A 51,912-nucleotide genomic window follows, 5' to 3' on the forward strand; every position below is an offset into this window, starting at 1 on the left:
CGCCAGAAAGACCTCGACCTGGTGTTGGAGCTGGACAGCCGGATCAACACCGACGTACTGATCGACCCGCTGCGCTTCAAGCAGATACTCTCCAATCTGGTCAGCAATGCCATCAAGTTCACCCCGATGGGACGCGTCAAGATCGCCCTGCAGGCGGTCGATAATCCGGATCCGCAATTACTGCACCTGCACATCACCGTGCAGGACAGCGGCATAGGCATCAGCGTCGAAGACCAGAAGCGTCTGTTCGAGCCTTTCGCCCAGGCCGACAACACCGGACAGATGGCCCGCACCGGCGCCGGGCTGGGGCTGGTGATCTGTCGCAGCCTGTGCATGATGATGGGCGGCAACCTCTCGCTCGACAGTGAACCGGGCAACGGCACCCGGATCAGCATGAACCTGCTGCTGACCACACTCGAACCAATGACCAGGCAGCCTGTCGCGACAAAACCACCGGCGGCGGCCCATCAGGTGCTCAGAATCCTGATCGTCGACGACCACCCTGCCAATCGTTTGCTGCTGTGCCAGCAACTCGGCTTTCTCGGCCATCACTGCGAGATGGCTGAAAACGGCGCGCAGGGGCTTGAGCGATGGAAGGCCGATGCGTTCGATCTGGTGGTCGCCGACTGGAATAACCCGGCAAATCCGAAATACCCCTATAAAATCAATACCTTAACGAATAAAAACATCATTTTTAAAGTTGTGCTTGCCGACTTTGCCGCCCCAATAAAATCAGATGCTTATGGTTGCGTTTTGGGGAAGATTTAAAGGTCGGTCTTGCGCAACTACCCCACCCCCGGCGTTCTGCCGACGAACACCACTCCCAAAATCTGAAAGACTCAAATACTGTATACACATACAGCACTTGAGAATCACTCCTATGAATCAGAGCAATAGCTCAGAAGCCTTGGCCGAATGGCACAAAAGGCTCAACGACAGGAGGCAATGGACGAACCCTGCATTCACCTACAGGTTTCTGGCGCGCATGGCCGAGGACATGCAGGCAGCTGGAGCAATTGACCCACTGGAGCGCTTCGAACTTTTTGAGCTGGCCAGCGCCGCGTTCTGCCACTTCACAGAAGAAGGCAACCACGAATGGCGGCACCAGGCATCGGAGTATCTGGCCTTCAACAAGGGTGGCACCGTAGTCGGGAGCCTGCTGAACTCACGCTACGTTCTGCATGACTCTGATCAGTCGCCGTACCATGCCGCTCACTTCGCATTCCTGAATGCTGAAAACGAACTCATCATGAGGGACCACAAGAAGTACGGAACGCTTGAGGGGCGGTACATCTACACCGAAACCGGCCAGACCTTAACGCTGGTGGAGCAATCCAGGCAGATCAACGGCGTGGACTGCCAGCGCCTGACCGATGAAGATCAATACCGAGCGCTGATAGATGCCTCGGCAGTAGCTCTCGACCAAGGCGACTTCAAAGCCTACGTAGCGCTGTGGGAGCGTCACAGCTACTCGATATTTACCAGATGCCTCCATTGCCTGGATGGATTCGCAGTGCGCGACGATTGCACACACTGCGCTGGACGAGGCTTTATCGAAGATCCAGAGTGCCCTAACAAACAGCCTCAAGCGCTCGGGCGTACAGCGCCTGCCGATCAGCCAGACCGTTCGTGCCGCCGTTGATGCGCTTGGTGATGGTCAGGAAGTCGCCCTTGTCGGCCAGCGTGTTGAGCGCGGCCCGGTGCCAGAACCACCCCGCCGACATCGCGGCGTACTGCGGCAGCTCGAGCAATTCGGGATGGTTGATCAGGTCCAAGCCCAGCGCTTCGCCGCACGCCTCGTAGTTCGACCGGCCTGTCACCTGGATCAGGCCCCGGCCACGGTAAAGCTGGCCGTCGCCGTCGGCCTCGGGCGTGTTACCCAGACGTTCAGCCAGCTTGCCGGTGTCGTACTTCGACAGGTAGGCGCTGCCGCCCAGCTCGCGGACGTAACGCAACTGTCCCGACTCGTGGCCCACCTGGGCAATGAACGCCGCGATACGCAGCCTCGTGACGATCTGGTACTTGCTCATTGCTGTGTTCAGGACGGGTGCAAAAACGCCGGCTTTCTGGCCGGCGCTCGGGAGTATCTGCAGCAGCTGCTGCGCGGTGATCGGCATTTGGGTTTCTCCAGGCAAAAAAATACCCGCTCGATGGCGGGGTGCGAGTGTTGCTGTGCAGGTGTTACGCGGTGACAGGTTCTGGTGCTGGCTGAATCGACGCCTTGAGCGCGGCCACTTCGGCGCGCAGCTCTTTGACGGCCCCCATCAGATCGGTGATCAGTGCCATCGGGTCGAGCTGCTGGATACGTGCGTTGCCGTTTTCATCGACGCCGTCCTTCTCTCCGGTGACGGCAAGCGGGTTGACCTCTTGGGCCTCATGCGCGATCAGGCCTTGGTAGACCCTGCCGTCGCCTCGGAACACATCGCCAAATATTTTGCGCTCATAGGTTACAAGGCGATATGCGTCAATCCTGTCCAAAAAGGAAGGGACCTTTAATTCCTTGATGAACTTCTTGATCCGGTAGTCAGACGTGAACAGTGTCATCGTGCCAACATATGTGTTGTCGATATAAACATCGACGTTGTTACCGGTCCAGTTGAAGTTATATACAGTTCCGCCTTTACTACCGCTGAACCCAGTACGGCACCAATTTCCGTAAGATGAAATTCTTCCGGCGATATCCAGGCCAGCAAAAACGGGGGCCTGACCCGCTCCAAGGCCCAGCGCAACGCGCGCGGAAGCTTGATCTTTCCCGCCAGTTCCGCCCTGAGCGAGAGCAATAGGCGTAGTCAACCCGTTGATCTGATTGGTGGAAACAAGTGTTGTTGATACTTCTTTAATGGTCAGGACGCCGCCATAGGAGTAGGTCATTACTGGACCGGCTGCCGTGTTGTCCGAGTTTACGGACCACCATGCATGCCCGCCAAGGCCACCGCCACGGTTGCAGATGTAGTTCGCCCCGCCGTCGCCGTTACCGTTCCAACCCATGTAAAGGCCTTGCACGTTATAGCCGACCGGCGCACCTCGAAAGCCGACGCTTTTGATCAGGGCGTCGTATACGCCACCTTTCATGCGAAGACTTGTAAGCGCTGAAACGCCATCAGTAGCGCCAGTCCCGCCCTTTAACACCGGCAGGATGTCGTAGTTCCCGGTCGTGCCCAGCGCGGCCAGCTTTTCGCCGTACTGCAAAACCAAAGCGCGCAGCCGGTCGGCAGATTCCTTGACGTAGCCCTGCAGCGGAGCCAGCGCATACCCGCCAGCGCCGTTGGTAGCACCCTGATAGTTTGGCGATATCGACATGGCCGTATCACTGGCGATGTTCGTCACCTCGTACCAGCCGCCATCCGGGCCACGAAAGCCATCGCCGACACGGCTGTTTGCAATGAATGCCGTACCACTGCCAATAACGGCGTTTGAATTTTGGGTAACGGAAACCGTCCCGGTTTTATACCAAGGCATATTTCTTACTCTCTAAATGGGTTTCTTAGACATTCATCTTTGCGAAGACTGCCGGCAGAAAGAATGCTGTTGGGTTGGAGGCCGCAATAGTGATTGCATAAAGCTTGCTGTTCGGGAAATCCCACCAGCAGTAGAGAGCCCTTGATATGGCGCTACCAGAGTTCATCCCCATGCCAAACGAGTTGATAAGCAAGTACTCGTTTGCTGGAAAGTTGAAAGCGACCGAGTAGTAACAGCGGACAAGATTTTGCGCAGTGTAGTCAAACTTCTCGTACGTCCAACTCTGAAACGATCTGGTAAAATTCGCGCTTGCGGTTCCCGAATCAAACAGCAGATTTGTAGCGCCATCCCAGAGCCGCATCCCGAAGTCGGCAACGGGCTGGGCCGCGAACTGTGCAACGAAGTACCGGCCGTTTGGTTGCGCAGTGTTCACGTCATAGGCCCGAACATAGAAGCCAGTCCAATTTCCAGCCGATCCAACCAGGCGCATGAGACATAGACCTGCAATCGCATTAACGGTGTCAGGTCGCACGAAAACCAAAGGCGGCTCTTGCGAGGTAACTGGCCTAGGAAAATAAGTGGTCGAGCCAAGCCCGCTTTCCTCGGTGGGCTGATAGCGCCCCGAAGCAATCACCATCAGGCGCGCATATTGCGAATCGAGAACGACCACATTGCTGTTGTTGGAAAACTCCAGGCCGTATGTATCCGCCATTATGAAAACCTCATAACGATCAGCCGCATAGTCCCTGAGGAAACCGTGCTTGATCCATAAGTTCTGGTGTGGTTGTAGACTCGAGCAATCCCGTCAACCAGCTCCGTTTCGTGCTGCCTTTGATTGTTGTCGTAAGTGCCAGACGGTATGACTATTGCCACACCGTTACCCGGCCCCACTCCCGGTACAGCGAAGTCCTGACTGGTCTTTGCCGTGCCGGAGAACGTGACGAGTGTCGACAGTACAACCCGAATCGTAAATGACGTTTCATCCAACTGGAGCGCGCTGTCTGCGCCCCATACCATCATTCCGTTGCTCATTCACTGAGATCTCCGAGTTGCACGCGCTTGACGTTGTTGGCGTCGTAGACGCGGACTGATCGGTTTGTAATCACCAATCGGCCACCGCCTGCGACCATTCCGTTGATTTCGAGCGTGCCGTTTTTGTTGAGAATCCAGCCGCTCTGCCCGGCCAGGTAATTGGTCGAACTGATGTAGCTCCCAATCTTGGCGTTGGTGATCGTGCCGTCCTGAATAAACGCCGACTGAATGAATGTCTGCCCGCCAGTGATACCGAAAAACGACTGTGGCGATTGAGAGCTGGTGTTCATCACCAGGAACGTGTCGGCCCTCACCACGAACTGCGAGGTTGTGCCAGCCGCCCCGCTCTCAAGCCCCAGACCGAAGCCTGCCGAATACGGTATCCCGCTCTGCGAAAGCTCCATCCGCACCGACCAGATCCCAGCCAGCTTGTTGTTGGTGGTAGCTAACGCACTGGATGTCTGCTGGACCTTAATGCTGGCTTCGTTGGCGGCTGCCTGGACCGTATCAACACGCCTGCCCAATGCCGTATCGCCGTCAGACCTGGCAGTTGCTTCGGTCTGAATGGCGGTCTGGCTTGTTCCAACTGCCGTAGTCAGCGTTGAAAGCTGCTGAGCCGTGGCCTGCCGGTCCGTGTTTGCGGTCGACTCAATCGTCGTGATCTTCGATTCGCTCGTACCTACGCGAGAATCGATTGCCGTAATCCGCTGGGCAGTTGCCTCACGGTCCGTGGCAGTCGTCGTCTCGACGGTGGTGATTCGCGCTTCGGTGGTGCCGACACGCGCCTGAAGCGACGTCGTTCGCTCGGCCTGTGCGAAGTTCTCTTCCGCCCTGACCTTCACTTCCTGTGCTGCGCTGGCCGCGCTATCCCATCCTCTTAGCGCATCGAGCAGATCGCCCTCACCGCTATCGGCCCGATACTGTGCCTGCACGGCCTGCATCTGTGTGGCAGTCGCAGTGGTCTTGCCGTCAACCGTGGTGATGTCAGTGGTGTTCTTCGTTACCTGAGCGGCCAGAGCATTTGCAGTGCGGATCGACTGTCCACTGTTGACCCAGTAAGCCGGGTTCGGCGGGCCGTTCGATCCATTGGCAGCCGCAGGCACCGCCGCGATGGCCGTCCAGAGGTTGTCGCCGACGCGGACGGTGTTGTCGCGCACGTAGGCGTCGGTCGGCACGTACACCAGCGCGTCAGTGATTTCTCCGATCTCGGCCTTGAGCTCGTCCAAGCGCTCATTGACTGAGCCAGGGCCGTCACCATCAATTAAATCGATGCGGTCCAGCAGATGCTCGCCGAACTGACTTTCCGTAAGCTTGCCCGTCAGAAGGCCAAGCACAGGGGTTGCATCACTGCCGCTCTGCCCCATTACGCCGACACCGGCTGGATACCACGGCCCGATGTTCCCGGTCCGGTCCACCAGGCGCGCCCAGAAGAAGAACGTCACACCCGCCAGCAGCCCCTGCATGACGTGTTCCGACTGCGGGTAGGCCAGGTCGCTGAGTTTCGTGGCCTTGGCCAGATCGGTCGTCGGCCCGTACCAGATTTCAGTGCGCTGCGTGTCCTCAGCGCCTGGTGGGAAGGTCCATTTCAACTTGATGCCGAAGATCAGCGAAGCGGCAGTCAGCGAGGTGACAGCCGGCGGCAAGCTGGTCTTGCCCTGCAGGTTCGTCAGCAGCGATGTGACCGGCAGAGACGAGACGTTCAGGGCGCTGACAGCGCGCACCCTGGCCATGTACTGGCCGGAGTAGATTCCGGGCACATCAACCGACTGCTCGCCCGTGCGTGGCATCTTGACCCACTCACGCGAGCCCCAGCGCCATTCCACGTCATACGCAACCGCGCCTGGCGCAGCATCCCAACTGATGGTCATGTTGGTGACGGCGATACCCTGCTCAATCACAACGTGCTGAGTCACGAACACCGCGCCCGGCGCAGCCTGCACGCCCACCGGTATGCCGCTGATGGGCCGGATATCCACCACGGCGCCGAAGTCGATGGCGTCAAACTTGCTCGGCTCGTGCTGGATGCACTCGAGCTGGTACTGGTGCCATTCCGGGCGCGTGATGTTGCGCACCAGAAACTGCATGGTTTTCAGGTCGTCGTATTCGAGGATCCAGCCGCATTCGGCTTCCGGCACCTCGCTAAAGCTGGCCGCGAGGGTGACGCGACGCCCATCCAGCGAGCTGATCACCCGCGCCTCGGTCTTGCCGCTTGGCAGGTTCACGCGCAGCTTGGCACCGGTCGAAAGATCGATGTCACGGTCAACGGTAATCACCCGCCCCGCCACCGAGCTGATACGCCCGCCATTCGCGCGGCCGGCCAGCATCGGGTCGGCCACGGCGATGATCTGCCCGGTCTTAGGAATGCCGCCGTCCAGGCCCACACGGAAGGTCGCGGGCCTTGTCTGCGTCTGCTCGGTGATCAGCGCGTACTGGCCAGCGCGCTGCGCCTGCCCGAGTGAAGTGCAGCCGTAGGCGTCCACCGACAGTTCATTGACCGATCCAGATTCAGCCATCGCCACATCATCAAAGACAGGCTCTTTGTCCGTCGCAAAACTCTGGGCCGGGTTGTCCCACGTCACCATTGCCAGGTTGTGGCGGTCGCGCGCCCGGGTGCCCGAATACTGGATTTCACCGTTGTTCAGGATCTGCGAAGGGTTGTAGGTGTAGACCGGGTCGCCAGGCATATCAGCGGTGAACGTGATCTGGCTTCCGTCCCAGGTGCTCATGCCGTGAAAGATTGCCGAAAGGTCCTGCAACACGGCGTAGGCATCCGCCTGCTTCTGCAGGTAGATGTTGCAGGTCAAGCGTGGGTGCACACCGCCCATGCCGTTCGGCACCATTTGGTCGCAATACTGCGCGATGCGGTACAGGTTCCAGCGGTCGACCATCGTGGCGTCGATCCGGTGCCCGAGGCCGTAATACGGGTTCAGCGCTATGTCGTAGCACACCCAGGCCGGGTTGTTGGTGTAAGCCTCTTTGAACGTACCGTCCCAAATGCCGTTGCTGGTGCCTGCGCCAGACGTGGTATAGGTCCGCGTCTCCGGGTCGTAGTTGGATGGCACGCGCACGATGCGCCCGCGCATCAGGACGGCAATCTTGGCGATATCGCCGCCGAACTGCTGGGCGTCATATTCAACGCAGCCCACGGCGGTGAGAGGAAATTCCTGATCGCTGTCTACGACCTCGGCCACCGCCTCGATAAACATGCTGTCCTGAATCAGCGAGCTGTTGGCCTCGGGCGTGATCCGGCGCACGCGCATGGTCCAGCGACTGCCCGCAGGCAAGTTGAGCCGGTGACTGCGCTCGTACTTGGTGACGTTCTTCCGATCAACGAAGTCCGCGAGCACCTGCACGAACGGCCCGCCGTCGGTGGCCAGGTCAATGGCGTAATTGATGCGCACGCCGTTGATGTTGCCGCTCTGGTCCTGAGACTGGAGCTGTGGCCAGCTGAGACGCACACGCAGGGCGTCCAGCACCGGGTTGTTGACTGTGCGCAGGTAGGGCGTGGTGCTGATCAGTTGCTGGTTCACGTCAACTTCGTTGCTGGACTCGGCAATGCCCTCAAGACGCTGCTGGTTCAGCTCGCCATTGCGGAACTGCCACTTCACGCCCGGGAAGTTGACCGTCCCGTCCTCGGCCACCAGCGGCGTGCCGTCGAGCTTCACCGAGCGCAGGCCGTTCACCGGTCCAACGATCGGCCCCCAGCTCCACAGGTAGACAATGCGCGCGGTAGCAATCGAAGCTGTGCTGTTTAGCGCAATCGTCGGCTGCTTCTGTGTGGCCTCGCCGCCCTTGCTCCCGCGAATGCTTCGCGCTGCTACCGCACTTCCCATACCGCCCCCAGAAAAAAGAAAACCCGCCGAAGCGGGTCTGGTGTTACCTGATGATCAAATCTGATCTTGTGTGTAGATGCCGCCTGACTCGACGGCCCCGCCGATCTCGCGTTCGCCGTAGAGCACGGGGTATGGGTTGCCCTGGGCAACAGTGGTCACTGCGCCGCCGAAACCGTAGCTTGGGTTGTTGCCGTCATCGTTGTTGTTGCCCACGTTGGCAGTCGTTGTGGGAGAAAGCATCTGCACCACACCACCGAGGCCGACCGCCGCACCCGCGCCAAGCAGACCCATGCCCAGCGCTGTGGTCGTACCGCCAGAGAACAGGCCGCCCACGACGAGCGCCACGCCCAGCACCACCTGGAACAGACCGGCCTGCTTGCTACCCTGGATCAGCGGCACGATGCGGATATCGGTGTTATCGCTGCCCTGCATGTCGAACTCGCCCTCGCCGGCGTTGCGCTTGCCGCAGAACACGCTGAACACCAGGCCACGCTCTTCGCCGGTACGCAGGAACTTCTCGAAGCCTGGCTTCATCGCACACAGGGCATTCACGGCGTCGCGCACGCTGTGCACGTCGACGCGGTACTCACGGCCGAAATGCTTGCGCAGCACGCCGTACAACTTGATGGTGCGCATGGTCATGGGGTGTATTCCTTATGGCGCAAGATCAGTTTCACGCGGTTGGCCATCGACCAGCCGTAGACCTCACGGGCAGCCAGGCGACCGGGCATGTGGTGGTAGATGAATGGGCCAGCGCCACCGAGCGCCGGAGCGTCTTCGCTGTGCAGGCTGGCATCGGCCCCGAGGTAGATCGCGGCGTGGTTCGGGAAATGGCAGGGCCTGCCCACGGTCGGGATCTGGAACACCAGCAGGTCGCCGCGTTGCTGCTGCTCGACCCGGACGAACCCGCAGGCCTCGTAGTTCTCTTCGTAATGGCTTGGGCTGTCCGGATCTTCCCACCACAGTTCCTTTCGCTCGAAGTTCGGCAGAGGCAGCGACGCCTCGCGGGCGTACCAGTCGCGGCAGGCCGACCAGCAATCGAGCAGGCCATGCGAGAAGTCCCGGCCCAGCAGCGGAGCCTGGAACCCGGTCGGCTTGAACCACTGAATGTCACCGCCGGGCCAACCCACAATCGCCCAGGGCAGTTCGTGCAGCTCGCAGCTGACCAGGTCAGTCATGCTCGGCGTGGCGGCGCGGTCCGGGTGGCTGTGCACGATGGCCAGCACCTCGCCCCGGTCTTCTGCCGCCGCTGCGTCGTGCTTGTCGATCAGGAAGTGCTGCAGCGGGTTGGTGGCCACATTGCCGCACGGCACGTATTCGCGGCCGGCGGCGGTCTTAATCAGCAGCCCGCAGGCCTCGGCCGGGTGAGATTGCTCGGCGTGCGCCCGCATGGCGTCCTGAACCTTTTGATTGATTCGCATGGTTACCCCTTGGCGATCAGGCTTGCGCCCATTGAGCCGCCGAACCGGCGGGTATTGCCGCGCAACTTGCAGCTGCTCCACCAGCCGCCGCAGCGGTCCAGCGCCGGGTTGTCGGTTGGCTCGTTCTTCTTGTCGAAATACGCGGTGCCGGTGTACGCACACGCCTCCTGTCGGTATTGGCCGCGCATGGCCCAGCGGCACAGCTTGGTGATCTGCTGGGACGGCAACTGCTGGCCTTCCATGTCGATCGGGCTGGAAAGCTCGAAACCGACCGACGAAAAGTTCTCTTCGGTCTTCTGCTCGATTTTCCAAAGACTGACGCGACTCTGATCGGCGGCGTCCGGGTTGCCGCCATCGAAGTTCGCGGCATCAAGGAAGTGTTTGAACGTCTCGATCACCTTGAAGCTCGCACCGGCAAGATCGCGGTACTGAAGGCATAGCGCTGAGACGGCACCGCGAATGCCCGACAGCTCGTTGGCCAAGGTGAGCTTGGGCGTAGCTGGCCGGCCATCGCCGCGAATGTCGAAGCCGCTGGCCTCGATCTGGATCGGGGAATACAGCTGGCCCTGCCAGATAATGTCTCCCTCATGCTCGTGTCCGTGGAAGCGCCAGAGCGTTGCCCCAAGCCGCGTGGCATCCAGTTCGTACAGACGAATCTGGTTGCCGGGCTCCAGTTTCTGGATGTCCGCGCTGTAAATCATGGTGGTTACCTACGAAAAACCCCGCGCTCGGCGGAGTCAGGAATTGAAGTGCAGCTGATTGGTTGTACAGCGTGGACAAAAGCCCAGTAACTGGATTGGATCCAGCCGTAGTAGCGTGCGGCACTCGAAAACATCGGGCTTCGCCTGCGAGCAAAAGCCCTCCATATCAATCATCTGGAGATAGAAATGGCTTTCAAACTTCAAAACGTAACCGTCACACATATAACTAATGGAGAAATAATTGGCGTAGCCATAGTCGATGTCGAAAAACACGCTTCAATTAATGTTCAAATAAAGCCAAGCAAGCCTTACGAACAACTTACATTGGGCGAGATATTGAACCTAGCCGTTAAAGAAGCAAGCAGTCTAACTGCCTGTTAACTGTCATCTGTGGCGCGTCTTGCAGAAGAAGCGTCACTCTCTCGACTATTCACTGCGACTGTAAGATTTGAAATAGCAGCAGATAGCATCGCAATCTGGTTTTTTAACTGATCAATTTGCGCCTGCATATCTTGTATAGCTGTCATATTGAATCCCATGCGGCCCGGCCGCGTCATGTTGTTTCATGGTCTGAATGTTTGTTTGAAACTCGTGGACAACGAATGCAGCCCACCGCCGAGGGTCGACAGCTTGTAGCCGTTGGCCGTGTACCGGCCCTGCCCGCTGCCCGGCGGCGTCCAGAGGAATGACTTGAAGCCCTCATGCCGGTCCAGAAAGTCCTGAACCTGCTGGAGCTTCTGGCCAACGCCGTAACGCCCTGTAACCGTCACGTCCCACGCCTGCGACTTGGTGTTGATACCGACGCCGCCTGCCTGGGTGTAACCGTCGCCGAAGTCGTTCGACCAGGTGCGTTGCTTCACATCACCGGAAGCGCCGACCTGTACGTCAAAATCGAATGTCTCAGCCATTACGCGACGCGCCTCCAAAGTAACCCGCCCTGACCCATTTCACGCTGCAGAACGCTGCGCACCTCTTGAGCCAACGCCTCGCCAGCAGCTTTACCCTGCCGCTTTGCATCCTCATCGCTGACGCCCGGCTGGGCCTGTACGGTAACGGGTGCGTGGATGGTGATCGGGGTGCCGCCACCACCGCCAGTCCCGGACTTGTCAGCCAGGTACTTGGTCAGGTCACGGTTCTGACTCGGGTTCACGATTCGCTCGCCTCCGTCCAGCAACCATGTGCCTTCTTTCGGGATATTGTCGTAGCCGTTGTGAGCCATACCGGCAAGCGCCGATGCGGATACTGCGGCGACCATCGGTGCGGTTGCAGCAGCAGCGGCGAGCGCGGCAGCCGGTGCGGCGGCTGGACCGATCAGGGGAATACCGGCAGTCGATGCATAAGCGTTCAACGAAGCCTGGGCCGATGCCGCTTGCGCGTTGGCGATCAGACCGGACATCCCGGCGGTCTTGGTGCTATTTCCGACAAGCAACTGAACCGCCTGGTAAACGAGCCACTGGGCAGCCATATCAGCCAGAGCGTTTATCACCGACTTGGCCATGTTGCCGGCCATGTCCGCGAAGGCATCGCCTATACTTGATGCGCCAGTGGCGATATCGGCGAAAGCATCACCCAGTCCGCTTGTCAGATCGTCAAGCGTGCCAGACACGAACTCGGCCGCAATTGCTGAGTAGTTTTCCGCTTGGTCTACGTAGTTCTGCCAGGCATCACCGACTCCATCCATCCAGTTGGATTGAGCCTCTTCTACCTGGTTGTAGTAGTCCTGCTGGATCACCAGGCGCTCAGCCATTGCCTCGCTGAGAATGGCCGTTTCATCGTTGTAGAGCTTTTCGCTGATGTCGCCACTGTTGCGCTGAAGAGCGAGCTCCCGTTGCTGCTTACTGAAGTCCTGTTCGATGGTGAGCATTTCTTGCAGCTGAGCACGTCGCTTTTCACCCTGGCCAGCACCAGCGAGCTGCTGAGCATATCCGTCTTTCACGGACTGATTGCTTTCTGTTAAGTTTGCCTGGAATGCAGCGAGCTTTTTTACTTCCTCGGTGGCTATCTTTCTTAATTCGATTTCCTTTTCCAGTGCTGCATTTCGCTTGAGATCTGCCGTAATTGATTCTTGCTTTGCAAGCAGAGACTGCTGTTCGGCAGTTAGTGTCTTTTTCGATTTAATATCGGAGAGCTCCTGCTCCCACTTAATCAGCTCGCGAGATGCAGCGCCGATTTTGTCGATATCACCCTTCTGAGTTTCCAGCAGGTTCGATTGCTCTTTCAGAACCGCATATTGCTGCCGGGCCTGATCGAGAACTTTCTGAGCCGCATCTTCCTGATATTTCTTTTCCCCTTTGCCTTTGTTCGGATCAGTTGTTTCATTGATCTGAGCAATTGCCGCATTTGCGCGCGCCGTTGGATCGGTGCGAGGATCTTTCCCAGCTTTCGGCGTCTCGACTCCAGGCAAGACCATGCTTCGACCGGTCACATCTGTCTGAGCCGGAGGCACAATCAGCATGTTGCGACCAGTCAGGAAGCTGGCATTTTTTGTAATGTTGGCGGCAGCGTCGATGACCCGGCGCATTTCGTCAATCTGCTTGTTCGCGCTTTCTTTGGCGGCTTTGGCAGAATCGTCGTGCGCTAACTTTGTTGCGGCGGCAGCGTCGATTGCTGCTTGCTCAATGCTGTAAAGGCCGATCAACTGCCTTTTCAGGGCCTCCTGTTGGACCTTGTCGTTGTCCTTTACTGCCTCCTTGTATTTTTCCAGCACATCCTGTTGCTGCGATATGACCTTGGCTTGCTCGCGTTGCTGAGTGGTCAGCTTCATCTGATCAGCAGCGTACGCAGCTTGAGCTTCGGCATTTGCGCCGAACAAATTACGGGTCTCAATCAGTTTCGCAATGTACTTTTCAAAATCAGCAATCTGGCCCTTGGTCTGGCCACCAGCCTGCGCTTGCGCAGCAGCGAAGCCCGTAGCGCTGGCGGAAGCTGCACGCATCGAGGCGTCTACACCTTCGATTTTGGTTTTGTAGGCGGAAGCCTCTTTCGTATTTGCGGAGTAGGACGCAGACATTTCGGTCAGCTGTCGAATCAGCTCCGGCGAAAACCCAGCGGTATCTTTTGACCATTGAGTAACGCTATCAAGCGACCGGGCACCATCTTTGACCTCAGCCAGCATGCGGTTGAATTGTTTCTGACTCTCAACCCTGTCGCCAATCATAGTGCCCAGAAATAGGCTAGCCCTGATCGTATAGTTTTCCAAATCGCTGGCAGCGTCGTTTAGCGCCTCTTTCTGGGCTTTTTGCCACGTGTCGACCTGGTAGCGCTGCTGCTCAGCACTCAGTTCCCTGTACTTCTGGATTGACTGATCCAGCGTCAGATTATGATCAATGAGGGATTTGCTCGCCTTGTCAGCGGCTCCACCGAAGTCAATGAATGACGCGGCGACCAGTGCGGTCATCGCGATCATTCCGACCGGGCCAGTGAGCAATCCCATAAGCGCGCCACCCGCAGTTGAAACGGCGGCAATTGACTTGTTCGTTAAGGTTGCCGCAGCGGCAGCGCGCTCTGACGCCTTTACTGCTGCATTGGCGGCCAGCGTAGTTTCAGCATATCCAGCGGCGGCGGCACTTCTGGCAGCGTAAGCAGCCTGGATATCAACCGATGCGGCTGCCGTTGTGGCTGCCAGTCCGGCCTCGGCCGCCTGGATATTCTTGATGATTGCGACCTCATCAAGTCGAGCGAGCGCCATTCGATTACGAGCAGCTGCTCGGCCTTGCTCAGATATCTGATTTGCTAGACGAGTCGCTTCCTGTTCTCGCTCTGCCGCCAGGGTGATCTGGACAGCTTTGAGGTTGTTGATCTCCGACTGCTGACGAAGCCGATCAGACGCGACCTTTTGCTCAGCAGATAGAATTTCCAGATTCGCACGCTGAAGCATTACTTTGGCATCGGCCTGCTTCGCTAGCATCGACGCAAGAGTCTGCCTCGTGGTCGCCGCTTCAGCCTCTACACTTTTCCAGTTCGCCGCGGCACCGTAGGTGAGCGCCGCCGCTTGCTGGATCGAGGCCTTCGTAGCCATCACGAAGCCGGCAGCGCCCTGCGCAGTGGCCACAGCCAGACGCGCACCGATGATGTACGCCAGCGTTTCGGCTGCGCTTGAAACCTGCTCGAAGGTCTTCGATGTGGCCCCGAAGTCCTTCGTCAGCCCATCAATGGACTGCGATACCTTGACGATGTTGGCCGATATCGCAGCACTGACACCGCTCGCCTGATCCATCCTGCCGATAAATTGGGTCAGGGAATTACTTGTGGCGGTGAGGCTGTTGCCGATCGTGACCGCGGTCTTGTTGAACAGATCAGCTACAGCCTTTTCCTGCGCCTGTAACGCTTTGACAACGGAGTCGGCAGTAAGCAGGCCAGCAGCGCCAAGTGCGCGCAACTCGCCAACGGTCTTGCCCATACCGGCCGCGATAGCCTGGGCCAGCGCCGGAGCCTGCTCCATCACACTGTTCAGTTCTTCGCCGCGCAGCACGCCGGATGCGAATGCCTGGCCCAACTGGATCAACGCAGCGTTCGCCGAGTCCGCAGACGCACCGGAAATAGCCAGCGTCTTGCTGATGGTGCCCACCACCCCCGCTACGCCCTCGCCTGAGAGCTTCAGCTCTTTCTGGTTGGTCGCAATGCGCTGGTACAGCTCAGCGGTTGCGCTCAAAGGCTGATAGGCGCTCTGGGCAATGGAGAAAACAGCATTCTGCGCGGTGGCGAGTTCGGCAGAGCTCTCTGTGACAAGCTTCAAGCGGCTGGTCAGGGATGTGTAGGCTTCCGATGCCTTGTAAATCGCGCTCAAGCTGAACGCGGACGCCAGCGGCCCGGCCAAGCTTGAAGCCATGTTCGATAGGGACAGCATCTGCCCCTGCATCGCGCTCACCCTGGCGGAAGCGGCATCAGCAGCCGCACCGGTCCGGGTAACAGACTGGGATGCACGATCCATGCTCTGCTGGAATCCGCCAATCCGCGCAATCAGGTCAAGCGTCAACGTACCAAGCGATCTAGACGCCATTTGAATTTCTCCGGACATAAAAAAACCCGCCGAAGCGGGTTTTATTTAAAGCACTTTTAATTTAACCCTAACTCTTTTCGAATAAATCTTATTTGTTTTTTTATTAACAACACCTATGCCAGCCAAATTCATATCAATATAGTAGTTATTAACTGTTGTATCACGCCTATTACTCAATGTTGCAGTGCCGTAATGCTTATCAGCCTGCAAAACCTTACCTCTGGGCTCAAACAAAACCGCCAACCTTATATTACCACGCTGCTCCTCTAGCTCTTTTGCAGAAATATTAAGCTCAGCAACCAAACTTGCGAAGACCGTTCTGTTCGAAACATTCGGAAAAGGAGGGAAGACTAGGTAAATCCGGTCAGAAACTAAAACATCTACTTCTGCCTTAGCCCCGAACGCATTTTGACCGGTGTAGCTCCCTTTAACCTTATCCACCGCTAAAAGGTCGATCGACAGGTGGGAGTTTCCAAACTGGCCAACTGTAGTCTTTTCAGCCTTGTAACCAAGATCTTTCACATCAAACATCATGCTTTCGAAGCTGATAGCACCTGTTTCCTTGTTGAATTTTATATCAAAATCTGGAATCTGCGAAAAAACCGCCGACTTATGTAGCACAGAAACTCTTTTTCCAAACTCTGAATTCGTCTCAAACTCTTTCTGTGCCCCGCCTAACACGTCTAATTTCGCTAATAGTTTCTCTGGTGAATCATAAAGCTCATAGCCCGAATTATCGACATAAGGTCTTAGATCAACGTATGCTTCCGATGGGCTGTAAATACTTTCTTTTTTAACTGGCGTACACCCAGCCAGAAGACCCAAAAAAACTGCCATCCATGCCTTTCTCATCCTTTACCCCCAAAACCAAGCCGCTTAAAAGCTTCACGATGACACGAACCGTGAAGAAAGCAACACACCTACTGCAGACCATAGAGTTAGCCCCATTCCTTCATAGCCTGCTCCAGGGTGATCGCCGGACGCTCTGCATGTGGCATGAAGTCGTACAGATCAGCCTCGCCCCCGTTCGCCCGATTCACCTGCAATGCAACCAAGGCACCGGATAGCTCAATCCTGCGCATCGGGTTGAGCGATCCATGCTTGTCCCTGTACGCAGACCAGGCCAACACCTCTGAATAGGTGATGTTGGCCTTTGCTTCGGCAATGGTTCGCCCGCCGATGCCGTTGAGCACCAGCTCATGCATCAGCTCATCGGCAGGGGTCAGCTCTTTACCGGGTTGTTGACCTCGTTCACCGCGCCCATCAGAACGAAGCCCAGTCCGGGATCGAGGTTCACGGCGTCACTGAATGGAAGCTCTTCCGTGCCCTCGTCGCCGAGCATGATGCTGAGCGACAAGTAACGGGCGTTTTTGGATGTTTCCGCTTCACCGCCGGAGAACATGCCTTCCATATTGCCAAAGGTATGGCGGCGCACATGCACCTTGAATTTTTCAGTGACTTCCTTGCCCTTGGCGTCGAGGTGCTTCCACTCAACTTCCTTTTTCACAAGGATGTCAGCGACCACACCGCCTTTCTTTTTCAGTTCTGCCAGATTCATGATTTTTCCTTACGCTGCCGGAGCAGCGCCTTTGCGGACCCAGACAGAACCGCCGGAGCGCTGAATGGTGCCGGCGGTTTTGACGACGGAGTTGGCCCCGAAGTCGAACGGGAAGTCAGAGACGTAGCCGTCGATCAGGAACCAGGTGCGATCGTTCGGCAGCTCGAAATCGTCGCCGGCAGCATTGATGGTTGGCTTACTTTTACCGTCGGCCCAGCCCAGAGCCCAGGCGGTACTCTCGATATCGTCGTTTTCCGACAGGTCGTAGACACGGACATGCGAAAGATTGCGGGGATCAGCATCCACGGCAAAGGTGGCCTGTCCGGGAGTGCGCATGCCGCGCAGGTATTCCCGGCTTTTCTTGCTGAGGCACGACACCTCGATCTGGTCCGCCGGGTTGCCGCCTGGGTTGAATGCAGTGATGCACTCAACTTCCACTACTTCCAGCTTCGTTGGGTCTGCGATGGTTGGCATCAGCCCAAACAACTGTGTGCCTTGAGTCAAAATCGCCATGATGTTCTCCAAATGACGGGCATAAAAAAACCCGCACAAGGCGGGCTATGGTTTTACAAACAGGGTTTACCGGTGAACCATCCAGTCCACGTCGAAGCTGCTGCGGTAGGACTTCGTTACTGGGTCGCGTGACTCCGCGCCCCAACGGGTGATGTAAGCGGTCAGCTCAATGGCATCCCGTATGGCTTCCGTCACTGCGCGGGCGGATGACCCCGAATCGCCGTAGACATCAACCTGCAGCGCGTAGCCGTCCACAGTGGGCCGGCCAGAAAGGTAGTTTTCAGGGCTGCCGCCAATGACCTGCCATGCCGCGTATGGCTTGGCCACACCTTCGGGGGCCTCACCAAACGGATAAAGCCTGGTCGGTGACGACCCCAGCAGCGCCAGCACCGCCGGATCGGCAGCACACACAGCAAAGATCGGTGCGGCCATCAGATCCCCCCCAGAGCGGCGTCGATCTCTTTCATCAGCTCGCTGGCAAACTTGTCGGTGACGTTTTGAACGTTCGACTGGAAGGCTGGGCGCATGAAGGGCACTGCCGGAATGTGTTCAGTGCCGAACTCGATGTAACGCCAGTGGCGGGTGTCGCCGCCCGGGTTGCCCGCCGCATCCTTGCTGTGCTGGTTGCTGCCAGCGCCACCGCGGACACCCACACGCATGACCACGCCGCCTTCCTGCCTGGATCGTTTCGCGGATTCCTGCGTGGCGATGTTCTTCCAGACTTTTTCGGCCGTCTTCGGATCATCAAGCGCTTTGGCATTGGCCTTGGCGGAATCACGCACGATGTTCATCGCGCGTCGGGCAGCCTTACGAAGACCAGAGCGCTGCAACTTGCCTGGCAGCGTCTTCATCTTCTGCACCACGCCCTCCAGGCCCCGCATGTCGACACTTGTCTGGCTAGCCATTGAGCACCCCCTTTGAAACCAGAATGGTCAGATACTCCAACCCCGATACCGTGTCAGGCAGTGGTTGGCCCTTGATGCTGTACACCTCTCCACGGAACAGAATCCGCATCGTCGGCAGCACCCCATTGCGGTAACGAATGACGATCCGCGCCGAGGCATCAGACTGTGCCGCCTGGGCGGCGATAAGGGCGTTGGTGCTCAGCGGCTCAACTGAAGCCCAGACCCTGTCCCACACGGTTATCCAGCCTTTTACCTCTTCACCGGTTTTCGGGTCCTGAGTGGTGCCGAGTGCTTGGAAAACGATTCGATGGCGCAGGCGACCTGCGTTCAGGCTCATGCGAGCGCCGGCATGCGTAGTGAATAAAGCAGAGCGGTCACGGGTTTCGGAAGGTCGCCTGTCTCGAAAGCGCCGTTCGAATTTTCGTCGCGATCCTTGTACAGATACCCAAGCATGAGCATGGTTGCGGCTTGGACTTCGTAAGGGATTGAGGCTGTGATGACCGCCCCATTTGCATCAAAGTAGATATCCGCTGCCGACTTCAGGTAATTGCGAACTGCACCGCTGGCAGCGTGCGTCTTCAATTTGATGTCATTGTCTTCAGCATCATCATCAACACGAAGGTGGTCTTTCGCCTCTTCCAGAGTGATGAACATCATTTGATGGATACCCCTTTGACCAGATCTTTGCCGTGGTTGCCATCCTTGCCGTCTCGGCCCTTTTTAACGGCCAGTCGCCACCCCTTGCTGTTGAGCTCGCCAGGCTTGTCGCTGGTGGGCTCATAGCAGTGCCAGAGACTTCCACCCCATGTGACGGTGTCGCCTGGGGTGTGAGAGGCTCCGGTGAAAACTCCTCGGTAAATCATCACTGGCAGCGTGAGAGCCTTCTCTTCGGTTTTGCCGCTGGAAAGCTGAGCAACGGCCTTGAAGCCTCGCTCACCATCCTGCTCGACTCTCAGGCTGGCGACGCCATCAACAATGCATTCCCAGCCCCGCATACCTGACGTTGCCTCAAAGCTTCGCCACAGACCGCCCAAGTGCTTAGCGTATGAGCCGCGCGGGTAGCTTTTTTCAGGATCGATGGCCGGACCGATTTCGATATGCGCTGCGTCGCGCCCTGGCTCGCCAGCCTTGGGAGGCTCGATACCAGCCAAAGCTGATGCCACTGCTTTATCAACCAGCACCTGGACTTGCTCAATGGAGACGCTATCACCGTCTTTCGGCAGAGGTATCACAGCAACAGCAGCGCTCACCTGTTCCTCGATCAGCGGCAAAACATCTTCGACGGTGACGGAAACGCCATCGGCAGGTTTAGGAAGCTTGGCCACCTCGTCGGCGATGGTCCGATTAATTTGCTCAAGATCAGCGTCCTTGCCGTCCTTGGGCACCGGCAGCAAAGCCACGGCATTTTTCACCTGGACTTCGATCAGAGGTAACACGTCATCAATCGTCACCGATGTTCCGTCAGCAGGCACGGGAAGCTTGGCCAGCTCTGCGGCGATGGTCAGCTGAATCTGTTTCGGATCAGCATCCTTGCCATCCTTTGGCACAGGCATCAAGGCTACGGCCGCTTGTACGTACTTCTCGATCAGCGGCAGAACATCCTCGACGGTGACAGATGCACCATCGGCAGGCTTGGGAAGCTTGGCCACTTCCTCGGCGATGGTCCGTTGAATCTGCGCCAGATCGGCGTCCTTGCCATTCTCTGGCGGAGTGATCAGGGCAGCAGCAGCCCGGGCGATTTCATCAACATCAGTGGACAGCCCCTCCAACGACTTCGAGACATCGGCGCGCAGCCGTTGATCACGGTCGTCCAGATCTTTGGCCAGTGAGCCTCGAAACGCCTCAATAGCCCGATCAACAACGCCTTTAAGCATGGGGGCGAACGCTTTCGCCTGGGCTTCCAGTTCACGAAGGTTCAATGGTCAATTCCTTCTCTATCAGTAGCGCGAGCATGCGCGCCTGGTCAGCGAGGACATCTTCAGATGCGGAAGCTGGCGGGGCCGAGCTGGGAGCAGCCGAGGCGATCGCATCAGATCCTTTTGCGAACGGATCGGCCTTTGAATCGCGCTTGGCCAGCGCTGCCAAGGAGTAGTTCTGCTGCTGCGCCAGCGGTGAGTCACCGCCCTGCACCGGTGCCAGGCCGGCTCTGCGCCGAGCTTCGTTTGGCTTCATCCAGCCGCCACCGACAGCGTCATTGTTCGCCTTGTAGAGAGTGGCCGTGTCCATACGCAGAAGGCCGTCGAGATCAAACTCGGTCCCATACGGCGCTGGCAGTTCCAGCCCCTCATCCAGACACAGCTCCGCTGCCTCTATCAACGATTGGAGGCAGTCGGAGTAATAAATCTGGTTGGATATCTCTGCACTGGCGTTGTTGGGCTGAGCGCCAACACCGACTTTGTAACCTGGGACGTGAAACGCGGAGCAGACCGTTTCCGCAGACCACCGCAACTGCTCGATCAGCTGTGAATCGGCCGCCGAGATCGCCATTGCCTCGTATTTCAGGCCGTCACCCAAGACCGCCACCCGCCCGGCGTTCTCCCCGGAAAAGTTGAGGTCCCAATGCTCTTTCAGTCGCTTCGCAGTGTCGTCTGCGATGGCGCCAGGGGCAGTGAGTACGCCCCCCGGCTTGGACCCGTTGCGAAAGAAGTTCGCGGAATTGTTCTGGATCGCATTGCCCTGCATGGCAGCAAGGCCGCACGCATAGATGGGTGAAACGCCTACCAGAGGATGAAAAAGGCAGTTCATCCGGTCGTGAATGATCTCACTGGCAGGCACCACCACCCCATCTTCCAGAGTTGAAAGGTTGTCTGCCAACAACCGGTAGTAAACGCTGCCGTCGTCGGCCACGAGCGGTGTCACCCGGCGCGGATCCAGTACGTAAAGTTTGATCACCACACCGCGCCCATCACGCAGTTTCATCGCGTAGGTATTGCCGTGCGTGAGCTTTGACAAAAACCACGTTTCAAAAAACTGGATTCGGTTTTGAAAGTGGTTGGGTCTTTTAATCACCGGGGAAAACGAAGGGCTTGTAGTTTCTTCCCATATCCGATCATCCGTCAGCTGGACCAGCTTGAGCCGCAGCTTTGCGATATCAGATGCGATCAGCGTGATACAGGCAAACACCGCAGAGAAGGCCAAGACCGTATCCTGATTGACCTCGATGTTCTTCTGCCAGGCACCGGCGAATGCCTCTCGCACCACGCCGATCCAACCGCCGCGATTATCAGCCGGGCGAAGCGACTTTTCCTCAGTGCCACGGCCAAATTTGAATAATTTCATCGCGGCTCCACGTTTTATTCTGCCGTCATGTCCCGGCGTTTGTAGACCCGCTTTTTCGATGAGGATGGATCCTCAGTCAAATCGGGCGGCGCAGGCTCATCCGTGTCCATTCGCGCGTTTTTTATCGCGCGAAGCACTTTCACATCTTTCTCGCCGGCATCGAACGAATCGCCTATAGCAAGCTGCTTTCCGGCGTACCGAAACTCCTTCAGCGCTACCATTTTCACTTTGATATCTCCTTTCCTTGCGGTAGGCCGGGGTAAGCCCCGGCCCGCCGTGATCAGGATTCGTAGTTGGCCGAGTCGATGTAGCCGACTGCCGATGGACGACGACGCTTCCAGTTGATGAAGCGCTCGGCGCGCAAAGCCACCATGTTGTTCTGCCAGAGGCTGACCAGCTCCTGAGAGCCAGAGCCAGGTGCGCTGTCCATCTGCAACGAGGCTTCGCGGCTCACGTCGATGGTCACTCCGCCGTCGTCAGCCAGCAGAATTTCCGAGGCCTTGGCCAGAATCAGGCGCTGCCCCGCACCAACTGCCGTATCGCCCGTACCTGGGTTGGATGGCACGCTTTCCGATACTACGACCGGCAGGCCCACGAAAGTGCCGCCATTCATGTCGATGCCGGGGAACTCGGTCTGGCCGAGAGCGTTGGTCATCAAGTTGATCGTGAGCGCCATGGTCGGAGTCATGATCCACACGCCGCCAGCAGGGGTAATTTTGGCAGCCAGAAAGCTGGCAAAAAGACGCTTCACGTCTGCTTTCAAAGCCTCGGCAGTGGTGCCGCTCGCAACAATCGGCGTAATGCCGTTGGTGATCGACGCCGGAGAAACATCAACTACAGCGGCAATTGCCGGATCAACAAATGCAACGTCCAGAAATTCAGCCATCGACTCAGTGAGGTCTTTTTGCACCAACGCCTCTGCGCTAGGGTTGCTAAAGCGCACCAGCTCATCGGTCAGCACGACGATACCGGCGGCTTTGGTGAATCGCAGGGTGGTGGTGTCAAACGCCAGAGCCGATACCGGCTTTGGCTTGCCCTCACCCACCCAGCCCACGCTGGAGCCAGAGGTCTGGCCCGGCATCTTGATGTTGAACGGGACTAGGCGAAGGCCTTGAATTTTGCCGAGAATGGTCTGAGGGCGCAGCAGTTCAATGAACTCACTGGACATGTTCTGGTATTCAACCAGTGGAGCGGCCCAGGCAGGGTCGGTAGTGGTGCCTGCCGCAACGGCGGCTTTTAGAACAGTGAGCACTTCAGGCGTGGATTCTTCCCAGCCCTTTGCGATCTCCTGCGCCTGCATCAGGTTGCCTTTGGAGCGAGCCAGCGCAATCGCGTAGCGGGTGAACGCAGTGCCTTTAGGCAGCGAGCGCTCCACACGGATGACAGCGTTGTCACGGAACTCATTTCCTTTTTGAACGCTGTTCACGCGATTTGGCTCGACGGGCTTCGCCTTGGAAACCATGGACTTCTCGAGCCCACGCAGGCGGCCGAGGTGGCTATCAACAGATTTGAGCTCACCCTCGAGCCCGTCATACTCCTCCGACTCGGATGCATCCAGCGTGCGGCCTTCGTCAGCAGCGTTGGACATGATCTCTTCCAAGCGAGCAGCCTTGGCAGCGCGCGAGGATTCGAAAGATTTGATTTGTTCCTGAATGTTCATGTTGCCCTCCTCGGGCTTCGGTATTTCGAAAGTTTTGATGACGGGTGCCGAAGCGCCGGCGGGTTTAACGAGATGCACAACAGGAAGCACCGACTGGCCAGACGCGGCCCGCTGCTTCAAGTCGATCGATTTGATGGTCTGAATGGTCGCCTCAGCATTTGCGGCGACCGTGACGGCCGAAAGCTCAAGCCACTCCCACTTGAGGAAGCGCCTGCCCCAACTTCCGTCGATGTTTGCCGACTCGATGGGCGAGAAACCGATAGACAAGCCTCGCACCAGCCCAGCCTTGATCGATTGCCAGGCCTCATCGAGCCGGTCTTTGAGGGTGCCTGGTTCATCGATCTTCGCCAGCTGAACGGTGACTTCGATGCCCTTGTCGGTGACAACGGCTTTCGTGACATTGCCGACAGGAGCGTCGTGGCGGTGCTGCCAGAGAAACGGGATGGGCAGTTTGAATTGCGCCCCCTTTGGCTCGACCACGTCGTCCATCCGGTCTGTGGCCGGGGTTGTCGCTATGCCGGTGATAATCCTGGCGTCTTCATCTACCGCCTTGATCTCAAGGACGCTGTAGGCTCTGTTCATTTTCGGTATCCCAGAAAAGCAAAAACCCGCACAGGGCGGGTTGGTGACGTAGCCATGGGCTACACGAAAAACATCTGAAATCTCTTTTTCATTGGCTCAGGATTGAGCGCCATCATGGTCACGGCATCGAATGTCGCCATCAGGGGGTCAATCTTTGCCGAGCCGCTAACCTGCTTGTTGATCGTCACGGCGTTGCCGACCGCTACAACCCTGGCATTGCCCACGCACCAATTCATCAGCGGCGTGCCGCAGTGAACCATTTCCCCGCCGGCGATCTTGCGCTCAGTGGTTTTGATTGCGCCGTTGAGTTTCCAGCCTTGGGATACCGCGTTGATCTGCTCTTCAACGATTCCCCGCCCAGGGGCCTGAAGTTCGTTGACGATATCGCCGATACCTGCGGCGTCAGCGCCGATGGCATGCTCAGGCGGGAGCAGTTGAAGGTCGTTGATGCGACATATCACATCTGCGACCTGCTGAACGTCATCACCGGGCTTATCGACAATGGTCAGGCTGCCTTGCCGCTCAAAATCCAACAGCGCAGGCGCGATGTCTTTGCGGCGTTCGAGTACAATCTTGTGCGCCCACGCATGGGCCCAGTGCAGCCAACGCCGAGTGCCGATTTCACGCCCGATGAGGCTCAACCCGAGCAAGTCATCAAGCCCGCCGCCGTCGATGCCTACCACGATCACTTCTGACTTTTCGATCAGGCTGTCCAATGTCAGTCCCGGCTCGGCTGCTGCAAGCCAGAAGTCTGCGCCGGCCCAGCGATCATTCCGAAGGGCCAGGCCGATCTGGACGTTGAGGTGCTTGGCCAGAAACTTGTTTCTGGCCCCAGCGTCCTTATCCAATGTTTTGCGGATCTGATCTTCCAACCACTCCCGGCTGACCGACCTCCCCATGTTCGGGTTGGGGACATGGAAGTTCTCCGGCTTCAGGTGGGCACCTGACTCGATCATCGCCTTGGGGTACTCGTAGATCACACCCAACGATTTATTGTCGACCACAAGCCCGTCTCGGACGTTTCTGAAGTAGTCGACCTTCTCTTTGAACACTCCGGCTGGCGGCTCGTCGCTTTGGGTGGAAAGAAAAATAACCCAACCTTCGTCACGCGAGACTTGGCCACCGGTCGCCTCCATCAACATCGCATCCGCGTTCGGTCGTTTCCCGAACACCCAGAGCTCATCGATCAGAATTTTCCCGGATTTTTTACCAGACACTGTGTCGGAGTCAGCGGCGACCACCTTCAAGGCGGCTCTGGTCACTCTATGAGTAATGGTCCGAATGTGGTCCTGTACATGCAACAACTCGCTGAGCTCTTCATCGGCACGCACCATTGCAGCGGCGGGCTTGTAGCTGTTTTGCGCAACCTCAATGGTCGGAGCCAGAATCAGCAGCTCTTCGTTGTCCCGCCAGTTCAGCACCAGGGCGGTCACCATGATTCCGGCAGCGATTGTGGACTTAGCGTTTTTCTTGCTGATCAACAGGAAGAACTCTCGGATTTTTTGATTGCCCGTCTCGGCGTCGTAGGCGCCAAAGATGGCAGCCACGAAATCAAATACCCAGGGCTCGCAGCACTCACCAAATGTCGGTTGACCAGGTACGTCGACAACTCGTAGCGATTTGAATATATCCAGCGCCGCTTCGGCTTCGCTCGGATAGAGCGGAGCAAACGGAATCAGGGACTCGCCCGCCACGATCCGCCTTTCCCAATCCAGGCAGGCCGTGGACCATTCCATTTATTTCACCGATCGAAGGGGGGGCGCGCTGGTTTTGAATCTGCCGGACGCAACCCGCTGAGCGGCGTCTGCTTTTTGTTCTTTCTTGCCCGACTCCCCAGGCTTCGGGACGGTGAAAGCGGCCAACGCTTTGGCGGCCTCCAGGCGCAACTTTGGATGCGCCACCAGATCGTTCATCATTGATTTGAAGAACACGAGCGGGTCATCTGCTACTTGGGGAATGTAGGGGGCGGGGTCACCGGTGGGTAACTCGGCCTTGGGCGCAGACTTAACAACGGTTGCCCGCCCCATTGCTGCCTGGACCTCAGGGTCTTTTTCAAGTCTGGACGCAGCTTGAGACGCAGTCTTTACGGGGCATCCAGCGCTAATTGCCGCTTGCTTTTTACCTTCACCGGACAGCCGCGCTTCGGCGTACCGGCGCTTTTGTTCGGTTAACGCCATAGTTAACGGATCCTGTTAAAGGGAATTAAATCTCTCGATGGGAGGGTGAGTGGTCTGGGACGCGAAGAGATCGTAAATTTTTACATCCCCCCCGGCACGTCAGAGACGTGCTGCACCATAATGGCGCTTGTAGCACGTCAGTGGCGTTCGATAGGAGAGCTCTTTTGTAGCACGCCATTGACGTGCAAGAGATGCGGCATATTTTGTAGCACGCCACTGCCGCCAACTACCACAGCCCAGCAGCTTCCTCTGCCTGCTTAACAGAAGAGTGGCAAGACGCGCACAAGGACACCCACAAGCTGCGATCCCAGAAAAGCTTCATGTCACCACGGTGCGGCGTGGAGTGGTCCACCACCGTGGCCTCTGTGACTCTGCCGAGCCTTTCGCAATAGACGCAAATGGGATGCGCATTCAGGTGGACGAGGCGCGCCTGCTGCCATTTGTATCCGTATCCCCGCTGCGCCGCTGTTGTCTTGCCCGATCGCCATGACTCGGGGTTGACTGCCTTGAGCTGCCGACCCTCTACCTCTTTCAGCCTGGGCTTGATAGCTTTCAATGCCATCAGCTGCGGCCAATGATCAAAGTACCGTCCATGTAGGTGGTCGGCTCGGCGTCTGGATCGCACTGCTCACTGGCTGCCAGCTCCTGGATCAGTATCAGTTGCTGGTCCGCCATCAGCTGTAGCAGGCTGCTCTGACTCTGCAGCAGCTCTGTCTGCTTCATCTGCTCGGCCAGGATCTGGCTGAGTAAAGAGTTGCTGTGCTCGTTCATATGCCACCTTGCTCCACTTCTTCACCCATTCGCGCCTGGCTTCGCAGCCACTACACGCCACGAGGTATGACCCGTTCGCCGCTCTCAAGAAGGCACGTGCCGTCCGACGGGACATTGGCACAGCCTTCAGTCGCCAAGCTCCCGCCGGATGCGTACTGACGTTCCTCGTCAGCCAGCGCGGTGACTTCTACAGTGACGGTGGGCACTTCGCGGGGGTATACCTCAATGCTCGCCTTCCAAAGGCCGCCAGCGTCTGCACGCAGGGTGACGCTGGTTACACCGCTCAGCTCACTGCCGTCAGACAGGATGATCTTTGTGCCTCTGGCCAAATGTGGGCTTCCAGGGTGTGACTGAGGGCCAGGGATAATCGTGGCCACCTTCAGTGTCTTGGTGTCAGTCATGCGTTACTCCACTGTGCAGCGAGGCCAGATCGACCGGGCAAAGGCAAGCGCCCCTGTGTGATCAAGGGCGCACTCAAGAAGGATCATCGGGAATGGTTCGTAGCCGGGAGTGGTGACCGTCCAATTCTTTTTGGTCATCGTCACTTGGCGTTCTTGCTGATCAGTTGAATGGATTGTCCGAACGGGCAACGCCTTTGGTCAGCCACATGCAGGCCTGTTGCAAGTTGGTGACCGCGAGGGCAATAGAACGCTGATCAACATCAGGGATGGCTTTCAACTGCTTCACCAGATCAGCCGCGTCAGCCTCAAGGGCTTTTATCGAGTTGATACCGTCGATCTCCGACTGGCTCAGGTCGCGGTAGCCGGTGATTTGCTTATGCTGGTTATCCATGATCTTTCCTCTGTCGTTCGCGCCACGAAATGGCAGTGTCTGAATTTGTGGCGCGTCAGGCCAGCGAATAGAACAGGAAGCCGGCGGCCACAATGGCAGCCAAACCCAGGTAGCCAAGTGCGGATACAGCTTTCGATGAGTTGGTTTTCGATGCCATGATTGTTGCCTCGGTGCTCGCCATCTATGGCGGGTGAATGGATAGGGGTTATCTACTTGCTCTGGCTGCGCTGGATCTGTGCGTCAACCTGGTCAGCGCACGTATCCAGCAGTTTGATGGCCTGATCTTTCAGCTCCCACACATCACCGTTCAGCCGCAGATCGGCCTCATCAGCGTTGATGCGTTCGCAGGGAATCAGCTCAGGGGGTTCGATTCTTACCGCTGATGTCTTTGTCACCAGCACCGGCTTTGCCGCGCAGGCCGTCAGGCAGAGGCTGAGCAGCCCAGTCACGAACAGGCTTGCTATCTGTCTTGAGCTTTTCAAAGTCTTTCCTCGCCTTTTTGGCTTTGTCTTCGCTGGCCTTGATCCGCCGGTTCAGGTCTTTCTGATACGCAGCGTTGCGCTGGGCCTCCGCTCTCAGCGTGGTGATGGTGGCCTGGCTCTCGTTATTGGCTGCGATGGCGTCGTTCTTGCTCTTGGTCTCCAGCTGCATGGCACCACTGAGGGCAACGACGCGGTACTGCTGGATACCAACAAGCAACAGGCCCACAAGGCCGATGATGATTGCAGCGGCGATAGCCTTCATGTGATGTCCACCTTGCGGCCAATGAACCGCGTCACCAGTTCGCGTATGGCGGTAACGCCAAGAAAGCCTATGGTCCCACCGGCAGCGACTGACAGGCTTGGGGGCCAGGCCATCCATTCGATCAGGCTGGACGCAACCAGGCTCAACGCACCACAGATCAGCGCTTCAAAGCAGATCCGGCGTTTGCTGGTTTCTTTCGCGTCGTAGAGGATTCGCAGTAGTGAGACGATGACGGCCATGATCGCGCCCTGCCAGAGTGGGTTAGATAGGGCCATCCAGACCTGCGCCCATAAGTCGGGGTTCTTTTCGGGCATGGTGCGCGTCCGGTCTCAACCCTTTCGGGATCTATAAACGAAAAAGGCCCGCCGATATGGCGAGCCTTTAGAATTGGGTGTGGTGCCGCGCTGGAACAGCTAAACACCGTGCCATGAAAACAGGTGTTTATCAGGCCTGAAAGAACTTTTTAAGCTGCTACGGAAATATCTCCCAGCGCACCGTCAATCCATGCAACTCCCTGGCGTATCACCTCGCGCGCAGATCGCTCCGACATTTTGTGAGTCTCGGCAATCCGGACCATCGTCCACTTAGAGCCGAAGTACCACCAGATGAAGTCACCCATCTGCTGGTTGCGCACGATCAGCCTGGCAATAGTGGCATCGACCAGCATCGCCGTATCGTCAGTGATCACATAAGTCGTGGCGCTCGGCTCTGGGCAGCACTGGTTCATCATCGCGGCCAGCGGGGAGACGTAGCGCGGCACGCCCATGCCAGACATCCGCCAGGAGCCCCAGTTTTCAAGCAGGTATTCGGTATCGCCCAACGGCTTGTCGACATATGTACGTTTTTTCACGGTCAATCCCCTGTGTAATTCGTTCCACCGGCACCGCGGCGGTTGTTCTGGTTATAAATGGCGGCAGGTCCAGTCATCTGGGCAGGGCGCTTCAGTTGTTCGATCTGTCGGTCAGCGGCCTGCAGGCGCATGCTCAGCTGCGTCACCAACACTTCCAGCGGCAGCGCCTGACCTGTCTCAGCGGCAACCCAGCCCGAGGCGTCGCACTGCGCGCATGCCAGGTCATGGAAAACACCCTTGATCACAGCTCGGCCTCGGCAGGCAGGGCACTGGGACAAGTCCAGTTGGGCAGCACGGAAGGCTGGGCCGTGACTCTTCTTCATGGTGTTCACTCGATCCATTCGCCACGTCCCCAGCTCAAAGGGTTGAACCACCGCCCGGCAGGCACCCAGATCACTACCGTGTCCCGCCAGCCCTGTCTTTTGCCGCAATGCCCGCAGAGTTTCAGGTTCTCAAATGAGTTGTAGAAGTCTGCCCGGTGACGGTCGATGTGGCTGATCGCATTGCAGGATTTGCAGGCAAGCGCATGATGAAATGCCATTTTTAAACCTCGCCTTTTATGGATTCGTGATTGGGCTGGAAGCCGCGCCGGTGTTGGCCTCGACGGCATTCTGCGAATTTTCGTTTCTAGTCAGGGTCGAGCGGTGAATGCGGCTAAAGCCTTTCCCGTCTAACCATTCGTGCCACTTGTTCAGCGCCTCACGCTTGAGCAGCTCAGCCGAGGTGTGGATATAGGTCTGCACGTTGCGGGTCAGCGTGTGGTTCACCAGCATCTCGCCAATCAGGAAGTCGACGCCAAGATCAGTCCAGCCGGTCCGGGCCACTTTGCGCAGGTCATGGCTTGTCCACTCACCCTTGCCCAGGCGAGCGAATACGGCACATGCCTGGCTGTCGCTGATCGGGCCACGGTTGCGAGCCGGGAACATGTAGGCACCCTTGTAGCCCCTCGACGATTGCCAGGCCTTGTACCGTTCCAGCAGCGCGCAGGCTTGATGGGTCAGCGGTAGCCGATGCTCACAGCGCGTTTTGGTGTTCTCTGCTGGAATGAACCACTCGCCCTGCTCACCCAGCGTCAGATGCGACCACCGGGCTTGCCTTGTCTCGCCAGCACGGGTGCCGTGACACAGCATCATCAAGGCCAACATGCAGTCCTGCGGGTGCTGGTCGAACCCGATGGCAAGCTCGCCCAGTACCTCTTCCAGCTGAACGGCACGCAGGCGCGATGGTTTCGGCAGGATGCGGGCCTTGGTGAAGTCGGTGAACTTGACCCCGGCGACTGGGTTCTGGGCGATCAGGCGCAGCTTCTCGGCCTGACGGAAAGCGACCACCAGCACACCCCACATCAGCCTGACGTAGGACAGCGACATTTCGGCCTGCATCGGCCACATCACCAGCTTGTCCAAAGTGGACCGGTCCACGTCGGCAATGAGCAGTTCGGACAGACGCGGCTTGAGATGGCAGGTGATGATCGAGGTGTTGGTGGCGCGGCGCTTTGCCGAAAGACTGCGCTCGGTGGACTGGCGGACCATAAACCACTCCAGCAACTGGCCAACGGTCTGCAGCGTGCCGGCGGCGGCGGAAGCCTTCGGGTCAGTCGCAAGGCGCTCCCGGATCTTCGGCAGAGCGTTGATCAGCCCTTTCACCGGCAGCTCTGGGAAACCGGCGATCTTCTCCCACTTCTTGCCCACCACCAGGTGCCAGGTGCCCCGCTCCCGGTTCTGGTGAAACCGGAAGTAAACGCCCGGGTAACGAGCGTCGCGCAGGTCGCGCACGTCCGAGTTGCCAGCCTGCCGCCGGATTTCAGCGTCCGAGAACGAAGTGAGCAGGGTTTGGCTCATGCTGTTGCCTCTACGTAATCAGAAATGCTCACGCGCACAGCGCCGCCCTTGACGGTTTCGGCGCTGATCTGCAACTGGGTGACGAACCTACTGTCGTCAATGCCCAGTGCCTGCGCTACGCCGTCACGGCCGGACTTGAAGGCCGCGATGCAGTTGTCATCGTCCCGACGTCGGCGATCAGGAGGTATGAACTCGAGCGAAAGCAGTGCACGGCCCGCGGGCACTGGAAATGCAGCCTGACGGCAAAGCAGAAAACAGGTGTTGCGGTACGCTTTCGCGGCTCGGCTTTTGGTGGCCCAGTGCGTCCGAGCATTTGGGCTGAGCACCTTGGGTGGCCACGGCAGCATCAGATCAGTCATGCGACCCCCTTGACGGTGAGAATTCCTGCCCTGATGAGGGCTTCATGGGTTTCGGCGATGGCGCGCGGCACGTCTTGCCAATCGATATCACCATTGGCCCGTCCGTCGATGACGTCATGACAGGCGCAGCAGGCGTACACCGCGACAGTGTCGAAGCCCTTCATGCCCATTCCCTTCTGGCCGCATGGCAAATGCGCAAGCACGGTCGTTTCCGGGTTGTAGTTGCAGATTGTTGGGATTCGAACTGTGCAGTCCTGGCCTCTGGCCGAGGCTCTGAGCTTCTTCGAGGTCATGCGCATATCGGCTGTCCCGTGACCACATCAACGACTTCAAAGGTGTTCGGCCACATCCAGGCCCCGTAGCGCCTGGCCATAGCCACGTCAACGAACAAGGCCAACGCATGGTCAGGTGTCGAACTCAGGTCAACCTTGAATGAGCAGCAGAACACCGCGTACCGGTAGGTTTCGATTTCAGGAATGGCCAGACGTCTAACGCTCATTGCGTTTCCCCGCTGCGCCTGGCGCGAAGATCGGCCAGTGCTTGGTTTCCCACCTCTGGGGTGATGGATTTGCCCGGTGCTGCAAGCTGTGCGACCGGCACGGGCGGTAACTCTTCGCCATGCCAGATCTTCCGGCATTGCTCGAGATACTTTTGCTCAAACCGGGTCACGCCCAGTTCGCGAGGAAGAGTCTGCAGACTCAAAAACCCAGCGGCAGCCGTGGCGTGGTAGACCGCCGGGTGGAACCACTTACCACGCCCTTCCATGCCTGGGTGCGAGTTGCGCAAAGCTTGGGAATAAGCGACCTCAACGCTGGGCAGGCCCAGCCCTTCCGGAGCAAAACACCAGCTGACGAACACACCCGGAGCGGGCACGAATGCCGATTTGCTGGCGCTGACCATGCGCATACCGTGGCGCAACTGATCCATCGAGGTGATCCCGGAGCGCATGAACTCGGCCAACCACTCGAGCTTCGAAGCATCCATGATTTTCTGGTTGGGCCATGACTGCCGCCACGCGCCGCACGCCCCTTGCAGCCGGAGAAACAGCTCATCGATAACCTGTTCCGTTGCCGGGTCAATCTCGACCGGGACGGCTGGCGCTGGGCAATAGGCTGGATCGGTTGTCCGGTTCTGGACCAGATAGCCAGCTCGAACAGGGCCGCTCATAGGATCACCCCCTTGGACGCCCAGCCGCCGGTTGCTGCTGGTTCCTCGTCCGCTGCGGGCAAAGTGCCGCCGGCCCGTTCCTTCACGAACCAGACCACGAGGCGGTGGCACCAACCTGCCGCCGTGTCCACCGTGTTGGGCTTGGCAACGAACCAACCCATGAAGCCCTTGATCAGCGCATCAGGGATATCGGTCGGCTTCACGCCAGCGATCTGGGCCTGGGCGATCAGGTAGCGGCTGTCCGGGGCCCAGTCGGCGAACATTGCGAAGCGCTGGCGATCATCGGTCGATTCCTGGGCCTGCTTGTCCTGATCAGCGATCACGTCCGAAATCTCGCGCGGCTGCTGCTGTTCGGTTAATTGATGGTTAAGTGACGGATTGGGTGCAGATTTCGCACCCCGTTCGGTCGAATTCTGCACCCCGCTCTGCTGTGGTTTGCACCCCGTGCCGTCATCTGCACCCCGTTCAGTGCGGGGTGCAGGAATTGCACCCCGTTTTATTGGCAAGTCATAGACGACTGGGCGGCGGTCATGGCGCTCGATGTACACGGCGGCCAACGCCTGATTGCCTGGAACGATCAGTTCAGACGCCCGCAGCAGCTCGAGCTTGGAACGCACGGTTCGCTCGGAAAGTCCGGTGTCTTCGCTCAGTGTCGTTGCAGAGGGAAACGCCCCACGCCCATCGGTACCGGCGTAGTTCGCCAGGCACAGCAGGACATGGCGCGCGCTTGAATCGGAAAGAGTTGTGCGCGGGATTTGTAGCGCCCACGCCATTGCTTGAACGCTCACGCAGACGCTCCAATATTCTGTTCAGCCAGCAATGCCAAGCCTTTGGTTGTGATGAGGGGATCAAATGCAGCGCGATCTGCGCCTGTGTCTGGATCGGGCTTGAGGGCAGTTATCTTGTGCACCATCACGCCGGTTGTGATGCGGGGCTGGTATGCGGTCCAACGACCAGAACCGCCCCGCCGGAATATCCACCGGTGCTGGTGCAGCCACGCAAAGAGCGTTGACGGAGCAAGTTGCAGTTGCTTGGCAGCATCGGTGATGCAGATCGCACCGCCGGCGCTGGCCAGGCGATTGATGGCTGCAACCTTCGGAGCCTGTTTGTCGATGACGAACTGCAATTTGCGGTTCTGTTCGACCTGATCAGCAGCCAGCCGGAGAGCTTCGGCGAATGAGGTCGGGATACGCAGCCGACCGATCAACTGACCTTCCAGCTCCCGCCAGCGCACAATCACTTTCATGCGCAACTCGGCGCTGTAGCCGGTCAGCAGGCAGTCCGTGTGCTCGCGGTCGAGCATGTACTCGGTCTGCTTGCGGTTCTGCCCGTCCAGATAGGTGTGCTCAAAACTGAGCGCATCTATTTTCAACTCGGCGAGCATGGTCATGACGTCACGCTTGACGTTCTTGTGCTGCTTACCAGTCAGCCCTGCAATCTCGCGGGACGACATTACCTGACGCGTCAGGGCTTGGTGCTCGCCAGATCCGGGTGCGGCAGCGTGGCCGGTATTGCATGAGAATGGTGTCGTGTGCATAATCCTGCTACCTCACGTTGTTTGTTGTTGAAGAAGCCGGTCTAGCCACCGGCTTTTTTTCGTCTGGGATTTGGTACTGGATGAATCAACAGCCCATCCGCTGTACTACCTGCCCTTCCCGGTTGAGCCAATAATTCATCTCAGGCTGCTGAGAGGTTCTGTTTGTCAGGAGGGAAAACCTGGTCCAGAACACAAAGAGCGCCCAGCTCATTCAGGGCGAGCACAATCAACCTTGCCTCGCTGAGGCCGGGGCTTCTTAGCCCAGATTCGTAGTTGGCCAGGCGAGATTGATTCCAGCCGAGCGCCCGGCGCAGCGATGCTTGGGTAATGCCAGCCCCCTCACGGATCATGCGGACGTGGTTCATGTGATTTCCTCCATAATTATTTTCAGGATAAACACGTATCGTGTTAATGGCAAACACAATAAGTGAGAACGGGTATTTCATATCGTGTTTAGAATCCCGCGTTATGAATGAATCTCTTGGACAAAGGCTGCAGCGCTTGCGCAATGCCGCTGGAAAATCTCAAGCCGCGCTTGCCAAGCTTTGTGGCTGGAGCTCTCAATCCCGCGTGGGAAACTACGAGTCGGGAACGCGGGAGCCTACGCTCGGGGATATTGAGGTGATGGCAAAAGCGCTAGGCGTTCCCTATGGGGTGTTGCTCATCGGAGAAGACTTCGCGTTATCCAAAGGATCGATCAGCGAATCCTCCAACGTCGCGATGATCCCCCAGCCTGCGCAGATGTACAGCTACCCGGTCGTGAGCTGGGTAACTGCCGGCACCTGGTCGGAAGCAGTGCAGCCGTTTCCAGACGGGTTCTCAGATCGATACGAAGTTTCAGATTACAAGGCAAAAGGGCCTGCTTTTTGGCTGGAGGTCAAAGGCGACTCTATGACTGCACAGTCCGCCCCTTCTGTTCCTGAAGGTTCCCAGATATTGGTCGACACAGAGGCTGATGTCCGCCCAGGCAAACTGGTGATCGCGAAGCTGGCAGGCAGCAATGAGGCAACCTTCAAGAAGCTGGTTGAGGATGGCGGGATCAGATACCTGAAGCCGCTGAACCCTGCCTACCCTACCTTTCAGTGCGCAGAGGACTGCCGCATTATTGGTGTGGTGGTCATGGCACTGACGAAGTTCATTTGAATTATTTAAAGAAAATGGCGTAACAGGTATCTCCCGGGGCAGCGTGCCCGACGCCTGCGAGTCATTGTTTAGAAAGGAATCAATATGCGAATAGCTCTAATCATACTGGCGGTTGCATTGGCCGGATGCGCCTCAAAAACCCCTCCTAAACTTGACGATGCGGCGCAGGCCATACTGGACAGACCCATGCCGACTTCGGAGCAACAGCGATTGTGGGAGTGCGCAGGGACAACCCAAACGCTTCTGAGTCTTCCCAAGCTGTTCAAGATGCAGGGCCATCCACTGGATTGGGGCGGCTATATTTGGGCTATTTCGGAGAGAGCCAGACGTTTAGGCTGTAGTAAAGCTGAGATGGACGCTCCAGATCAGGGGCGCTGGTCGAGCAAAAGCTCCTCTAACCAAGTGAAACCTTAGGCGGATAAAGCTGCGGATCACATGACGGCGGGGCGGATCGTGAGCGGCGTGGGCGGTGCAGCGGGGATTTGTAGGAGTGCCTGTGATGGGCTGACGACATCGAACCCAGACTTGGCGTGCGACCTTCAAGGCTTCCTTCCGACTTCAGATGGTCAGCCGTGGAGTTGCTGCGGATCGTCGAGCGATTGAGCCTGGCGGGTAACGAGGCTGATGCCCAAGCCGTCCTGAAGATGATCATTTTTTTCCAGGCCGACGAGGACAAGCTGGCTGGGTATGTAGATGAGGTTAGGCAAGGACGGATTGTACGGGAACGATCTGAGTAGCCGGGTCATCTGGTTCATCATTATGGAATGTAAAATGAATGTCTTTAGAGTTTCGGTCCTGATAGTCGTTTCCTTTATTGTCTCAAGCTGCGCCAGCAAGCCAAAAACTGAATACGAAAAGAAAATCGAAGCACTCCCAATGCCGGCGACGGAAGCCGAGCGAGTTGAGCAATGTCGGGCAGTTCAGGATCTCGCCAGATCAGCCTTTATAGACGACGTGCTTCACGACGCCCAGCGCACAGACCCCGGCCCTGGCTTCCCGGCTTACGATGAGTCGGTGTATCCAGCGCTTATGCGACGCCATCGTGCAATGAATTGCCCTAGCTTTAATTTGCTAAAGTGATGAGCGCATGGCGAGAACAGGTTTTCCGGAGCAAGGCGAGGATCATTGCCTGGCTGGCGTTACTCATGCTGATTCCTGGCGCGTCCGACTCGGCCTGGCTGGGCGGAGGATCATCCGGCCGCAAGCGGGTCTTCAGTCCGGGTTTCGTCGTATTGTGCGTTTTCGTGGCTGTGGTTGATGTGATAGTGCTGAACCACTTCTATGGTATCCGGATGCGGTGAAGACGGGAAAGGTCCTGCGCTGCGGAGACTAAATCGTAGTTTTCCAACTCTCAACTTGCGATTTTGCGCAAGTCGCCATATCCTGCCAGCCATGAACGAACCTAAAGCAGAATACAAATCCCCAGGGCAGCTGATCACAGCCCTCCTAGCCTCAAAGGGCTGGACAAAACGCGTACTGGCGATCGTCCTCGGGATTGACGAGACCAGTGTTAACCGCCTCACGTCCGATAAGAGACCAGTAACGGCCGAAATGTCCATTTTGCTTGAGGAGCTTTTTGCTGTTCCTGCAGAAGATTTTCTCGCGTTACAGAAATCCTACGACTTGGCAATGGCTCGCATAACGAGCCGACCTGACCCAAAACGGGCAACTCGTGCCAGTATCTTTGGCGGGCTTCCGATATCGGAAATGATAAAACGGGGATGGATTCAAGCCGACGATGTGAGGGACGTTTCCGTTGTTGAGGCAGAGCTAATCAAATTCTTTGGTGTTAACTCCTCAGAAGAGATTCAGGTTCTACCGCATGCAGCAAAGAAAACAGATGCATTTTCGGACGTAACTTTGGTTCAGCTGGCATGGCTGCATAGGGTAAGAACAATTTCCAGCGAAATGCTTGTTCCTAAATACTCTCCAGCAAGCGTTAAGTCTGCTATAGCGCAACTTAAAACTATAATGCCATCCCCGGAAGAAACTAGAAAGGTTCCGAGAATTCTTGCCGAGTGCGGTATAAGATTTGTAATAGTAGAATGCCTTCCTTCAGCTAAGATTGATGGGGCATGCCTTTGGCTTGACGATAGATCGCCCGTAATAGGCATGTCCTTAAGGCATGACCGAATTGACAACTTTTGGTTTGTTCTTAGGCATGAACTTGAACATGTTATATGCGGGCATGGAAAAGCGGCCCCAATTCTTGATAGCAACCTCGAGGGTGAACGGGCCGGCTCCGGTGATGGTATTCCTGAGGAGGAACGGGTCGCTAACCTAGCAGCTTCGGAATTTTGCGTTTCTCAAAAGCTTATGGACGGGTTTATAGCGAGAAAGGCGCCTTACTTTGCCGAGCGCGATATATTGGGATTCGCTAAAACTATTGGAGTCCATCCGGGACTGATTGCAGGGCAACTTCAGTACAGAACAAATCGATACGATCGCTTTCGGTCGCATCTTGTTAAAGTGCGCTCATTTGTTACTCCCAGCGCAATCGTCGATGGTTGGGGCGATATTGCTCCGGTAGGAGTTTAGCCGAGGTTTAATATGACTAACAAAGTTCAAATGATGCAGCGATTGATTCGTCACTACAAAGATGAGACCGGCGAAAAAGAAGTAGACATGCACAAAGTTGCAGAGTTCGCCGTACGCAAAGGCTGGTCTCTGCCAGCGCCGACAAATCCGATGGATGCGCTGGCAAAACAATTCTCGAAGGCCGCTCGGCAGGAAATTCGGCGGGACAAAGATACAGGTAGACCGTACCGAGCAAACCATGCTGTAACATCCACGCAAGGAAATGCTCAGCTGACATTCTGGGTGGATATCGATGAGGCCCCGCGTAGAGTTATCCAAAAGTCGCTTATCAATCGACGGGAGCAAATGGTTGGTGACGGTCTTCAGCTTACGCTGGACGCAGACCATTGGAACAGTGTTAACCCTACCGAGACACCAATTACCATTCCAATGGATTTCACTGACGATATAGAATGGCGTAAGAATACTCCTGAAGGAGATTTAGACGCTGCATAAATTCTTCAGCCCGGCCTAGCGCCGGACTTTCTTCAAGAACGCTTTGCTCACGCCGATAGCCTTGTACTGCATCTCGCAGTGCAAGGAGGCTCTATGAAAAAGATAGCTATCGCTGGCCTGATCGCACTACTTTCAGTTGTTTCAGTCTCCGCCTCGGCATGCCCAAAGGGCACGCATCCAACTGGCGGTACTGGCTCTCACCATAAAGGTGGGAGCTGTAAGTAACAGGAGCCCGGCCTCAGCGCCGGGCTTTTTCGTTCTAAGCCTTTCGCACCCTCTCCTGCCGATCAGACGCAAGCAGTCTCAGTCTCATCTCCCCCTTCACCTCAAGTATCAGCCCAACGATGTCGCGGATCGTGACCAGTGCCGTCGTGTCGATGCCTGTCACAGTGAACTCTTCCGCCTCGCTGGCTGGGTCGGATATCCGGATCGTCATTGAGCCACACTGGGCGAAATCGCATACGCACGTCATCGGCAAAAAAGCAGCCTCAATGATAGGCCTCAGATCCATGCTGGAAGTCATTCGGACCGTCCTTGTCGCAGGCCAGGAGAATTCCTAGGACCTACATTCCGCGGAGTGTAGCCGGGATATTGAATTGTGCTGGCGCTTTGCCTAAACAGTGACAATTGGCCCTGCCATCCAGCGCTCTACACGCCATTCTGCTCCAACCCAAGCCCGCCATTGAGCGGGTTTTTTGTGAGCGTACGAAAATAAATCACATTTCGTGTTGACCACATAAACACAATACGTGATAGTTAGCTCATCGCAGCGATCAACCGCAGCGACCCGTTCTTTAACATCGCCAAAGACAACCCCTGACGCCAGATGGCCGTTGAGTTCAGGGAACAGCACGAAACACAGTCTGCTACCGCGCACGATTACCCGGCGCGAAAGGTTTGCTGGAAAGACAGAAACGAAAACGGAAAGCATCACTGAAATACCCAATGAATTAGCGCCCCGAGCTTCGGCAATGAGGGGTGCCGGACCTCATGCACCCTGCCCACCTAACCGGGCAAACGAGCTGCAGCGTGCATGTTGTAGGGACCTGTGATCCACGGCGAACAGACACAGATGTTGATTGACGCCCTGGGGAGGAAGCTCACCGCCAACCAACGAAGACGATCGGCCAGCCCTGCAATCAACAGCGGGCAGCTGGCCAACACCGCTGACGCGGCAAGCCGCGACCGACGCCAGTAGCGGGTCGCGGTGCACATCATCACCAAAGCACCTGGCTTGCCGGGTGCTTTGGGATGACAACCACCGAGTAAAACGTAATGGACACCACCATCGTATGTGGGGCATGGAGAGGCCACCTCGGCCGTGGTCTTGCGCCGCGAGAGTTGCAGTTTTTGTTGTCAGCAGCCCAAGGCTGCACCGCCAAGGAAATCGCCCGCACGTTCGGCATCGCGCCGGGCACCGTCGTTAAGCGGCTGTCGGTCGCCATGTTCAAGCTGGGCGTCAATCGCCAGACAGCGATGATCGCCGAGGCCATGCGCCGCCAGATCATTTCCCCGCTCTGCCTCATGTTTATGTCGGTGATCGTTCTGCACGCGGTGCTGGGCGATGAATCGATGAAGCGCGAGCGCAGAGCCCCCGAGTCACGCCGGGGCGGTTACGAACAAAAGATCAGCCGAAAGGGTTCGGACAAGATCCGGCCAGTGGCTGCGATCTGCTGAGCATCAATCCAACTATCAGGAGCAAACATGAACAAAGAACAGGTTTACGACGATCAGATCAGCCCTCTGATGTTGCAGATCATTGATATCTGCAAAGCAAAAGGCATCGCAATGATAGCCAGCTTTGACATTGCTCATGACGGCGAAGGCCCGAATGGCGAGGACTGCTCCGGATTGATCTGCAGCAGCCTTATCCCAGATGAAAACGGCGATCCAAACCCATCGTTTATGCAGGCGAATGCGCTCATCCGTGGCCACAGAACAAGATCAACAATGCACCTCGCCACGGTGCACACCGATGGTTCCAAAACCCTGACGGCGTTTATTTGATTTCACTGGTAGCCCTTCTCACGAGGGGCTGACGGGAAATCAACCGAGGGCAACAGCATGTTCAAATTCTTCGCCTGGCTCTTCCGCCGAAAGGCCTCCGCAACATCAGCGCAACCGCCCCGCAACGCACCGGCAAGAACGCCACCCACCAAAACAGCGAGAACAGCGCCGATTGCGGCACCTGCGTCTCCCGCCCCGATACGGCGCGGAAGCTCACCCAAACCGACAACAGCAACCGAACGCCGCACAACTGAAGACCCAATCAGCTCACCTCTGCATCCGCTGAACCCACTCAACACTACGATCTACAGCCACAGCGATACGCCGTCGCGCTCTCACTGCAGCGGCCACAGCAGCAGCGACAGTTACAGCAGTTCAAGCGACAGCTCGAGTTGCTCATCGAGCGAAAGCAGCTCATCCAGCTCCAGCAGCGACTGAACAGCCAGCGTCAGGTTGGCGATTTCACTGGCTGGCCTTGGCGACAGGGCCAGACGGGAAATCAACCGAGGGCAATGCAATGGGTTTGGATATTTCAGTCTTTCGAAAACTGGCCGAGTCGCCAGAGGCGGCGCGCGATAGCGACGGCAATCTGGCAGATTACGATACCCACCGCGAGTTCTACGACAATCCTGACTTTCCAGGGCGAATGGAAGGTTTGAAGCCGGATATGGTTTACCGGATTGGTGGGCACGGGGACGGGCTTTGCGCTGGCGGTTACGGCGGCTACAACCGCTGGCGGAACGAGCTGGCTCAGATGGCCGGGTATCCGCTAACTGAATACGACACGCACTACGGAAAAAAGGCAGAGGGTTACGACGCTGGCGCTTGGGCTGCCGGGTCGGGTCCCTTCTTCGAGCAAATTCAGTTCAGCGACTGCGAGGGCACGATCGGCCCAGTTGTCAGCGCGAAGCTGGCAAAGGATTACGCGGAGTTCGCAGAACGAGCTGAATCGGTCGGAGGCTATTTCTGGGAAAAATATCAGGAGTGGCGCGCCGCCTTTGACGCTGCTGCCGATGGCGGGGCCGTCGTCTTTCACTGAACAACCAGCGCCAGCGTCAGCCTGACGAAAACTGCCCGAACGCCTGGAACGCTTGAACGCTGACCAGCCCGCATCGGAGATTGATCGGAGCGTGCCCAAGCGGGCTGCAGCGCTAGGATCGCAAAGCCCCGGAAAAGTCCTGAGCCGGATTTGCCGGCCAATACCAGAAACGCGGCGGGAACCAAGCAGGGGTTGCGCCCTGGTGTTCCGATCAATCTCCGATGCGGAAGAGTTCAAACCGTTAAATCGGCCCCCTGCATCACCGCAACAGAGCAGATGAATTGCGCCGCCATGCGCAGGCCCGTCGTGCCGCACAAAGCTTAGGGGGTCTTCCCCGAAAACAGTGAATGCCGGGATTGGCACCGGCCATCTGTATCACCCTCCCCCAAATCAAAACGACCGCATCGGCAGGTGCCAGGCCAGTCTCACGGCTGGGTTTGGTCACCCGCGCCTGGTATCTGACCAATGCGGTCAAGGAGCCTCATATGCACCACTCAATCAGCCAGCGTCGTGCAATCCTCGAAGGCCTGCGCCAACGCTGCAACCTTTCCACTGCCGAGTTTTACGACAAGGTCGGCCGGCGCAACCCGGCGGCCCTGCCGCGCTTCACCGTGATTCCGAACGGCAACAACGAGTTCGGCATCGTTGAGCGTTCCACCGGCCTTGTGCGGGCGGTTCATCAAGGCCACGGCGCAGCGTGCAAAGCGGCATCGCACCTTGAAGTCACGCCCGTGCGCCAGCCGTCTTTCGCGTCGTACATGCTGCGCTGGACTGCCGCCATCGCCACCGGCCTGGCGCTGTTCGCGCTGTACGGTGTCAGCTGATGATCAGTCCAGAGCTGAGCACGATTCAGCGCAACAAAGAACGGTCAGCAGTGCTCGAGGCGGAAGTGGCCGAATTCCTCAAGCGCGGCGGCGTGATCGGCACGCTCAAGGGCTTCCCGGTCAGGCCAGAGCCGAAGCGCTATGGCCGCATGTCCGTAACGACTGCGCGACCGCCTGAGCCGCACCGCCGGACCAAGGAAGCGATACGCGCAGCTGCGCCACCGCCATCGCCCCAAAACCTGCCACGGGGCCACGTCAGCGATGAGGTGGTCGCACAGATCCGGCACATGGCGCAGACAACCACCATCACCGACGTGGGCCGCAAAACCGGAGTCAGCCACCACATGCTCCGCAAGATCGCCTCCGAGCACAGGTTTGAGTACAAGCCCTTCGATCCAAGCCCAAGCCTTGCGTGTGTGAAGGCCGCGCGCATAGATCCGGTAACGGATGCTTTGAACGTGCTGCGCATCAAGGAAGCGAGGGACCGCGGCCTTTCGCGCAAAGCCGCAAAAGACCTCATAGGAATCAGCAGCACGCTGATGGAGCGCCTGCTCAAAGACTTTGCCATTGATTACCCGCTGCACAGGATTCGCCGCAAGTGAGGCGCATGCAGTCCCGCGCCAACCATCGCCGCCGCCCCCTTCAACTCAATATCCCACCCAGTGGAATAACGCCCACGGAGCCAAAGCTATGTCGAAAGCGACAGATACCACCGAATTCCTCAACGAACTGAATGGCGGCGCTTTCGCCAGTCAGATCGGCCACGCCCTTTCCGAAGTTGCTGCCGGTGTGGTTGACCACGGCAAGGCTGGAAAGCTGGTCATCACTCTGGATTTCACCCAGATCGGCGAGTCGAGCCAAGTGAAGATCAAGCACAAGCTCGACTACAAAGTGCCGACCAAGCGCGGCACCCGCAGCGAGAACACCAGCCTTGATACTCCGATGCACGTCGGCTCCGGCGGCAACATCACGCTGTTCGCCGAAAAGCATGACCAGCTGTTCACGCGTGACCAGGCACCCATCGTTCCCCGCTCCTAATCGCTCCCCACCACGAGAACTGAAATATGTCCCTCACGAAAGAAGCAATTCAACTGATCATCGATGACGCGCTGATCGCCCAAGGCAAAGACCTGGGCACCACCGTGCCAACCATCGTTCTGCCGGAAGGCGCGAAGATCGTGAACCTTGAGCAATTCGGCGCAGGCCGCAGCCGCTTCCGTGGCACCTTCTCCACCAACTCCCTGGCGGACTTCGCCAAATACGTGTCCGACCGGGCGGTCGCCGACGCAAAAGGCTTCATCAATCAGGACGAAATGACCTGTTCGGTGCTGTTCAACCTAGGCAACGAGGAAGTGCCAGGCCACGCAGATGACCGTGCCGTGCTGAAGCTCAAACCCACTGCTGCCTACCAGGCCGTGCAGGCCATCAGTGGCCGGGCCATGTCGCAGAAGGATATGAGCGACTGGATTGAAGACTGGCACAGCACGCTGTCGGCGGTCGGTGATGAGCTGCAGAACATCCCGTTGGCCAAAGCCATCGCAGCCGTGCGCACCATCACGGTCAAGGCATCGTCGGAAAGCGATCACACCGTCAGCGAGACACGCGCCAGTCGCAGCGCAATGGATGCCATCGAGGCGACCAGCAAGGAAACCTTGCCCACGTCGCTGATCTTCTCGGCAGTGCCGTTTGAAGGCCTGCAACTGCGCGAGACCATCCTGCGAATCTCGGTCATCACCAGCGGCGCACAGCCGGTGTTGAAGCTGCGTTGGGTCGGCGAGGACGTGCAGCGCGAAGAGATCGCACAAGAGTTCAAGTCGGTGCTTGAAGCGAAGGTGGGCGATGCAGCTCAACTGGCGTTAGGCAGCTTCTCTGCATAAAAATAAATTACCAGCGCCCCGACTGATGCATCAAAAGTCGGGGAGCTTCAGAATATCAACTTTTATCTTCTGGAAAAACCGAGCTTGCAAGTTTAGGATGAACGTACACGCTATCCAAGAGGTTATCTACAACATCCATCGCCAAATTAAGTTGATCTGCGCTGCTCACATGCGCATCATGAGCTGAGTCATTTCCCATGGAGCGAAGCTTGTGCAGAATATAAGAACCTGACGGAGTCAAAACCCCTAGACTGACTAGATTATCAATTTTCTTGTACAAATTTTCACCTTCGGCTTTTTTATCCTTGCATATCATCTCGATTAGGACACGAACACCAAGCCCCGCCAAAATTTTTTGACCACCATTAAGCGCCTGAATTAGCTCCTCGTAGGCGGCCTTGACTTTTATTGGCAAAATACTCACACCTTTCAGTTTGAATCGCCCAGCAGTTCTGTATGGATAAACCGCCACATCCACATAATGAACATTCCTATCAAGTTCAAGATCATAATGATACTCTTCGGAATTAGATGACTCCTTACGAAAAGATATATCATCGCAATTCTGACACTGAACAACTTCATACTCAGTAATAGCAAAAATCAAGTCATATTCGTCTCTTTTACGAACCGAGGTCAGAACTATGTGCTTCTGATCGATTTTACATGTCTCACAAATCAAACGCCTTGACATATTAGAAGTATGGTTCTGAATATAGGTTATTCCATCCATGTACAACATTCCCCCAAGAAAATTTTAATAGTTGTTACATAACTGTAGCTCACCTCCCCAGCCAATTTGCCACCATAGGACACGGAGGGAGATGACCTGATTATTCAGGATTCTTCTGTGAGCCTTCGAAGTCGATAGGGCCTGTATGGATGAAAAGCGCGGCATCCAACCCCTCTACTTTTTTCCGAACCTGATCTGGGGTCTCGATTGAAAAGTGAACCGTGTACCCGCTGCCAGAATCATGCCTCTGGATGTTCGTGACGTATTGAGCGACCTCCCAAGCATCCAGGCCGATGGCCCTGCCGAGTATTCCGTTGCGGCGAACTTGGTCTGACTCTTCTGGCTGACTGTTCATGATCACTCCTTGAGCCGGCCCTATGCCGGTCATCATCTATAGCTCACCCCCAACCAATTCGCTACGGACAAACACTGAATACACTTATTTCGTCACGCCTCACTGCAGCGCACGCTTGCTCGATAATCGCGTGCTGGTGCATGCGAGGCAGCAGGATTGTCATTCCAAACATGAGCACCATTGAACGGAGTACAGAATTCATTTTAAAAAACCTTTATATCTAACCAGTTTTAGATTAATAATCTTATCTGAATTCTTAGGTATAACATAAGTATTTCCATTGTAGTGACCCTCGTCTACCCCGCCCAGTACAAATCGATCACCGTAATTAGAAAGCACAGCGTAAACTTTTCCATCCATAGTAAATGATGGATATGCTACTTTAGTGTTGGCAACACCTATTCCAACTCCCCTAATAATTAGAGAAACCATCACAACCATGAAAAACGCCATAACCAAACCAAAAAAACCATGCCAAATAGTGGGATCTCCCGAGGGCGTGCGCTCTCCATTCCGTTCTTGAATGCCTTCTGAGTCCGCCGCAGCTGCCAGAGCATTCATCCAGCCAATCTTCCGAGCCTTAATGGCTACCACGATGACTGATATAGTAGAAAAAAACACCGCAAATGCCAGGCCTACCCAGATCAATAGCGATGTGAAGCCGCTAACATAAAGGCACATAAGCATCGGCAATGGCATGACCATCTTGATAGCAAACCATCTACTGTGGCGACTTTTCGTCGAGCCAAGCTTAAACATTACGTAGCAATAGCCGACTAAAGGCACTAAAGATAACACCACGACAGCAATGCCTATCACCATTGCTTTCAGATCAACATCAATCAGCTCGTGGGATATCCCAAAAGTATCTGCATAACCCGTTTCATACATATAGCAAACCCAAAAGGAGGCTATTGAAAGCAATGCCAGCAAAAATCCCTCTTTACGCATGAATTCCATTAAATCATCCCCTGTAATAGTGATTAGAGTTTGAAGAACACTCTCCTATCGCCCTTCATACCTTATTCAATACCAATTTGCCACCACCAGACACGGAGGGCGGCGCATGCCTGGAGATTGCCATGAAGATCGAAACAAGCACCGTCACCAAATTGGTGATCTCGGACGTGCCGCGACTTGATCCTATAACCGTTTTTCTCGAAGACTTCGGCCGCCGTGACTGCCCAATTGAAGGCAACCCTGGCTACCAGGCAGCGCAGGGAAAAATCACAATCAACTGCTGGGACAAGAGCTGGAACGCCTACTGGGGAGGAATGGGGCCGCGCACTGTGGCCCAGTTCGTGACGAAGTGCGATTCAGGTTACGTTCTCAACTGCCTGAGCCGCGGACTCGACAGCACGCGGTTCAGCGGTAATGCGCTCAAGGCGCTGGCCGCCAAATGTGTGATCGAGCGCCGCCGCCATCGGAATATGCACACTTGGGAGAATGGTTCGCTGGACGCAGAAGACGCCAGAAATCTTTGGGACCGCATCGAAGACCTGAGCGGTATCGAAACCCAAAACGATTGCTGGCAATACAGCGATTTTCTGACGGACCTGTTTGGTGATGAGTGGCATTACCCGGTCGGCGAGCGCGCCGTGGAGCGCAACCACGAATACGACTATCTGCTGCGTATTGTTGAAGCTGTTCAGCAAGCATTGGCCGAACCAGTCGCCAAGGCCGCGTAACCCTCACCTATTGCGCTGAACGCCTCGGCAGGAGCATGCCTAAAAGCGGCCTTAATGAAACGAATCTGCCTGGGTGCGCAAATGATCTCGTAGCTCGTTAATTACTTCGGATGCCCGCTGACTAGGAATTTTGTGGAACCATTCTGCATCGTAAATATCCCTAAGCTTTTCGCGCAAAACGTCTCTATCAGAAATCTCATGACTGAGTTTTTTGGCGGCATTACTCAGTTGCTCTGACATCACTGCAGGAACGATTAGCTGCTCTAAAAAAAGGGCGAACTCTCGAATTTGGCTAGCAGAATTATTAGTAAAAAATATATCAACCTCATAGGTAACGGCCTTTAAATCAACGATCAGATCTTTCCAGACTAGGTAATGATCCTCCATTTTTACGAGATTTTCGTTATGAGTCTGTAGGCATAGCTTCTTGTACGCGGCGTCGATATTTGCAATACGGCTCATAGCTAAAGAAGCATAGACCCCAGAAGTTATCGTGTGGTGAAGTTGCAAATGTGTCAACGAAGAAACCATCAGTCTTGCAAGCCTCTGAAATATTAGTATTTTTTCTTTATATTCAGCACGCTGCCAGTCTGCTTTTGTCCGCTGATGAATAAGCTCGCTTTTATAGCTTTCCAAAGGTTTCGCAAACTCGGCCCTCACACCTTCCACGATTCGTGTCAGCTGACCTGAGTCCTCGATATTAGCTAAATTTCGTGCTTTCCACTTAACATAGGAACCGAAGTACGGAAGGGCAAACTCCTTGATTGCCACCCCAACCACCAGAATCACGTTTGCAGTTAGCAGATACTCCATAAATCATCCTACTTTTTGCGCTTCAAATTAATAAAGCAGTAATACCTCACTTCAACGACTCACGCCACCCCGGCGAGGATGAACTATGCCTGATCATTTACCGCGCATTGTCTGCCAGTTCAGCTGCGGTGCTGCCTCGGCGGTGGCAACGAAACTGGCCCTGGCCGATTACGGCGCAACTCATGACGTGCAGATCCTCAACGCCTACCTGGCCAACGAGCATGAAGACAATCGGCGCTTTCTGACCGACTGCGAGGCTTGGTTTGGGCGACAAGTGACGGTGCTGCGGGATGAAAAATACGGGGCCGACATCATCGAAGTGTTTCGCCGAGAGCGCTTCATGAAGAGCCAGTACGGAGCTCCCTGTACGAAGCTGCTCAAGCGCCGCCTACTCGATTCTTGGAAACAGCCAGGTGACGTCATGGTGTTCGGCTACACGGCAGAAGAAGTCGACCGACTTGATGACTTCAGAGAGCGGAACCCAGATCGCCCAGTCATCGCTCCGCTGATTGAGCGCGGTCTCGGCAAAGAAGATTGCAAGGCAATGATCCAGCGCGCAGGCATCGAGCTGCCTCTCATGTACCGGATGGGCTACGACAACGCCAACTGCATCGGCTGCGTGAAAGGTGGCGAGGGTTACTACCGCGCCATCCGGCAGGACTTTCCCGTGCAATTCGAAGAGCTTTGTGCGGTGCAGGATGAATTAGGCCCAGGCAGTTACCTGCATCGAAACCGAAAAACCGAGGAAAGGTTCTCGCTCAGGGACCTCGGCGATGGCCCTATCAGGCGCAACGAAAAATTGCCGGCGTGCTCATTCTTTTGCGAAATGGCTGAGGCCGACATTATAGCGAGATCATGACCGATGAATTCCCGAAACACAGAAACCTACTGGATCGAACTGCACCTCTCTGGCCCGATCGAAGTGGCAAAACAAGTGATACGGGCTGAATGCCTGCGCCAAGGGCTATGCGTAACGATACAACCGACCACCTTTGTTTACACCGGTGGCGAGGAATCGGGCTACACCGTTGGCCTACTGAACTACCCGCGATTCCCATCTACACCCATCGATCTCGAAAGCAGAGCACGGGCACTTATGGATTTGCTGCTCAGCGCCACTTATCAGCACTCAGCGCTAATGGTGACTCCAAGCGTGACGGAATGGATCACGAACCGCCAATCACCGACGCCAAACCCGGAGTAATCATGATCAATCTCTTCTGGCGACTGCTCGCCAAGGTACTCGCGCGCCCGGCAATCGCTGCCTGGCTCATCACCCGCGCCAAGCGCACCCCATACCTGCACATACAGTCAGCTGATGGCCAAGAGGTGTACATGGGCCGCTGGTGGCTGTTCAACGCCTACGACCGGGAGACCCACCTCGGCCGCATCAGCTGGTGCCCCTGGTCGATCCGCGTGCACCACATCATGCGGCCTGACGCCGACCGGGACCTGCACGACCACCCGTGGAATGCGCGCACGGTGATCCTGCGTGGCTGGTACACGGAACAGAGGCTGCTTGATGCAGGCCTTCCACCAGGCACAGCCATGGAACTCACCGGGTACATCGACCGGATGCCGGGCGACACCGCACGGCTCAACCACGGCGAATACCACCGCATCGACGAAGTGTCGCCCGGCGGCGTGTACACGCTCTTCATCACCAGCCGCTGGAAAGGCGACTGGGGCTTTCTGGTCAACGGCGTGAAGGTCGCTTGGCGTGAATACACAGGGGAAAAATCATGAGCAAGCATCCAATACCGGGCTGGCTTCGTAGCCAGTTCAGTCGCATCGAGGACGAAGTTCAAGAGCTCGGCCCCTGCGGAGTTTTCACGCAGATGCGCACCGTTACACAGACTTACTTTGAGCAGCAGGCCGCAGAACGCGAACCGCCAGCGCTCGGCGGCGTTCCTGATGGTATTGGCCTGCAACGGATCGTGACCGAAGCGTTGATGGGCATGATAGCGGCAGTGACGAGTACGAGCCCGCCAGCAAACGAGCCGCCTCCACCGTTTATTCAAGCGGGAATTGATCGCGCCGTTAGCCGGGTCAGCGCCCACTTCGCCCCTCTAAAGGCCGAGATTGAGCACTTGCGCGCAGGAGGCGCTTTGATTGTTCAGCACATGAACGATTACAAGAAAGAGCGCGACCAGCTCAAGGCCGAGGCGGAGACATTATCTGAAACAACAATGGCTCAGGAATCAATGATTGAGCAACTGAAAGAAGAATCTTTTGAGGGGCTTTACAACGCTGCAATCGATGAGCGCGACCAGCTCAAGGCGCGGGGTGATGCGCTGCATCGAATGCTCGGCCTTGCATGGGGCAGCGGCGACGTAAGCGCAGAAGATTGCAGGAAGATCGATGCCGCCCTGTCCAACCCAGCCGGGAGCGAGCCGGCATGACCGACGTCAACGTAATGCTCTGCACGATCCATGACCTGAGATTCGAGCAGCCGAATTCATGGTACGAAAAAGGTCTGGGTGAGGCTGGCTGCCTGGTGTGCATGGCTGAGCGACTCAAGGCCACGAGGGATGACCTGGACAAGGCAATCGCCCACCGAAAGGTTTTGCTCCAGGCGATTGACTTGAAACTCACGCTACAAATCAATGAGGCAGGCTGGTCATGACCAACAAACCGAACGACGTGCGTGTGTCGCGTGAGCTGCTGGAGCGTATGCGCCAGCGCCTGATCGATGTTAACCAGATAGCTGACTTCGGACCCGAGCTATTTGAGATTCTCAATCGCCGCGCCCTGCCAGCCGACCAGCAGGGCGAGCCGTTCCAACCTCGCGTTCAGCCGTGGATGGAGGCGTGCTTCGGCGCTGAAATATCGTCGGATCGCCAAGAGCGCAATCATCGTTTTCTCGAAGAGGCTCTTGAGCTTGTTCAGGCGGGCGGAGCAACGGCAGACGAAGCGCACCAGCTCGTGGATTACGTGTACGGCCGGTCAATCGGGGAGCCCGCCCAAGAAGTCGGCGGCGTAATGGTCACGCTCGCGGCGCTGTGTTTGGCGAATGAACTGGATATGCATTCGGCTGCCGAAACCGAGCTGGCGCGCATCTGGACAAAGGTAGATCAGATCCGCGCCAAGCAGGCCGCGAAGCCGGCGATGTCTCCGCTCCCTGGAGTGTACCCGGATCGCCACGCCCAGCCAGCCACGGCGAAGGTGGTGATGCCTGAACGCCTTGACCTACCCGCACGTGACGAGTTTGAAAGCGCTGACCAGCATGCAGCGGCGGTTGGCGAGGCCAAGAATTGGAACGCCTGCCTTGATGAAGTCGCCAAGCTGAACACCCCGCATTAACCCCCCCTCTCAATCAATTCAATGTCAGCCGCGTGTGCGGCAAGGACGAAGTCATGCCCGAAGAAAAGTTGATAGGCCCCGTCGAAGTCACTCGCGACGAGGACGGCTACTGGTATCACCCAGGAATCCCGAATTTCGATGAAGACCATGCCGCCTACAAAGCCTGGCTTGATGACCAGCAGTTGAAGGTGGTCGGCTGGCACATGGATGCCGAACTTGAATCGCACCCTTACTGGGAAGAAGGAGCAGCTAACTGCCTCGGCTGGGAGCCTGAAGCACCCGCTGAGCCCGGCTGGTTTCTTCTGGGCATCTTCGATACGGACGACGGCCCATACGTGCAGTGGGCGCAGCGGCTGGTGACGCCATGACCCAGGCCAAGGAAAGACCGATCCTGTTCAGTGCGCCGATGGTGCGCGCCATCCTGTCCGGCCAGAAGACGGTTACGCGGCGAGTGGTAAAGCCGCAGTACTGCGAAGGGCCGTGGTCCGTAAAGCCAGCACTTGAGTCGCGTCATTCTGGCCATAGCCACGACTGGTGGCTGCCTACCGGATCCCAGCCTTATGCAGCCCTGCCTAAATGCCCATACGGCAAGGCGAGCGACCGGCTGTGGGTGCGAGAGACGTGGTCAGATGTGAATTTGCAGGGCGCACCAGGCATCGCGTATCGAGCAGACGCCGACGTGCGCGACTTGATGGAAGATGCCAGCTTCCTTGATGAGGACGGCGCATTTAACTACGACGATCCGCGCTCGAAGCCCTACCAATTTGCCTGCTGGTCAGAAGATTTGCTCGGCGGCAAAGAAGGCCGGTGGCGCCCATCCATCCATATCCCTCGCTGGGCCAGCCGCATCCTGTTGGAAATCACCGACGTGCGCGTCGAGCGATTGCAGGACATATGCGAAGAGCAGGCACTGGCCGAGG

73 protein-coding genes and 1 pseudogene (2 of these 74 only partly in view) are annotated in these 51,912 nt (G+C 56.9%); 25 read left to right on the forward strand and 49 right to left on the reverse strand.

The genetic code is table 11. From position 1 onward, the window contains the following. Together QRN38_RS05210 and QRN38_RS05215 are read left to right on the forward strand one after the other, a co-directional pair. Nucleotides 1-768: the end of a transporter substrate-binding domain-containing protein gene (locus tag QRN38_RS05210; protein WP_057419211.1), read on the forward strand. Its footprint begins 2,373 nt before the window's first position; 768 of the gene's 3,141 nt are visible here — the last part of the coding sequence; the start codon falls outside the window, past its left edge; the stop codon is at nt 766-768. A gap of 112 nt (nt 769-880) precedes the next feature. Further along, the gene (locus QRN38_RS05215; RefSeq protein ID WP_057419210.1) at nt 881-1,642 is read left to right on the forward strand and encodes a hypothetical protein; all 762 of its coding nucleotides are present in this window, start codon (nt 881-883) and stop codon (nt 1,640-1,642) included. On the opposite strand, the gene QRN38_RS05220 is transcribed toward QRN38_RS05215, so the two are convergent. From QRN38_RS05220 to QRN38_RS05255, 8 genes are all read right to left on the reverse strand, one after another. After that, entirely contained in the window at nt 1,572-2,117 is a 546-nt protein-coding gene (locus QRN38_RS05220; protein WP_057419209.1) for a glycoside hydrolase family 19 protein, read from the reverse strand. The genes QRN38_RS05215 and QRN38_RS05220 overlap by 71 nt on opposite strands. 64 nt (nt 2,118-2,181) lie before the next feature. Next, entirely contained in the window at nt 2,182-3,459 is a 1,278-nt protein-coding gene (locus tag QRN38_RS05225) for a tail fiber domain-containing protein (RefSeq protein WP_285362372.1), read from the reverse strand. 25 nt (nt 3,460-3,484) lie between these two features. Further along, nucleotides 3,485-4,171 carry a hypothetical protein gene (locus QRN38_RS05230; RefSeq protein ID WP_007246386.1) on the reverse strand — a complete coding sequence of 229 codons (687 nt, stop codon included), beginning with the start codon at nt 4,169-4,171 and terminating at the stop codon, nt 3,485-3,487. Then, nucleotides 4,171-4,479, reverse strand: coding sequence for a hypothetical protein (locus QRN38_RS05235; RefSeq protein ID WP_010211519.1), 309 nt, complete (start codon nt 4,477-4,479; stop codon nt 4,171-4,173). The genes QRN38_RS05230 and QRN38_RS05235 overlap by 1 nt, the downstream gene beginning before the upstream one ends. 8 nt (nt 4,480-4,487) lie before the next feature. Continuing rightward, complete coding sequence (locus QRN38_RS05240; protein WP_057419207.1) at nt 4,488-8,324, reverse strand: TipJ family phage tail tip protein; 3,837 nt, start codon at nt 8,322-8,324, stop codon at nt 4,488-4,490. A gap of 54 nt (nt 8,325-8,378) precedes the next feature. Then, nucleotides 8,379-8,966 carry a tail assembly protein gene (locus QRN38_RS05245; RefSeq protein ID WP_057419206.1) on the reverse strand — a complete coding sequence of 196 codons (588 nt, stop codon included), beginning with the start codon at nt 8,964-8,966 and terminating at the stop codon, nt 8,379-8,381. After that, nucleotides 8,963-9,745 carry a C40 family peptidase gene (locus QRN38_RS05250; protein WP_057419205.1) on the reverse strand — a complete coding sequence of 261 codons (783 nt, stop codon included), beginning with the start codon at nt 9,743-9,745 and terminating at the stop codon, nt 8,963-8,965. The genes QRN38_RS05245 and QRN38_RS05250 overlap by 4 nt, the downstream gene beginning before the upstream one ends. Before the next feature lie 2 nt (nt 9,746-9,747). Further along, nucleotides 9,748-10,446 carry a phage minor tail protein L gene (locus QRN38_RS05255; RefSeq protein WP_010216664.1) on the reverse strand — a complete coding sequence of 233 codons (699 nt, stop codon included), beginning with the start codon at nt 10,444-10,446 and terminating at the stop codon, nt 9,748-9,750. Between the two features lie 186 nt (nt 10,447-10,632). Here QRN38_RS05255 and QRN38_RS05260 point away from each other — a divergent pair, with 186 nt between their 5' ends. Continuing rightward, nucleotides 10,633-10,827: a hypothetical protein gene (locus tag QRN38_RS05260; RefSeq protein WP_144433595.1), complete on the forward strand. Its 195-nt coding sequence runs from the start codon at nt 10,633-10,635 to the stop codon at nt 10,825-10,827. Here QRN38_RS05260 and QRN38_RS05265 read toward each other — a convergent pair. The 35 genes from QRN38_RS05265 to QRN38_RS05435 all read right to left on the reverse strand — a co-directional run bounded on the left by QRN38_RS05265 (nt 10,824) and on the right by QRN38_RS05435 (nt 34,623). Further along, a complete protein-coding gene (locus QRN38_RS05265; RefSeq protein ID WP_159420722.1) occupies nt 10,824-10,973 on the reverse strand; it encodes a hypothetical protein in 150 nt (49 codons plus the stop codon). The genes QRN38_RS05260 and QRN38_RS05265 overlap by 4 nt on opposite strands. A gap of 36 nt (nt 10,974-11,009) precedes the next feature. Beyond that, nucleotides 11,010-11,354, reverse strand: a complete 345-nt coding sequence (locus QRN38_RS05270) for a phage tail protein (RefSeq protein ID WP_057419203.1) — start codon at nt 11,352-11,354, stop codon at nt 11,010-11,012. Continuing rightward, entirely contained in the window at nt 11,354-15,445 is a 4,092-nt protein-coding gene (locus tag QRN38_RS05275) for a phage tail tape measure protein (RefSeq protein ID WP_057419202.1), read from the reverse strand. The genes QRN38_RS05270 and QRN38_RS05275 overlap by 1 nt, the downstream gene beginning before the upstream one ends. Before the next feature lie 45 nt (nt 15,446-15,490). Then, nucleotides 15,491-16,282, reverse strand: coding sequence for a hypothetical protein (locus tag QRN38_RS05280; protein WP_057419201.1), 792 nt, complete (start codon nt 16,280-16,282; stop codon nt 15,491-15,493). 101 nt (nt 16,283-16,383) lie between these two features. Then, nucleotides 16,384-16,650 carry a phage tail assembly protein T gene (locus tag QRN38_RS05285; protein ID WP_010216657.1) on the reverse strand — a complete coding sequence of 89 codons (267 nt, stop codon included), beginning with the start codon at nt 16,648-16,650 and terminating at the stop codon, nt 16,384-16,386. A 17-nt stretch (nt 16,651-16,667) separates the two neighbouring features. Beyond that, nucleotides 16,668-17,003, reverse strand: a complete 336-nt coding sequence (locus tag QRN38_RS05290) for a phage tail assembly chaperone family protein, TAC (RefSeq protein ID WP_007246396.1) — start codon at nt 17,001-17,003, stop codon at nt 16,668-16,670. A gap of 9 nt (nt 17,004-17,012) precedes the next feature. Further along, complete coding sequence (locus tag QRN38_RS05295; protein WP_007246397.1) at nt 17,013-17,516, reverse strand: phage tail tube protein; 504 nt, start codon at nt 17,514-17,516, stop codon at nt 17,013-17,015. Nucleotides 17,517-17,582: 66 nt separating this feature from the next. Next, entirely contained in the window at nt 17,583-17,948 is a 366-nt protein-coding gene (locus QRN38_RS05300; protein WP_057419200.1) for a DUF3168 domain-containing protein, read from the reverse strand. Further along, nucleotides 17,948-18,421, reverse strand: a complete 474-nt coding sequence (locus QRN38_RS05305; RefSeq protein WP_057419199.1) for an HK97-gp10 family putative phage morphogenesis protein — start codon at nt 18,419-18,421, stop codon at nt 17,948-17,950. Before QRN38_RS05305 ends, QRN38_RS05300 begins: the two co-directional genes overlap by 1 nt. Beyond that, entirely contained in the window at nt 18,414-18,758 is a 345-nt protein-coding gene (locus tag QRN38_RS05310) for a phage head closure protein (protein WP_057419198.1), read from the reverse strand. Before QRN38_RS05310 ends, QRN38_RS05305 begins: the two co-directional genes overlap by 8 nt. Next, nucleotides 18,755-19,078 carry a head-tail connector protein gene (locus QRN38_RS05315; protein WP_054090954.1) on the reverse strand — a complete coding sequence of 108 codons (324 nt, stop codon included), beginning with the start codon at nt 19,076-19,078 and terminating at the stop codon, nt 18,755-18,757. The genes QRN38_RS05310 and QRN38_RS05315 overlap by 4 nt, the downstream gene beginning before the upstream one ends. Further along, nucleotides 19,075-20,340 (reverse strand): hypothetical protein, encoded by a 1,266-nt coding sequence (locus QRN38_RS05320; protein ID WP_057419197.1) that lies wholly within the window; start codon nt 20,338-20,340, stop codon nt 19,075-19,077. Before QRN38_RS05320 ends, QRN38_RS05315 begins: the two co-directional genes overlap by 4 nt. Next, a complete protein-coding gene (locus tag QRN38_RS05325; RefSeq protein ID WP_057419196.1) occupies nt 20,327-21,700 on the reverse strand; it encodes a phage portal protein in 1,374 nt (457 codons plus the stop codon). The genes QRN38_RS05320 and QRN38_RS05325 overlap by 14 nt, the downstream gene beginning before the upstream one ends. Nucleotides 21,701-21,714: 14 nt before the next feature. Continuing rightward, the gene (locus QRN38_RS05330; protein ID WP_054091135.1) at nt 21,715-21,921 is read right to left on the reverse strand and encodes a hypothetical protein; all 207 of its coding nucleotides are present in this window, start codon (nt 21,919-21,921) and stop codon (nt 21,715-21,717) included. Nucleotides 21,922-21,980: 59 nt separating this feature from the next. After that, the gene (locus tag QRN38_RS05335; protein ID WP_054090951.1) at nt 21,981-23,942 is read right to left on the reverse strand and encodes a phage major capsid protein; all 1,962 of its coding nucleotides are present in this window, start codon (nt 23,940-23,942) and stop codon (nt 21,981-21,983) included. Between the two features lie 59 nt (nt 23,943-24,001). Then, nucleotides 24,002-25,678, reverse strand: coding sequence for a terminase large subunit (locus tag QRN38_RS05340; protein WP_054090950.1), 1,677 nt, complete (start codon nt 25,676-25,678; stop codon nt 24,002-24,004). After that, a complete protein-coding gene (locus QRN38_RS05345) occupies nt 25,679-26,119 on the reverse strand; it encodes a terminase small subunit (RefSeq protein ID WP_057419195.1) in 441 nt (146 codons plus the stop codon). A 226-nt stretch (nt 26,120-26,345) separates the two neighbouring features. Further along, entirely contained in the window at nt 26,346-26,681 is a 336-nt protein-coding gene (locus QRN38_RS05350; protein WP_057419194.1) for an HNH endonuclease, read from the reverse strand. After that, complete coding sequence (locus tag QRN38_RS05355; RefSeq protein ID WP_057419193.1) at nt 26,681-26,890, reverse strand: hypothetical protein; 210 nt, start codon at nt 26,888-26,890, stop codon at nt 26,681-26,683. The genes QRN38_RS05350 and QRN38_RS05355 overlap by 1 nt, the downstream gene beginning before the upstream one ends. Before the next feature lie 50 nt (nt 26,891-26,940). Then, nucleotides 26,941-27,291, reverse strand: a complete 351-nt coding sequence (locus tag QRN38_RS05360) for a hypothetical protein (protein WP_057419192.1) — start codon at nt 27,289-27,291, stop codon at nt 26,941-26,943. 160 nt (nt 27,292-27,451) lie between these two features. Then, a complete protein-coding gene (locus tag QRN38_RS05365; protein WP_007244261.1) occupies nt 27,452-27,682 on the reverse strand; it encodes an Acb2/Tad1 domain-containing protein in 231 nt (76 codons plus the stop codon). A 209-nt stretch (nt 27,683-27,891) separates the two neighbouring features. Then, nucleotides 27,892-28,083, reverse strand: a complete 192-nt coding sequence (locus QRN38_RS05370) for a hypothetical protein (protein ID WP_020304413.1) — start codon at nt 28,081-28,083, stop codon at nt 27,892-27,894. Beyond that, entirely contained in the window at nt 28,040-28,426 is a 387-nt protein-coding gene (locus QRN38_RS05375; protein WP_057418068.1) for a hypothetical protein, read from the reverse strand. The genes QRN38_RS05370 and QRN38_RS05375 overlap by 44 nt, the downstream gene beginning before the upstream one ends. Then, nucleotides 28,423-28,740: a phage holin, lambda family gene (locus tag QRN38_RS05380; protein WP_024421276.1), complete on the reverse strand. Its 318-nt coding sequence runs from the start codon at nt 28,738-28,740 to the stop codon at nt 28,423-28,425. Before QRN38_RS05380 ends, QRN38_RS05375 begins: the two co-directional genes overlap by 4 nt. A 149-nt stretch (nt 28,741-28,889) precedes the next feature. Further along, nucleotides 28,890-29,276 (reverse strand): antiterminator Q family protein, encoded by a 387-nt coding sequence (locus QRN38_RS05385; protein WP_057418067.1) that lies wholly within the window; start codon nt 29,274-29,276, stop codon nt 28,890-28,892. Between the two features lie 2 nt (nt 29,277-29,278). Next, nucleotides 29,279-29,599: a hypothetical protein gene (locus tag QRN38_RS05390; protein WP_057418066.1), complete on the reverse strand. Its 321-nt coding sequence runs from the start codon at nt 29,597-29,599 to the stop codon at nt 29,279-29,281. 5 nt (nt 29,600-29,604) lie between these two features. Beyond that, the gene (locus tag QRN38_RS05395; RefSeq protein ID WP_010211491.1) at nt 29,605-29,817 is read right to left on the reverse strand and encodes a hypothetical protein; all 213 of its coding nucleotides are present in this window, start codon (nt 29,815-29,817) and stop codon (nt 29,605-29,607) included. A 16-nt stretch (nt 29,818-29,833) separates the two neighbouring features. Next, a complete protein-coding gene (locus QRN38_RS05400; RefSeq protein WP_057418065.1) occupies nt 29,834-31,114 on the reverse strand; it encodes a tyrosine-type recombinase/integrase in 1,281 nt (426 codons plus the stop codon). Further along, on the reverse strand, nt 31,111-31,473 hold the full coding sequence (locus QRN38_RS05405; RefSeq protein ID WP_054090937.1) for an endodeoxyribonuclease RusA: 363 nt from the start codon (nt 31,471-31,473) through the stop codon (nt 31,111-31,113). The genes QRN38_RS05400 and QRN38_RS05405 overlap by 4 nt, the downstream gene beginning before the upstream one ends. Then, the gene (locus tag QRN38_RS05410; RefSeq protein WP_054090936.1) at nt 31,470-31,772 is read right to left on the reverse strand and encodes a nuclease domain-containing protein; all 303 of its coding nucleotides are present in this window, start codon (nt 31,770-31,772) and stop codon (nt 31,470-31,472) included. Before QRN38_RS05410 ends, QRN38_RS05405 begins: the two co-directional genes overlap by 4 nt. Continuing rightward, nucleotides 31,763-31,972 (reverse strand): hypothetical protein, encoded by a 210-nt coding sequence (locus tag QRN38_RS05415; protein ID WP_003373410.1) that lies wholly within the window; start codon nt 31,970-31,972, stop codon nt 31,763-31,765. Before QRN38_RS05415 ends, QRN38_RS05410 begins: the two co-directional genes overlap by 10 nt. Beyond that, nucleotides 31,969-32,640: a replication protein P gene (locus QRN38_RS05420; protein WP_054090935.1), complete on the reverse strand. Its 672-nt coding sequence runs from the start codon at nt 32,638-32,640 to the stop codon at nt 31,969-31,971. The genes QRN38_RS05415 and QRN38_RS05420 overlap by 4 nt, the downstream gene beginning before the upstream one ends. Then, nucleotides 32,637-33,413 (reverse strand): helix-turn-helix domain-containing protein, encoded by a 777-nt coding sequence (locus QRN38_RS05425; protein ID WP_057418064.1) that lies wholly within the window; start codon nt 33,411-33,413, stop codon nt 32,637-32,639. The genes QRN38_RS05420 and QRN38_RS05425 overlap by 4 nt, the downstream gene beginning before the upstream one ends. A gap of 11 nt (nt 33,414-33,424) precedes the next feature. After that, nucleotides 33,425-34,093: a Rha family transcriptional regulator gene (locus tag QRN38_RS05430; RefSeq protein ID WP_017700699.1), complete on the reverse strand. Its 669-nt coding sequence runs from the start codon at nt 34,091-34,093 to the stop codon at nt 33,425-33,427. Nucleotides 34,094-34,317: 224 nt separating this feature from the next. Next, nucleotides 34,318-34,623 carry a helix-turn-helix transcriptional regulator gene (locus tag QRN38_RS05435; RefSeq protein WP_375233350.1) on the reverse strand — a complete coding sequence of 102 codons (306 nt, stop codon included), beginning with the start codon at nt 34,621-34,623 and terminating at the stop codon, nt 34,318-34,320. On the opposite strand from QRN38_RS05435, the gene QRN38_RS05440 reads away from it, so the two are divergent. The 6 genes and pseudogenes from QRN38_RS05440 (at nt 34,589) to QRN38_RS05460 (ending at nt 38,353) form a co-directional block, all read left to right on the forward strand. Then, a complete protein-coding gene (locus QRN38_RS05440) occupies nt 34,589-35,320 on the forward strand; it encodes a helix-turn-helix domain-containing protein (protein ID WP_079215964.1) in 732 nt (243 codons plus the stop codon). The genes QRN38_RS05435 and QRN38_RS05440 overlap by 35 nt on opposite strands. Before the next feature lie 480 nt (nt 35,321-35,800). After that, nucleotides 35,801-36,057 (forward strand): annotated as a pseudogene (locus QRN38_RS05445) (hypothetical protein). 34 nt (nt 36,058-36,091) lie between these two features. Continuing rightward, nucleotides 36,092-36,400, forward strand: coding sequence for a hypothetical protein (locus QRN38_RS27990; RefSeq protein WP_054090931.1), 309 nt, complete (start codon nt 36,092-36,094; stop codon nt 36,398-36,400). Beyond that, nucleotides 36,400-36,621: a hypothetical protein gene (locus QRN38_RS05450; RefSeq protein WP_057418062.1), complete on the forward strand. Its 222-nt coding sequence runs from the start codon at nt 36,400-36,402 to the stop codon at nt 36,619-36,621. The genes QRN38_RS27990 and QRN38_RS05450 overlap by 1 nt, the downstream gene beginning before the upstream one ends. A 91-nt stretch (nt 36,622-36,712) precedes the next feature. Next, the gene (locus QRN38_RS05455; RefSeq protein ID WP_057418061.1) at nt 36,713-37,858 is read left to right on the forward strand and encodes a hypothetical protein; all 1,146 of its coding nucleotides are present in this window, start codon (nt 36,713-36,715) and stop codon (nt 37,856-37,858) included. A gap of 12 nt (nt 37,859-37,870) precedes the next feature. Then, a complete protein-coding gene (locus QRN38_RS05460; protein WP_054090928.1) occupies nt 37,871-38,353 on the forward strand; it encodes a hypothetical protein in 483 nt (160 codons plus the stop codon). 259 nt (nt 38,354-38,612) lie between these two features. Here QRN38_RS05460 and QRN38_RS05465 read toward each other — a convergent pair whose 3' ends face one another. Further along, nucleotides 38,613-38,876 (reverse strand): DUF1652 domain-containing protein, encoded by a 264-nt coding sequence (locus tag QRN38_RS05465; protein ID WP_054090927.1) that lies wholly within the window; start codon nt 38,874-38,876, stop codon nt 38,613-38,615. 752 nt (nt 38,877-39,628) lie between these two features. Here QRN38_RS05465 and QRN38_RS05470 point away from each other — a divergent pair. Both QRN38_RS05470 and QRN38_RS05475 read left to right on the forward strand, forming a co-directional pair. Next, complete coding sequence (locus QRN38_RS05470; protein ID WP_057418060.1) at nt 39,629-40,030, forward strand: helix-turn-helix domain-containing protein; 402 nt, start codon at nt 39,629-39,631, stop codon at nt 40,028-40,030. 27 nt (nt 40,031-40,057) lie between these two features. Continuing rightward, entirely contained in the window at nt 40,058-40,360 is a 303-nt protein-coding gene (locus QRN38_RS05475; RefSeq protein ID WP_057418059.1) for a hypothetical protein, read from the forward strand. A gap of 365 nt (nt 40,361-40,725) precedes the next feature. On the opposite strand, the gene QRN38_RS05480 is transcribed toward QRN38_RS05475, so the two are convergent. After that, on the reverse strand, nt 40,726-40,863 hold the full coding sequence (locus QRN38_RS05480; RefSeq protein ID WP_162839057.1) for a hypothetical protein: 138 nt from the start codon (nt 40,861-40,863) through the stop codon (nt 40,726-40,728). Nucleotides 40,864-40,877: 14 nt separating this feature from the next. On the opposite strand from QRN38_RS05480, the gene QRN38_RS05485 reads away from it, so the two are divergent. The 5 genes from QRN38_RS05485 (at nt 40,878) to QRN38_RS05505 (ending at nt 44,100) form a co-directional block, all read left to right on the forward strand. Further along, nucleotides 40,878-41,399, forward strand: coding sequence for a hypothetical protein (locus QRN38_RS05485; RefSeq protein WP_057418057.1), 522 nt, complete (start codon nt 40,878-40,880; stop codon nt 41,397-41,399). A 485-nt stretch (nt 41,400-41,884) separates the two neighbouring features. Next, nucleotides 41,885-42,223 (forward strand): hypothetical protein, encoded by a 339-nt coding sequence (locus QRN38_RS05490; RefSeq protein ID WP_057418056.1) that lies wholly within the window; start codon nt 41,885-41,887, stop codon nt 42,221-42,223. Then, nucleotides 42,223-42,825, forward strand: a complete 603-nt coding sequence (locus QRN38_RS05495; RefSeq protein ID WP_057418055.1) for a hypothetical protein — start codon at nt 42,223-42,225, stop codon at nt 42,823-42,825. The genes QRN38_RS05490 and QRN38_RS05495 overlap by 1 nt, the downstream gene beginning before the upstream one ends. 88 nt (nt 42,826-42,913) lie before the next feature. After that, entirely contained in the window at nt 42,914-43,261 is a 348-nt protein-coding gene (locus QRN38_RS05500; protein WP_057418054.1) for a YfdP family phage-associated protein, read from the forward strand. Between the two features lie 26 nt (nt 43,262-43,287). Next, nucleotides 43,288-44,100, forward strand: coding sequence for a YfdQ family protein (locus QRN38_RS05505; protein WP_057418053.1), 813 nt, complete (start codon nt 43,288-43,290; stop codon nt 44,098-44,100). Nucleotides 44,101-44,155: 55 nt separating this feature from the next. Here the strand turns inward: QRN38_RS05505 and QRN38_RS05510 are convergent, their stop codons facing one another. From QRN38_RS05510 to QRN38_RS05520, 3 genes are all read right to left on the reverse strand, one after another. After that, nucleotides 44,156-44,833, reverse strand: a complete 678-nt coding sequence (locus tag QRN38_RS05510) for a DUF4145 domain-containing protein (protein WP_057418052.1) — start codon at nt 44,831-44,833, stop codon at nt 44,156-44,158. 100 nt (nt 44,834-44,933) lie between these two features. Continuing rightward, the gene (locus QRN38_RS05515; protein WP_057418051.1) at nt 44,934-45,188 is read right to left on the reverse strand and encodes a hypothetical protein; all 255 of its coding nucleotides are present in this window, start codon (nt 45,186-45,188) and stop codon (nt 44,934-44,936) included. Nucleotides 45,189-45,386: 198 nt separating this feature from the next. Continuing rightward, the gene (locus QRN38_RS05520) at nt 45,387-46,148 is read right to left on the reverse strand and encodes a hypothetical protein (RefSeq protein ID WP_057418050.1); all 762 of its coding nucleotides are present in this window, start codon (nt 46,146-46,148) and stop codon (nt 45,387-45,389) included. Nucleotides 46,149-46,270: 122 nt separating this feature from the next. Here QRN38_RS05520 and QRN38_RS05525 point away from each other — a divergent pair, with 122 nt between their 5' ends. Next, complete coding sequence (locus QRN38_RS05525) at nt 46,271-46,876, forward strand: phiTE_072 family protein (RefSeq protein WP_057418049.1); 606 nt, start codon at nt 46,271-46,273, stop codon at nt 46,874-46,876. A 51-nt stretch (nt 46,877-46,927) separates the two neighbouring features. Here QRN38_RS05525 and QRN38_RS05530 read toward each other — a convergent pair whose 3' ends face one another. Then, on the reverse strand, nt 46,928-47,689 hold the full coding sequence (locus QRN38_RS05530) for a hypothetical protein (protein ID WP_057418048.1): 762 nt from the start codon (nt 47,687-47,689) through the stop codon (nt 46,928-46,930). Between the two features lie 85 nt (nt 47,690-47,774). Between QRN38_RS05530 and QRN38_RS05535 the strand changes: the two genes are divergently transcribed. The 8 genes in view from QRN38_RS05535 to QRN38_RS05570 are tightly spaced (at most 53 nt apart) and all read left to right on the forward strand, a layout consistent with a single transcriptional unit that may run on beyond the window. Then, the gene (locus QRN38_RS05535) at nt 47,775-48,548 is read left to right on the forward strand and encodes a hypothetical protein (RefSeq protein ID WP_057418047.1); all 774 of its coding nucleotides are present in this window, start codon (nt 47,775-47,777) and stop codon (nt 48,546-48,548) included. A 3-nt stretch (nt 48,549-48,551) separates the two neighbouring features. After that, nucleotides 48,552-48,893 (forward strand): hypothetical protein, encoded by a 342-nt coding sequence (locus QRN38_RS05540; protein ID WP_144433554.1) that lies wholly within the window; start codon nt 48,552-48,554, stop codon nt 48,891-48,893. A 2-nt stretch (nt 48,894-48,895) separates the two neighbouring features. Further along, nucleotides 48,896-49,435 carry a hypothetical protein gene (locus tag QRN38_RS05545; protein WP_057418070.1) on the forward strand — a complete coding sequence of 180 codons (540 nt, stop codon included), beginning with the start codon at nt 48,896-48,898 and terminating at the stop codon, nt 49,433-49,435. Continuing rightward, nucleotides 49,432-50,091, forward strand: coding sequence for a hypothetical protein (locus QRN38_RS05550; RefSeq protein ID WP_057418046.1), 660 nt, complete (start codon nt 49,432-49,434; stop codon nt 50,089-50,091). Before QRN38_RS05545 ends, QRN38_RS05550 begins: the two co-directional genes overlap by 4 nt. Further along, nucleotides 50,088-50,315: a hypothetical protein gene (locus QRN38_RS05555; protein ID WP_054090919.1), complete on the forward strand. Its 228-nt coding sequence runs from the start codon at nt 50,088-50,090 to the stop codon at nt 50,313-50,315. The genes QRN38_RS05550 and QRN38_RS05555 overlap by 4 nt, the downstream gene beginning before the upstream one ends. Beyond that, nucleotides 50,312-50,992 carry a hypothetical protein gene (locus QRN38_RS05560; protein WP_232923959.1) on the forward strand — a complete coding sequence of 227 codons (681 nt, stop codon included), beginning with the start codon at nt 50,312-50,314 and terminating at the stop codon, nt 50,990-50,992. Before QRN38_RS05555 ends, QRN38_RS05560 begins: the two co-directional genes overlap by 4 nt. A gap of 53 nt (nt 50,993-51,045) precedes the next feature. After that, nucleotides 51,046-51,360, forward strand: a complete 315-nt coding sequence (locus tag QRN38_RS05565; protein ID WP_054090918.1) for a hypothetical protein — start codon at nt 51,046-51,048, stop codon at nt 51,358-51,360. After that, nucleotides 51,357-51,912 carry the 5' portion of a hypothetical protein gene (locus tag QRN38_RS05570; protein WP_054090917.1) on the forward strand. Its footprint extends 155 nt past the window's final position, so only the first 556 of its 711 coding nucleotides appear in the window; the start codon lies at nt 51,357-51,359; the stop codon falls past the right edge of the window. The genes QRN38_RS05565 and QRN38_RS05570 overlap by 4 nt, the downstream gene beginning before the upstream one ends.

The sequence above is a fragment of the Pseudomonas sp. CFBP2511 genome (assembly GCF_030209255.1).
In the GTDB taxonomy this organism is placed as follows: domain Bacteria; phylum Pseudomonadota; class Gammaproteobacteria; order Pseudomonadales; family Pseudomonadaceae; genus Aquipseudomonas; species Aquipseudomonas avellanae.

What these genes read in the sequence shown, in the direction of transcription:
- QRN38_RS05215 (WP_057419210.1), top strand. Translation starts at nt 881, where the DNA reads ATGAATCAGAGCAATAGCTCAGAAGCCTTGGCCGAATGGCACAAAAGG.
- QRN38_RS05220 (WP_057419209.1), bottom strand. Translation starts at nt 2,117, where the DNA reads ATGCCGATCACCGCGCAGCAGCTGCTGCAGATACTCCCGAGCGCCGGC.
- QRN38_RS05225 (WP_285362372.1), bottom strand. Translation starts at nt 3,459, where the DNA reads ATGCCTTGGTATAAAACCGGGACGGTTTCCGTTACCCAAAATTCAAAC.
- QRN38_RS05230 (WP_007246386.1), bottom strand. Translation starts at nt 4,171, where the DNA reads ATGGCGGATACATACGGCCTGGAGTTTTCCAACAACAGCAATGTGGTC.
- QRN38_RS05235 (WP_010211519.1), bottom strand. Translation starts at nt 4,479, where the DNA reads ATGATGGTATGGGGCGCAGACAGCGCGCTCCAGTTGGATGAAACGTCA.
- QRN38_RS05240 (WP_057419207.1), bottom strand. Translation starts at nt 8,324, where the DNA reads ATGGGAAGTGCGGTAGCAGCGCGAAGCATTCGCGGGAGCAAGGGCGGC.
- QRN38_RS05245 (WP_057419206.1), bottom strand. Translation starts at nt 8,966, where the DNA reads ATGACCATGCGCACCATCAAGTTGTACGGCGTGCTGCGCAAGCATTTC.
- QRN38_RS05250 (WP_057419205.1), bottom strand. Translation starts at nt 9,745, where the DNA reads ATGCGAATCAATCAAAAGGTTCAGGACGCCATGCGGGCGCACGCCGAG.
- QRN38_RS05255 (WP_010216664.1), bottom strand. Translation starts at nt 10,446, where the DNA reads ATGATTTACAGCGCGGACATCCAGAAACTGGAGCCCGGCAACCAGATT.
- QRN38_RS05260 (WP_144433595.1), top strand. Translation starts at nt 10,633, where the DNA reads ATGGCTTTCAAACTTCAAAACGTAACCGTCACACATATAACTAATGGA.
- QRN38_RS05265 (WP_159420722.1), bottom strand. Translation starts at nt 10,973, where the DNA reads ATGACAGCTATACAAGATATGCAGGCGCAAATTGATCAGTTAAAAAAC.
- QRN38_RS05270 (WP_057419203.1), bottom strand. Translation starts at nt 11,354, where the DNA reads ATGGCTGAGACATTCGATTTTGACGTACAGGTCGGCGCTTCCGGTGAT.
- QRN38_RS05275 (WP_057419202.1), bottom strand. Translation starts at nt 15,445, where the DNA reads ATGGCGTCTAGATCGCTTGGTACGTTGACGCTTGACCTGATTGCGCGG.
- QRN38_RS05280 (WP_057419201.1), bottom strand. Translation starts at nt 16,282, where the DNA reads ATGGCAGTTTTTTTGGGTCTTCTGGCTGGGTGTACGCCAGTTAAAAAA.
- QRN38_RS05285 (WP_010216657.1), bottom strand. Translation starts at nt 16,650, where the DNA reads ATGCATGAGCTGGTGCTCAACGGCATCGGCGGGCGAACCATTGCCGAA.
- QRN38_RS05290 (WP_007246396.1), bottom strand. Translation starts at nt 17,003, where the DNA reads ATGAATCTGGCAGAACTGAAAAAGAAAGGCGGTGTGGTCGCTGACATC.
- QRN38_RS05295 (WP_007246397.1), bottom strand. Translation starts at nt 17,516, where the DNA reads ATGGCGATTTTGACTCAAGGCACACAGTTGTTTGGGCTGATGCCAACC.
- QRN38_RS05300 (WP_057419200.1), bottom strand. Translation starts at nt 17,948, where the DNA reads ATGGCCGCACCGATCTTTGCTGTGTGTGCTGCCGATCCGGCGGTGCTG.
- QRN38_RS05305 (WP_057419199.1), bottom strand. Translation starts at nt 18,421, where the DNA reads ATGGCTAGCCAGACAAGTGTCGACATGCGGGGCCTGGAGGGCGTGGTG.
- QRN38_RS05310 (WP_057419198.1), bottom strand. Translation starts at nt 18,758, where the DNA reads ATGAGCCTGAACGCAGGTCGCCTGCGCCATCGAATCGTTTTCCAAGCA.
- QRN38_RS05315 (WP_054090954.1), bottom strand. Translation starts at nt 19,078, where the DNA reads ATGATGTTCATCACTCTGGAAGAGGCGAAAGACCACCTTCGTGTTGAT.
- QRN38_RS05325 (WP_057419196.1), bottom strand. Translation starts at nt 21,700, where the DNA reads ATGAAATTATTCAAATTTGGCCGTGGCACTGAGGAAAAGTCGCTTCGC.
- QRN38_RS05330 (WP_054091135.1), bottom strand. Translation starts at nt 21,921, where the DNA reads ATGGTAGCGCTGAAGGAGTTTCGGTACGCCGGAAAGCAGCTTGCTATA.
- QRN38_RS05335 (WP_054090951.1), bottom strand. Translation starts at nt 23,942, where the DNA reads ATGAACAGAGCCTACAGCGTCCTTGAGATCAAGGCGGTAGATGAAGAC.
- QRN38_RS05340 (WP_054090950.1), bottom strand. Translation starts at nt 25,678, where the DNA reads ATGGAATGGTCCACGGCCTGCCTGGATTGGGAAAGGCGGATCGTGGCG.
- QRN38_RS05345 (WP_057419195.1), bottom strand. Translation starts at nt 26,119, where the DNA reads ATGGCGTTAACCGAACAAAAGCGCCGGTACGCCGAAGCGCGGCTGTCC.
- QRN38_RS05350 (WP_057419194.1), bottom strand. Translation starts at nt 26,681, where the DNA reads ATGGCATTGAAAGCTATCAAGCCCAGGCTGAAAGAGGTAGAGGGTCGG.
- QRN38_RS05355 (WP_057419193.1), bottom strand. Translation starts at nt 26,890, where the DNA reads ATGAACGAGCACAGCAACTCTTTACTCAGCCAGATCCTGGCCGAGCAG.
- QRN38_RS05360 (WP_057419192.1), bottom strand. Translation starts at nt 27,291, where the DNA reads ATGACTGACACCAAGACACTGAAGGTGGCCACGATTATCCCTGGCCCT.
- QRN38_RS05365 (WP_007244261.1), bottom strand. Translation starts at nt 27,682, where the DNA reads ATGGATAACCAGCATAAGCAAATCACCGGCTACCGCGACCTGAGCCAG.
- QRN38_RS05375 (WP_057418068.1), bottom strand. Translation starts at nt 28,426, where the DNA reads ATGAAGGCTATCGCCGCTGCAATCATCATCGGCCTTGTGGGCCTGTTG.
- QRN38_RS05380 (WP_024421276.1), bottom strand. Translation starts at nt 28,740, where the DNA reads ATGCCCGAAAAGAACCCCGACTTATGGGCGCAGGTCTGGATGGCCCTA.
- QRN38_RS05390 (WP_057418066.1), bottom strand. Translation starts at nt 29,599, where the DNA reads ATGAAGAAGAGTCACGGCCCAGCCTTCCGTGCTGCCCAACTGGACTTG.
- QRN38_RS05395 (WP_010211491.1), bottom strand. Translation starts at nt 29,817, where the DNA reads ATGGCATTTCATCATGCGCTTGCCTGCAAATCCTGCAATGCGATCAGC.
- QRN38_RS05400 (WP_057418065.1), bottom strand. Translation starts at nt 31,114, where the DNA reads ATGAGCCAAACCCTGCTCACTTCGTTCTCGGACGCTGAAATCCGGCGG.
- QRN38_RS05405 (WP_054090937.1), bottom strand. Translation starts at nt 31,473, where the DNA reads ATGACTGATCTGATGCTGCCGTGGCCACCCAAGGTGCTCAGCCCAAAT.
- QRN38_RS05410 (WP_054090936.1), bottom strand. Translation starts at nt 31,772, where the DNA reads ATGCGCATGACCTCGAAGAAGCTCAGAGCCTCGGCCAGAGGCCAGGAC.
- QRN38_RS05415 (WP_003373410.1), bottom strand. Translation starts at nt 31,972, where the DNA reads ATGAGCGTTAGACGTCTGGCCATTCCTGAAATCGAAACCTACCGGTAC.
- QRN38_RS05420 (WP_054090935.1), bottom strand. Translation starts at nt 32,640, where the DNA reads ATGAGCGGCCCTGTTCGAGCTGGCTATCTGGTCCAGAACCGGACAACC.
- QRN38_RS05425 (WP_057418064.1), bottom strand. Translation starts at nt 33,413, where the DNA reads ATGGCGTGGGCGCTACAAATCCCGCGCACAACTCTTTCCGATTCAAGC.
- QRN38_RS05430 (WP_017700699.1), bottom strand. Translation starts at nt 34,093, where the DNA reads ATGTCGTCCCGCGAGATTGCAGGGCTGACTGGTAAGCAGCACAAGAAC.
- QRN38_RS05440 (WP_079215964.1), top strand. Translation starts at nt 34,589, where the DNA reads ATGGCAAACACAATAAGTGAGAACGGGTATTTCATATCGTGTTTAGAA.
- QRN38_RS05435 (WP_375233350.1), bottom strand. Translation starts at nt 34,623, where the DNA reads ATGAAATACCCGTTCTCACTTATTGTGTTTGCCATTAACACGATACGT.
- QRN38_RS27990 (WP_054090931.1), top strand. Translation starts at nt 36,092, where the DNA reads ATGAATGTCTTTAGAGTTTCGGTCCTGATAGTCGTTTCCTTTATTGTC.
- QRN38_RS05450 (WP_057418062.1), top strand. Translation starts at nt 36,400, where the DNA reads ATGAGCGCATGGCGAGAACAGGTTTTCCGGAGCAAGGCGAGGATCATT.
- QRN38_RS05455 (WP_057418061.1), top strand. Translation starts at nt 36,713, where the DNA reads ATGAACGAACCTAAAGCAGAATACAAATCCCCAGGGCAGCTGATCACA.
- QRN38_RS05460 (WP_054090928.1), top strand. Translation starts at nt 37,871, where the DNA reads ATGACTAACAAAGTTCAAATGATGCAGCGATTGATTCGTCACTACAAA.
- QRN38_RS05465 (WP_054090927.1), bottom strand. Translation starts at nt 38,876, where the DNA reads ATGACTTCCAGCATGGATCTGAGGCCTATCATTGAGGCTGCTTTTTTG.
- QRN38_RS05470 (WP_057418060.1), top strand. Translation starts at nt 39,629, where the DNA reads ATGGACACCACCATCGTATGTGGGGCATGGAGAGGCCACCTCGGCCGT.
- QRN38_RS05475 (WP_057418059.1), top strand. Translation starts at nt 40,058, where the DNA reads ATGAACAAAGAACAGGTTTACGACGATCAGATCAGCCCTCTGATGTTG.
- QRN38_RS05485 (WP_057418057.1), top strand. Translation starts at nt 40,878, where the DNA reads ATGGGTTTGGATATTTCAGTCTTTCGAAAACTGGCCGAGTCGCCAGAG.
- QRN38_RS05490 (WP_057418056.1), top strand. Translation starts at nt 41,885, where the DNA reads ATGCACCACTCAATCAGCCAGCGTCGTGCAATCCTCGAAGGCCTGCGC.
- QRN38_RS05495 (WP_057418055.1), top strand. Translation starts at nt 42,223, where the DNA reads ATGATCAGTCCAGAGCTGAGCACGATTCAGCGCAACAAAGAACGGTCA.
- QRN38_RS05500 (WP_057418054.1), top strand. Translation starts at nt 42,914, where the DNA reads ATGTCGAAAGCGACAGATACCACCGAATTCCTCAACGAACTGAATGGC.
- QRN38_RS05505 (WP_057418053.1), top strand. Translation starts at nt 43,288, where the DNA reads ATGTCCCTCACGAAAGAAGCAATTCAACTGATCATCGATGACGCGCTG.
- QRN38_RS05510 (WP_057418052.1), bottom strand. Translation starts at nt 44,833, where the DNA reads ATGGATGGAATAACCTATATTCAGAACCATACTTCTAATATGTCAAGG.
- QRN38_RS05515 (WP_057418051.1), bottom strand. Translation starts at nt 45,188, where the DNA reads ATGAACAGTCAGCCAGAAGAGTCAGACCAAGTTCGCCGCAACGGAATA.
- QRN38_RS05520 (WP_057418050.1), bottom strand. Translation starts at nt 46,148, where the DNA reads ATGGAATTCATGCGTAAAGAGGGATTTTTGCTGGCATTGCTTTCAATA.
- QRN38_RS05525 (WP_057418049.1), top strand. Translation starts at nt 46,271, where the DNA reads ATGAAGATCGAAACAAGCACCGTCACCAAATTGGTGATCTCGGACGTG.
- QRN38_RS05530 (WP_057418048.1), bottom strand. Translation starts at nt 47,689, where the DNA reads ATGGAGTATCTGCTAACTGCAAACGTGATTCTGGTGGTTGGGGTGGCA.
- QRN38_RS05535 (WP_057418047.1), top strand. Translation starts at nt 47,775, where the DNA reads ATGCCTGATCATTTACCGCGCATTGTCTGCCAGTTCAGCTGCGGTGCT.
- QRN38_RS05540 (WP_144433554.1), top strand. Translation starts at nt 48,552, where the DNA reads ATGAATTCCCGAAACACAGAAACCTACTGGATCGAACTGCACCTCTCT.
- QRN38_RS05545 (WP_057418070.1), top strand. Translation starts at nt 48,896, where the DNA reads ATGATCAATCTCTTCTGGCGACTGCTCGCCAAGGTACTCGCGCGCCCG.
- QRN38_RS05550 (WP_057418046.1), top strand. Translation starts at nt 49,432, where the DNA reads ATGAGCAAGCATCCAATACCGGGCTGGCTTCGTAGCCAGTTCAGTCGC.
- QRN38_RS05555 (WP_054090919.1), top strand. Translation starts at nt 50,088, where the DNA reads ATGACCGACGTCAACGTAATGCTCTGCACGATCCATGACCTGAGATTC.
- QRN38_RS05560 (WP_232923959.1), top strand. Translation starts at nt 50,312, where the DNA reads ATGACCAACAAACCGAACGACGTGCGTGTGTCGCGTGAGCTGCTGGAG.
- QRN38_RS05565 (WP_054090918.1), top strand. Translation starts at nt 51,046, where the DNA reads ATGCCCGAAGAAAAGTTGATAGGCCCCGTCGAAGTCACTCGCGACGAG.